The sequence below is a fragment of the Amphritea atlantica genome (assembly GCF_018860855.1).
GTDB lineage: Bacteria > Pseudomonadota > Gammaproteobacteria > Pseudomonadales > Balneatricaceae > Amphritea > Amphritea atlantica_A.
On record NZ_JAHKQE010000014.1, the window covers coordinates 173,015 to 230,685 of the forward strand.

The window sequence follows — 57,671 nt, forward strand, 5'->3', positions numbered from 1 at the left end:
GAGGATACTAACGGGTGGGTTTTGCGAGCAAGGTGGTGATGCCATTGAAATAAGTTACCCAGGTATTGAGCCAGGTCATTTATTGCAGCTTGATAAACTCGCCTCAAAATTTAATATAATGGTTTCTGCAGGAAGTGATTTCCATAAAAAGCAGTTCCATTGGACTGATATTGGTAAATATCCGCGCTACAGCAGTCAGAATCAGCATGTGCTTTCTAAACTGCTTCAGCATTAACTCGGTTTTTAGTAGAATAGATTAAATAACCTTATAGAGAAGATTTTCTTGTGAGCCAGCTTTTTCAGATCCACCCTGATAACCCTCAGCAACGTCTAATTAGTCAAGCAGTTGATATCATTAATAAAGGTGGTGTTATTGTGTACCCTACCGATAGCGCTTATGCACTGGGCTGCCGCCTTGGTGATAAAGGGGCGGTGGAGAAAATAAAGCGAATTCGTAAACTGGACGATAAGCACAACTTTACCTTGGTGTGTCGCGATCTATCTGAGATCGGTACCTATGCGAAAGTGGATAATTCAATTTACCGTCTGCTTAAAGCGATGACGCCAGGTGCTTATACTTTTATTCTTAATGCAACTACCGAAGTGCCGCGACGATTATTACATCCCAAAAGACGCACGATCGGTCTGCGGATTCCGCAAAATAATATAGCGTTGCAATTAATGGAAACATTAGGCGAGCCGATTATGAGTACTTCGCTTATTATGCCCGGTGAAGAGCTTCCTTTGATTGATCCTTATGAAATACGAGATCTGTTGCAGCATGAAGTCGATTTGGTAATTGATGGCGGCTATTGTGGTATGGAAGCCACCTCTGTTATTAACTTAGTGGATGATGTGCCTGTTATTATTCGGCGGGGTGCCGGTGACGTATCAGATTTTGAATAAATATAATTAATAAGTTTTTTATTGAAAAAACACATGACATAATCAATAATCCATCTGTATTGAAACTTTTTTATTCATTGGTGATTAATAATGACCGACTTTGTAAAACTTCTTACCCGCAAAAATTCACTGCGTAAACAGTGCCACGAACTTTCAAGTGCGGATATTGAAAAGGCAATTGCCGATCTGACAGAGATTCTGGAAGAAAAGCAGGCGTATGAAGAAGAGCAGCAGGCTGTTGAACGCGAGCGTACTGAAAAAATCGAAGCGATTAAGCTGAGTATGCAAGAAGCTGGCATTGGTCTGGATGATTTGATGACACTGGTTGATGCCCCTGTTAAGAAAAAAGTCGCGCCTAAGTATCAGGTGACAGATGAAAACGGTGAAGTACATCAGTGGTCTGGTCGTGGGCGTACTCCAGCGGCATTCCAAGCAGCGTTTGCTCAGGGTAAGACTAAGGAAGATTGCTTAATTTAATAAGCACTTTCAGTTATTATTAAAAAGCTCTTCGGCGCAGCGTCGAAGGGCTTTTTGTTTGTTTGAAGGTTAACGGCTGTAGCATTAATCTTTTGGCGTTAAAAATTAAATTAATTAAGGGGATGCGTCGGTGATAGACGAAAAACTTCAGAAAGTTTTGGCGCGTTCCGGATTAGGTTCACGTCGTGAGATGGAACGTTGGATTGAAGCTGGCCGTATTAGTGTGAATGGTCAGGTTGCAACGCTCGGCGACAGAATCTCGATTCGGGATGAGGTAGAGGTTGACGGCGAAGCTAAGAAAATGGTGTTCGACCGAGATAGTGAACGTCGAGTGCTTATTTACAATAAACCGTTAGGTGAGGTCGCTACTCGGCATGACCCAGAAGGGCGTTCAACGGTTTTTGATCATCTGCCGCCTCTAAAGCAGGGGCGTTGGATTGCGGTAGGTCGTTTGGATATCAATACTTCCGGTTTATTGTTATTTACGACTGATGGCGATTTAGCGAATAATTTGATGCACCCATCAGCCAATATTGACCGTGAATATGCAGTGCGTATTCTGGGTAATGTTGATGAAGCAATGATTGCGACCCTTAAAAAAGGTGTGTTGCTAGAGGATGGGATGGCGCGTTTCACCGATGTGCAATTCTTTAATGGTGAGGGTGCGAATAAGTGGTACCACGTTTGTATCATGGAAGGCCGGAATCGTGAAGTGCGACGCCTCTGGGAATCTCAAGAGGTTCAGGTTAGCCGACTGAAACGTGTTCGTTATGGGCCGTTCTTTCTTCCTAGTGAAGTCAAAGCTGGCCATTGGAAGGAGTTGACTCAGAAAGAGATCAATATGCTTTCCAGTATGATGGATATGAAGCAAAAGCGTAATAAGCCGTTATCTGTTAAAGAACAAGAAGTGGCTGAGCGACGGACTAAGCGACAGAAGACTCGTCGATCGGTAGGGCCAAAACGCTCTGATCGTTAAATAAAAAAACGCAGCTAAGTGAAGTGATCTCATAAGGCTGCGTTTTTTGTCCAATTTTAAAGTGTGCTACTGTGCATTCATCGATTGCCCAGTAACGGTACGACTATCACGGCCCATCAGGTAGAGATACAGTGGCATGATCTCTTCTGGAGTAGGGTTGTTTTCCGGATTCTCGGCTGGATAGGCGTTCACTCTCATATTAGTGCGGGTGGCACCTGGGTTGATCGAATTAACGCGAATATTTTGATTATGTTCCAGTTCATCGGCCAAAACCTGCATTAGACCTTCAGTAGCAAATTTAGACACCGCATAAGCCCCCCAGAATGCCTTTCCTTTTCTGCCGACACCTGAAGAGGTAAAGATAATAGATGCGTCTTCTGAATCATTTGTCAGGGACAGTAATGCCTGAGTCAGCATAAAGGCGCTGTTGACGTTCACCTGCATCACCTGTTGCCACACGATTGGATCGTAGCTTTCTATCGGCGTCCGTATGCCAAGTAGGCTGGCGTTATGCAAAATGCCATCGATTCTGCCAAACTCCTCTTCTAGCATCGCTGCCAAACGGTCGAAATCGGTCTCTCCAGCAGTTTCTAGATTCAATGGAATAATGGCTGCCTGTGGATAACCCGCTGCCTCTATTTCATCGTAGACGGCATTAAGTTTCTCTTCGGTACGGCCGAGTAAAATGACCGTTGCACCGTGAGCGGCATAGCTAAGGGCGGCCGCACGTCCGATACCGTCTCCTGCGCCGGTCACTAGAATGATTTTGCCTTGGAGTAAATTGTCCGGTGCCTGATAGTCGTACATGGCTGCTCCTGTGTTTGATCGCTAGCGATCGCAATAAAGGGTTTCTAAAATAGGGCGGATGTCACTAGCGTGATCAACCCGGAAATGGCTGTTCCAGCTATTTATATCTTCACCTTCATCAAGGTAGCCATAGCTGGCGGCGATGGTGTGCATGCCTGCTCGTCGTCCTGCTTCAATATCCCGAGCATGATCGCCAATATAAACGCTACGTTCTGGAGAGCAACCTAGTTCTTTGCAGGCTAAAAATAGCGCTTCTGGGTGGGGCTTTTTATCTCGTACGTGGTCTGGGCAGATCACGGTGCCGGGGGGCGGTTGTAAATTAAGGCCTTCCATGAGCGGTGTGGTATAGCACTCGGGTTTATTGGTGACGATGCCCCAAGGAACCCGTTGCTCGCCGAGCCAGCTGAGTAGCGAGGGAATGCCCGGAAAGGGTTTGGTATCGATACCGAGGTGTTGCAGATAAAGTTCCAGCATTCGCGGATGAAGCTGGTCATAGCGTTCATCTTGTTCCGCTAATTGAAAAGCTGCACCTACCATTGCTCGAGCACCATTGGAGACATAGTGCCGGAGAAATTCATAACTGATCGGCGGTCGTTGATGCTCTGTTAATAGCTGATTGATGACGGCATAAAAATCCGGTGCGGTATCAATCAGTGTGCCATCAAGGTCGAATAAAACCGCTTCAGGTAGTGCTGTGTTCATCACTTAGCCGGGTTTCCGAGTGGCGACCATATAGTTTACATCGACGTCTCTGTCGTTGAGTTTGTAGCTTTTGCTGAGCGGGTTATAAGTCAGGCCGGTGATCTTCTCGCTGTTTAGACCGCTTTGGCGAATCCAGCTAGCAAGCTCGGAAGGGCGGATAAACTTATTAAAATCGTGGGTACCTTTGGGCACCAGCTTTAACAGGTATTCAGCACCGACGATCGCCATCATATAACTTTTCGGGTTGCGATTTAGGGTCGAGAAAATAACATAGCCGCCGGGTTTTACCAGTCGACTACAGGCGTCCACGATAGAGGATGGGTCTGGTACATGTTCCATCATCTCCATGCAGGTGACTATGTCGTAACTTTCTGGTTGCTCGGTAGCCAGTTCTTCGACAGTCACTTGGCGGTACGTAACACTAACGCCGCTTTCAAGGCCGTGTAGCTTAGCCACTTTAAGAGGTGCTTCGCCCATATCAATGCCGGTGACTTCGGCGCCACGGTGGGCCATCGCTTCGGATAAAATGCCGCCACCGCAACCAACATCAAGCACTTTTTTACCACTCAGGGATGCTATCCGATCGATAAAGTCGACCCGTAGCGGGTTGATGTCGTGGAGTGGTTTAAATTCGCTGTCACGATCCCACCACCGGCTGGCCAGTTCTTCGAATTTTGCAATTTCCTGGGGGTCGATATTTGCGCCCGCGTTGTTCTGGGTGTGTGTCATATTCTGCGCCAAAAGCTCATGTCAGGTCATAATTCTGCGACATTCTAGCACCGCTGCAAGGGCGAATACAGGATGGCCGGTAAGGAACTGCTCTGAAGCGCAACTTAGCTCTCCAAGACCTTAATTTTGCGAGAGTATTGGTATTTCTTTATGGTATACTCGAGGGCTTAGGGTTTACCGCTTTCACGGTGGGTTTAACCACTTAATTCTCAGCAGTCAGATTCAAGGATAGCCAGAGCTATTATGGGTGATTTAGCCAGAGAGATTCTGCCAGTTAACATCGAAGATGAACTGAAGCAGTCATATCTGGATTACGCGATGAGCGTAATCGTGGGGCGTGCGTTACCAGACGTACGAGATGGACTTAAGCCTGTACACCGTCGGGTGTTGTTCGCCATGAGCGAGCTTAACAACGACTGGAACAAAGCATATAAGAAATCTGCCCGTGTGGTAGGTGACGTCATCGGTAAATATCACCCGCATGGTGATAGTGCTGTTTATGACACCATTGTACGGATGGCTCAGCCGTTCTCGATGCGTTATATGCTGGTTGATGGTCAGGGTAACTTCGGTTCGGTCGATGGCGATTCAGCCGCGGCGATGCGTTATACCGAAATTCGGATGGCGAAAATTTCGCACGAATTGCTTGCCGATCTAGACAAAGAAACCGTTGATTTTGTGCCGAACTATGATGGCACAGAGCAGATTCCAGAAGTGTTGCCGACTAAAGTGCCAACGCTGCTGGTGAATGGTTCTGCCGGTATCGCTGTTGGTATGGCGACCAATATTCCGCCTCACAACCTCGGTGAGATTGTTCGTGGTTGTATCGCACTGATCGATAATCCCGAGCTGGGTATCGATGGGTTGATGGAATATATCCCTGCCCCTGACTTCCCAACCGGCGCTATTATTAATGGTCGGGCCGGTATTCTTCAAGCCTATCAAACCGGTCGTGGACGCATCTATCTGCGCGCCAAATATCATATTGAAACCAATGATAAGAACGGTAAAGAATCGATTATCTTCACCGAGATCCCTTATCAGGTGAATAAAGCTCGATTGATCGAAAAGATTGCCGAGCTGGTTAAAGAGAAAAAACTCGAAGGTATCACCGAACTGCGTGACGAGTCCGATAAGGATGGTATGCGTATTGTTATCGAACTGCGTAAAGGTGAAGTGTCTGAAGTGGTGGTGAATAACCTCTTTATTCAGACCCAGCTGCAAAACGTGTTTGGTATCAACATGGTGGCACTGGTCGATGGGCAGCCTCGTACCCTCGATCTTAAGACCATTCTCGAATGCTTTATCCGTCACCGCCGTGAAGTGGTTACCCGTCGTACGGTTTACTTGCTGCGTAAGGCGCGTGAGCGGGGCCATATTCTGGAAGGTTTGGCGATTGCCTTGGCTAACATCGATGCTGTTATCGAGATGATTAAGAGCTCGCCGAGCCCTGCTGAAGCGAAAGAGCGTTTGATTGAGACCGAGTGGCAGCCCGGTGATGTGACGGTGATGCTGGAACGTGCTGGTGAAAATGCCTGCCGTCCAGAAGATCTTGAAGCACAGTACGGCATGCATGACGGTGTATATCACCTGTCTCCTGCCCAGGCGCAAGCGATTCTTGAGTTACGTCTGCACCGTTTAACCGGTCTGGAACATGACAAGCTGATCGCTGAATACCGTGAATTGCTCGATCGTATCGCCGAATTGTTAGCGATTCTGAATAGCTCTGAGCGTTTGATGGAAGTGATCCGTGAAGAGTTAGAGCTGATCGTCGAAGAGTTTGGTGATGAACGTCGCACCGATATCATCGCGTCGCAGCAAGACTTTACCGTGGCTGATCTGATTGCCGAAGAAGATATGGTGGTGACTATATCTCATGGCGGTTATGCTAAAACCCAGCCGCTGACGATGTATCAGTCCCAGCGTCGTGGTGGTAAAGGTAAGTCGGCAACAGCGGTTAAAGATGAAGACTTTATCGAGAAACTGCTGATCGCCAGCACCCACGATACTATTTTGTGCTTTACCAACTTAGGTAAAGTGTATTGGCTTAAAGTGTATGAGATTCCGCAAGCCAGTCGTGCAGCGCGTGGCCGTCCGATCATTAATATTCTACCGTTGCAGGAAGGTGAGCGTATCACCACCATTCTGCCGGTAAATGAATATGCGGATGAGCATTATGTCTTTATGGCGACCGCCGATGGTACGGTGAAGAAAACACCGCTGGTTAACTTCTCCCGTCCTCGTTCTACCGGATTGATTGCGTTGGCATTGGATGAGGGTGATACCTTGATCGGTGCAGCGATTACCGATGGCACTGCCGAAGTGATGCTGGTGTCTAGCCAGGGTAAATCGATTCGGTTTGCCGAAGATGATGTACGACCTATGGGGCGTACCGCTCGTGGTGTCCGTGGTATTAAACTAGCGCAAGATGCGAAGGTTATCTCGCTGATTATCCCACAAGAGCATGGCCGCATTCTGACTACCAGTATTAATGGTTATGGTAAGCAGACCGCGGTTGAAGACTTTCCGACCTATGGTCGTGGTGGTCAGGGCGTTATCGCCATGCAGTGCACCGACCGTAACGGTGAGTTGATCGGTGCAGTGCAGATGTTTGAAGGCGATGATGTGATGCTGATCAGTGATCAGGGCACATTGGTACGTACTCGCAGCGATGAGATCTCTGTCTTAGGTCGTAACACTCAGGGGGTCCGAGTGATACGGGTGGCTGAGGATGAAAACCTTGTCGGTGTGGCTCGTATAGAAGAGCCGGAAGAAACGGACGATGAGCTAATTGACACTGAGGTCGTTGAGGGTGATGTCGAGGTTGTGGATGACGCACCGGATAACCCTGAAACACCAGAGAGTCCTGAGGCTCCGCTTGATGATGATCAAGCATAATCATTGAGGCTAAAAAATGTGCGGCACTGGCCGCACATTTTTGTCTTGGTGAGCGGTTATTAAAGGCGCTTTATCGCGCTGGATTACCCGTTGAATTGTCGCGGTTTGGCTTTGCCGGTTGATGGTATAACCGGTTTTTACACAATCGGTTTTGGATAATCGGTTTTACACAAGTTTATACAGAACCACTTTTACGAACTTTGTAGCAGATCTATCAAAATGACACGTAATTATAATTTCAGTGCGGGTCCTTCTGCACTGCCTGAAGATGTCCTAAAGCTGGCTCAGCAAGAGCTATTGAATTGGCATGGTCTTGGCCTTTCCATTATGGAAATGAGTCACCGTAGCCCCGAGTTTGTGGGTGTGGCGGCTGAAGCCGAACAAGATCTGCGTGATTTGATGCAGATTCCCGATAACTATAAGGTTCTCTTTATGCAGGGTGGTGCTAGTAGCCAATTCAGCATGATCCCAATGAATCTATTGCGGGGCAAAACCACCGCGGATTATATCAATACCGGTGACTGGTCAAAAAAAGCGATCAAGGAAGCTGCACGTTACTGTGATGTAAACGTTGTTGCTAATATGGCAGACAATAACTTTACCCGAGCACCGTCTCAGGATGAGCTAAAGCTCAACCCCGAGGCTGCTTATGTGCACTACACGCCGAATGAAACCATTCGCGGGGTTGAGTTTGATTATATCCCTGACACCGGCGATGTGCCGTTGGTGGCGGATATGTCATCCAATATCCTTTCCCGTCCGGTCGATGTTAGCCGTTTTGGTATGATCTACGCGGGTGCGCAGAAAAATATTGGCCCAGCTGGTCTGACGGTGATCATTATTCGTGATGACCTACTGGGTGATGTCTTACCGACAACGCCAGCCCTCTATGGCTATAAAGTCACCGCAGATGCTGATTCCATGCTGAATACGCCTCCTACCTTCGGTTGGTATCTGGCTGGGCTGGTGTTCAAATGGTTGAAAGCGCAGGGTGGTGTTGAGGCGATTGCCGCGATTAACCAGCGTAAGGCCGAGAAGCTCTATGCCGCCATCGATGGTAATCCGTTCTACTCAAACCCCGTTGCTATCAATGCTCGTTCGTGGATGAATGTGCCCTTTATTCTGGCTAATGCTGATCTTGATAAGCTGTTTCTTGAAGAAGCTAATAATCGGGGCTTATTAAACCTGCCTGGGCATCGTTCTGTCGGCGGTATGCGTGCCAGTATTTATAATGCAGTATCTGAAGCGGGTGTGGATGCGTTGATCGACTTTATGCAGGACTTTGCACAGCGTCACGGTTAAGTCAGGTGGTAGAGGGCGGTAATAATGAGTGATCAGGAAAAAGAACTTAAGCTTTTGCGCGATCAGATCGATTTAATCGATCGGCAGATTCATACGCTGCTGAACGATCGTGCGCGCTGTGCTCAGCAGGTGGCTGAGGTTAAAGAGAAATACCAGGGCCCGAAGGATGCGGTGTTTTACCGTCCCGAACGTGAAGCTCAGGTGTTACGCCGGGTGATGGAGCGTAACGAAGGGCCGCTTGCTGATCATGAGGTAGCGCGGCTGTTTCGTGAAATTATGTCGGTCTGTCTGGCACTGGAAAAGCCGATGCATGTGGCGTTTCTGGGGCCTGAAGGTAACTTTACTCAGCAGGCCGCGAGCAAGCATTTTGGTCACTCAGCCCACTGCATTCCATTTAATAGCGGTGATGAAGTCTTCCGTGAAGTGGAGTCCGGTGGCGCTCATTATGGCGTAGTGCCAATCGAGAACTCATCGGAAGGCATGGTGAGTCACACACTGGATCTGTTTAAGCGCTTTAATTTGACGATCTGTGGTGAGGTTGAACTGCGCATTCATCACCATGTGTTACGTGCTGATGATGTTGGGCTTGATCATATCACCCGTATCTATCTGCCTCAGCAAACACTGTCACAGTGTCGTAGCTGGCTAGACAGTCATTTTTTATCAGCCGAACGTATTCTTGTTAATAGTAATGCCGAAGCGGCCCGCATGGCCATTAAGCATGGTGCAGGCGCTGTGGCGATCGCCAGTGATCTGGTGGCCGATCTGTATCAGCTTAATGTCGTGGCACGAAATATCGATGATCAGTCAGATAATAGTACCCGTTATCTGATTGTTGGTGATCAAGAAGTCGGCGAAAGTGGCAAGGATAAAACCTCTATTCTGGTTACTGTTCGTGATAAGTCGGGTGCGCTGTATGAACTACTAGAACATTTTCACAAACATAAGATCAGCCTGACAGGCATTGAAACTCGGCCGGCGAGCTCGGAGAACTCACACTCAGCTTTTTATATTGATTTTGAGGGGCACGCGGCTAATAAGCATATTCAGAAGGTGCTGCAGGAACTGCAGTCTGAGACTGTTGAGCTTAAGTTATTGGGTTCATACCCAGTTGCGGTACTCTGATCTGGAGCAAATTTAATGGCATGTGATTTCTATCAGCTGGCAACACCTGGGGTTCAGGGACTTCATCCTTATCAGCCCGGTAAGCCGGTGGAAGAGTTAGAGCGAGAGCTGGGTATCAGTAATAGTATTAAACTGGCCAGTAATGAGAACCCGCAGGGGCCAAGCCAAGTCGCTATAGCGGCGGTGCAAGCTGCGCTGTCCGACAGCTGTCGCTATCCTGATGCAAGTGGTTTTAAGTTGAAAGAGGCATTATCTGCACACTATGGCTATCGAACCGATCACCTAACCCTAGGTAATGGCTCGAATGATGTACTCGAGATGATTGGGCGTGCCTTTGTGTTGCCCGGTGATGAGATTATCTACTCTGAACATTCATTTGTTGTTTATATGCTGGTGGCACAGGCGACGGGTGCTAAGGCGGTCGTGACTGCTGCTAAGGAGTGGGGCCACGATTTGGATGCGATGGCTGCGGCGGTAACCGATAAAACCCGAGTTATTTTCCTCGCGAATCCGAACAACCCGACCGGCACATGGTTTTCCGGTGCCGCGTTACGTGCCTTTATGGCTAAGGTGCCTGAGCATGTGGTGGTGGTATTGGATGAGGCTTATGCCGAATATGTGACCGAACCGAGTTATCTATCGGGGTTAACACTGCAAAATGACTTTGCGAATTTAGTTATCACGCGAACCTTCTCAAAAGCCTTTGGTTTGGCGGCATTGCGCGTTGGCTATAGTGTTGCGAATCCGGCAATTACCGATCTATTGAATCGGGTTCGGCAGCCCTTTAATGTCAATATTCCGGGGTTAGAAGCGGCCGCTGCGGTATTGCAAGATACCGACTACCTGCAGCGCAGTGTCGAACTAAACCATACGGGCATGGCCCAGTTAGAGCAGGGTTTTACTCAGCTAGGTGTTAATTGGATAGCCTCAGTGGGGAACTTCATCACCGTTGACTGCGGTCGTGATGCCGCGCCGGTGTATGCTGCGCTATTACAGGAAGGGGTAATTGTCAGACCCGTTGCTAACTATGGGATGCCTAATCACCTGCGAGTGACCATTGGGTTGCCCGAAGAGAATCGTCGCTTTTTAGCTGCATTTAAGCAGGTGCTGCAAAATAGCGAAAAGGATAAATAGATCGTGAGATGTTTGACTGAAAGAGTTTTAGTCATTGGTTTAGGGTTAATTGGTGGGTCGCTGGCGAGTGCGCTGCGTAGCCATGGTATTTGCCGAACAGTGATAGGCTATGACCGTGATAGCGATGAGTTAGCGACCGGTTTGCGGCTCGGTGTGATTGATGAAGCGGCAGAGGATCTGCTGGCTGAAGCAGCCCGTGCGGATGTGATTGTGTTGGCGGTGCCGGTTAAGGCGATTGAATCGGTGTTGGCTGAGCTAAAACCTGTTTTACGGCCTGAGACCATTCTGACGGATGTCGGCAGCGTTAAAGGTAATGTGGTAAAAGCCGCTGAAAGGTTGTTTGGTGAACTGCCTGCGCGGTTTATCCCAGGGCATCCGATCGCGGGCTCGGAAAAAAGCGGTATAGCGGCAGCGGATGCAACATTATTTGAACATCATAAGGTTATTCTGACACCGTTGCCGCAGAGTGATCGCGAAGCGGTGACACTGATTGCCCGAATGTGGCAGGCTGTGGGGGCCGAAGTGCTGCAGATGGATGTGGCGCGGCATGATGAAGTGCTAGCCGCGACCAGTCACTTGCCACACCTGCTGGCCTTCTCGTTGGTGGATACTCTGGCCCGCGAGCAGGATTGCACCGAAATCTTTCGCTATGCCGCCGGTGGTTTTCGTGACTTTACCCGGGTTGCTGCTAGTGACCCAATCATGTGGCATGACATTGGTATAGCTAATAAGACTGCCATTTTACAAAAGATTGATGAATTTTCAGCCGGCGTACAGCGGCTGAGAGACGCGATTGAAACAGAAGAAAGCCAGGCGATGCTGGGTATTTTTACCCGCGCGAAAGCCGCACGAGAACATTTTTCAAAAATTTTATCAGGTTCGGCCTACACTCAAAATATGAAAATAAAAGACGCAACATTTTACGCTCAACCCGGTGGACAGGTGCAGGGCACTATCCGCGTGCCGGGTGATAAGTCGATCTCCCACCGCTCAATTATGTTGGGTTCCTTAGCCGATGGCACCACCGAGGTAACCGGCTTTTTGGAAGGCGAAGACAGTCTCGCGACCTTACAGGCGTTCCGCGATATGGGGGTGGTGATTGAGGGGCCGCATCAGGGCGCCGTTAAAATTTATGGTGTGGGCATCAATGGTCTACGCCAACCGCCAGGACCTATCTATGTAGGGAATTCGGGTACCACGATTCGCCTGATGTCGGGCTTGCTAGCCGGTCAAGCATTTGATTCTGAACTCAGTGGCGATACGTCATTGAGTAAGCGCCCGATGGAGCGTGTAGCGAAACCACTCCGGTTGATGGGCGCGCAGGTTGAAACCGGTGAAAATGGTTGTCCTCCGGTTAAAATCAAAGGCGGTCAGGCGCTAAAAGGGATCCGTTATGAGATGCCGATGGCCAGTGCGCAGGTTAAATCCTGTGTCATGTTGGCGGGTCTCTATGCTCAGGGTGTAACAACCGTCACTGAGCCGGCGCCGACTCGAGATCATACCGAGCGTATGTTGCGTGGTTTTGGTTATCAGGTTGATGTGGATGGCAATCAGGTATCGCTCGCCGGTGGCGGGTCGCTTAAAGCGACTAAAATCGATGTACCCGCGGATATCTCTTCGGCAACTTTCTTTATGGTAGCGGCGGCGATCTGTCCGGATTCTGATATCACCCTTGAGCATGTAGGCATTAACCCAACGCGCATCGGTGTGGTTAATATTCTTCGGGCGATGGGCAGTAATCTGGAGCTACTAAACGAGCGTGAAGTGGGTGGTGAGCCGGTGGCCGATATTCGTATCCGTTATGCGCCGCTTAAAGGTATCCATATACCACAAGATCAGGTCCCTCTGGCTATTGATGAGTTTCCGGCGCTGTTTATCGCCGCCGTCTGTGCCGAAGGTGAAACTGTACTAACCGGTGCTGAAGAGCTGCGAGTTAAAGAAAGTGATCGTATTCAAGCGATGGTCGATGGACTGAAAACCCTCGGCGCTGATATCGAAGGAACACCGGACGGTGCCATTATTCGTGGCAGCGAGATGGGTGGTGGTGTGATTGAGAGCCATGATGATCATCGTATCGCCATGTCTTTTGCCATCGCATCCTTGCGAGCTAAGGGTGTGATTGAGATTCATGAATGTGCCAATGTTGCCACATCATTTCCTAACTTTGTTGAGCTGGCTCAGCAGGTAGGTATCAAGGTTCGCAAAGAGGAGAAGTAACATGGGACATTTCCCAGTTATTACCGTTGATGGTCCGAGTGGGTCGGGTAAAGGAACAATCTGTAGTCTTCTAGCCCGGGAATTGGGTTGGAACTTGCTTGATAGCGGTGCTCTGTATCGTCTGGTTGGATTGGCTGCGAGGCATCACGGTGTTGCACTGGATGATGAAGATGCGTTGGTAGTGCTAGCAGCGCATTTGGATGTTCAGTTTGAAACGTCGGCTAATCAGAATGAAGTCACTATTATTTTGGAAGGTGAAGAGGTAACACAGACGATTCGCACCGAAGAGTGTGGTGCTGATGCCTCGGTCATTGCGGCGATCGGTTCTGTCAGGGAAGCCTTGTTAGAGCGTCAGCGAGCTTTTGTCTCTGCGCCGGGTTTGATTGCCGATGGACGTGATATGGGGACCGTTGTATTTCCACAAGCGCCCTTAAAAGTATATTTGACGGCCAGTGCAGAGGAGCGTGCAAACCGTCGATATAACCAGTTGATAAATAAGGGACTGGGTGCTAGTCTTCAGACAATATTAGAAGATATACAGGTAAGAGATGCGCGTGATATGAACCGTGCTGTAGCGCCTCTTAAGCCCGCAGAAGATGCAATTACACTTGATACAACTCAGTTGAGTATTGAAGCGGTTTTGGCTGCTGTTTTAGATCAGGCAAGACATAAAGGGCTGCGTTAACGGTAAATAGATGAGGTTTGGCCGGTATGAATGAGAGTTTTGCTGAGCTATTTGAGGAGAGTTTAACCGAGCTGGATATGCAACCTGGTTCGGTTGTTGACGCGACGGTTGTCGCGGTTGATGGCGATTTTGTCGTGGTGAATGCAGGGCTCAAATCGGAGGGTAATATTCCCCTAAATGAGTTTCTGGATGATGATGGCAAATTGAACGTCAGCCCCGGTGATCAGGTGAAAGTGGTGCTGGTTTCTCTCGAAGATGGTTCTGGCGAAACGTTGTTGTCGCGAGAAAAAGCGAAACGCGCTGAAGCTTGGCAAGTACTTGAGCAAGCCTTTGAAAACGATACCATCGTGACCGGCCGGATTACCGGTAAGGTACGCGGTGGGTTAACCGTTGATCTAAATACTATTAGTGCTTTCCTGCCGGGTTCATTGGTCGATATCCGCCCTCTTCGTGATACCTCTCATCTTGAAAACCAAGAGCTCGAATTCAAGCTGGTCAAATTAGACGCTAAGCAAAACAATATCGTCGTGTCTCGCCGAGCGGTACTTGAGACGGCCTACAATGAAGAACGTGATAAGTTGTTGGCGACCCTGAATGAGGGTATGGCGGTTAAAGGGGTGGTGAAAAATCTGACCGATTACGGTGCCTTTATCGACCTAGGCGGTGTAGATGGTTTGCTCCATATTACGGATATTGCATGGAAGCGGGTTAAACATCCGAGTGAGTTGCTGAGTATCGGTGATGAGATCGATGTTAAGGTCTTACGTTACGATCGTGAGAAAGGGCGTGTTTCGCTCGGTATGAAGCAGCTGACCGCCGATCCTTGGGATGAGTTTAAAGCCGCTCACCCCGTTGGTAGCCGAGTGAGTGCGAAGGTCACCAATATTGCTGATTATGGTTGTTTTGCCGAAATTAAGCCGGGGATTGAAGGTTTAGTGCATGTGTCCGAGATGGATTGGACCAGTAAAAATATTCACCCATCTAAAATTGTCCAAGTGGGCGAGCAGATTGAGGTGATGATTCTTGATATTAATGATCAGCGCCGGCGCATCTCTTTAGGTATTAAACAGTGCCAAGCGAACCCTTGGGAGGTCTTTGCTGCAACCCATGCTATAGGTACCCAAGTATCTGGAATGATTAAGTCGATAACCGATTTTGGTTTATTTGTAGGACTCGATGGTGGTATTGATGGGTTGGTTCATCTGTCAGATCTATCTTGGGATCAACCGGCTGACGAGGCGGTAAAGGCCTATCATAAAGGCGATACGGTCTCCGCGGTGGTCTTGTCGGTCGATGCAGAGCGTGGGCGTATATCGCTGGGCATAAAACAGCTATCAGATGATCCTTTTACGGTATTTACGGCAGCGAATCCAAAAGGTACGGTGGTTAAGGGCGAAATTAGTCAGGTTGAATCGAAGCAGTTGCGGGTTCAACTTGCAGAGGGAGTAGAGGGTACCGTTAAGGTGCAGGAAGTCTCTTTTGAGCGGGTAGATGATTTGAGTCAACGGTTCAGTGCGGGAACGATAATAGACGTACTGATAGTGAATATTGACCGACGAGCCCGAACTATTGCTTTATCTGTAAAGCAGCTTGAAAAACAACAGGAAAAACAGGCTCTGGATGCAATTAGGCATCAACAGCTTGACTCTGAAGGGCCAGCAACGATTGGTGATCTTATCAGAGCTCAACTGGACAAGAATAAATAGTAACGGATAAACATAATGTCTGATGGGCGGTCTGACAAACAGTTAGATCGGTAATATCAGGGGGTGAGCATGACTAAGTCTGAACTGATCGAGCGTTTGATTGACCAGAATGAACAGCTTTCTATTAAAGATGTAGAGCTGGCCGTTAAAACTATGCTGGACCATATGACGGAGTCTTTGTCTCAAGGTGACCGTATCGAGATCAGAGGCTTTGGTAGTTTTAGTCTTCATTTTCGAGAACCTCGAGTGGGGCGTAATCCGAAAACGGGCGACTCAGTATCGTTAGATGCTAAGTATGTACCGCACTTTAAGCCAGGAAAAGAGCTGCGCGAGCAGGTCAACGACAGTCTAAAAAATGAAAGATCTTAAGGGATTAAATTACAGTAGGGGTAAAAAATGCGTTGGTTAAAAATGTTACTGGTACTGGCGCTATGTCTTGTATTTCTATTTTGTGGCTGGACCTTTGCCACACTGAATACAGAGCTGGTTTCAATTAATCTGTTTTTCTTCACATTGCCTGAAGCGAGTTTATCGCTGTGGTTGATGGCGAGCTTTGTGGTTGGTGGTATCGCTGGGGTTGTGGTTAGCAGTATTTTCGTCATGGTGTTGAAGCTTAAGCTTCAGTCCGCCAGACGTAAAATCAGTTCAGCCGATAAGGAACTGGATCAGCTGCGCACAGCGGCGATGAAACGCGCGACCTAAAATGGATGAATATCTGTTTATTATTCCATTGTTTGCGGCCGTGGCTATCGGCTGGTTGCTGGGGCGCCGCCAGAATAATAAACAGCCTTCTCAAAATACTCTGCAGCAAGAGTATTTCCGCGGTCTAGATTTTCTGTTGAGTGAAAAAACCGATGAAGCGATCGATAGCTTTATTCGGGCGCTCGAAATCAATTCTGACACGATTCCTGCTCACATCGCCCTTGCTAAATTATTTCGTAAAAAAGGCGATGTTGAGCGGGCAATTCAGATTCATCAGAGCTTATTGGCTCGTTCTAATCTTTCCCATGACGATTTTATGCGTATCCAGATGGCCTTGGCGCGGGATTACTATGCGGTAGGCTTGCTGGATCGTGCCGAAAACTTATTGATCGAGATTAGATCACAGCGCCCAGATGCTGATGTACGGCAAAACGCAGCGGCGTTATTGATCAAACTCTATGCTAAAGAAAAAGAATGGCAGCAGGCGCTTGATGTCGCTCAGCAGCTGAGTACGCTGGAGTTGCTGGGGTTAGACGTTGAATTGAGTCATTACTGTTGTGAGTTAGCGGAACGTTATATGGCTTCGCAGCGTTATCGCCACGCAATGAGTAAACTCAATGAGGCATTCAGCTTTGATAAAAATTCCGTCCGCGCCAGCCTGTTATTAGCCGATATTGCTATTAAACAGGCAGAGTGGAAAAAAGCGATAGCAGCTTTAAAGCAGATTGCACAGCAAGATAGTGCTTTCCTGTCTGAAACTATCGATCGTTTGAAGCATTGTTACCTTGAATTAAATCAGCTATCTGAATTTGAACGACTGATGAAGCAGTGGCTTAATAAATATCCCTCAACGAGCATTATGTTGGCACTGGCAGATATCATTGTGGAGCGGCAGGGGGCTTATCCCGCAGGCGCCTTTATTACGGATCAGCTGAAAAAGCGTCCTTCTTTGAAAGGCTTTAATCAGCTTATTGATCTGTATATCGCCCATGCGGCGAAAGGGACGAACGAAAGTTTGATGGTGTTACGTGGTTTGACTGGGCAATTAGAACTGAGCAAACCGGTCTACCACTGTCAACGGTGCGGTTTTTCGGGTAAGTCGCTGCATTGGCAATGTCCCTCCTGCCAGAACTGGGGGACCACTAAACCGATCCATGGGCTCGAAGGTGAATAGTCCGGATCATAATCTGTATGAGATGTAAGTAAATGAATGATGCTAAACGGGTTATCGTTGCGTTGGATTATCCGGATAAGCTGTCAGCCTTGAATATGGCCGATCAGTTGGATCCTCAAAAATGTCGTGTGAAAGTGGGTAAAGAACTGTTTACCCGAGCGGGTCCTGCGGTGGTTGAAGCACTTCATGGTAAAGGTTTTGATGTTTTTCTGGATCTAAAATTTCATGATATCCCAAATACTACCGCTAAGGCTGTACGCGCCGCGGCGGAGTTGGGAGTGTGGATGGTTAACGTCCATGCTTCCGGCGGTCGGCGGATGATGGAGGCGGCTCGCAACGAATTAGATCAGGTTAATGGTGCGAATACCTTACTGATTGCAGTGACCGTGTTGACCAGTATGGAGCGACAGGATCTGGCGGATATTGGCTTGGATATTGAGCCTTTAGAGCAGGTTAAGCGATTGGCTCTGCTGACTCAAAAGAGTGGCTTGGATGGTGTTGTCTGCTCGGCTCAGGAAGTGAAACCGTTACGTCAGATTGTAACCCCTGATTTCCAGTTGGTAACGCCGGGAATTCGTCCTGCTGATGCCGCTACGGGTGATCAGAAGCGAATTATGACGCCGGGAGAGGCGATTAGCGCGGGCAGTACACATCTAGTGATAGGGCGTCCAATCACGCAGGCAGATGAGCCTGTTACGGCGTTGGCGCGCATTCAACAGGAAATTCTTGCAGCACGATAGTTGTCACCTTTTTATTTTGTGCTATTACTATAAAAACCGGCTTATGCTGGTTTTTTAGTTTAATAAACAGAAGGAAATAACTATGAAATGGACTTCATGCTTAAAGTCGTTGTTACTGCTGTTGTGTCTGAGTTTACCTTTGGGAGCGTTTGCCGAACCGATGGTGAATATCAACACAGCGTCTGCTGATACACTTGCCGAAGTATTGCAAGGGGTCGGGCCTGCAAAGGCGAAGGCGATTATTGAATACCGAGAAACCAATGGGCCGTTCAAAACGATTGATGAACTGGCAAACGTGAGAGGTATTGGCGATGCTACCGTGGCGAAAAACCTACAGAGTATTGCTGTTGAGGATCCGCAGTAAGATTTAAGTGTGCATAGTGAGTGCTTTAGGTTCGATACTGAAGTGCTGGAAACTCAGTATCGAAACCCAAAGCTTGGTTTGTATACGTTGTATGTTAAAGGCTGTCATCGGGCAGCCTTTTTTTATAGCACAAACACCAAGGTTACTGGGATGAACAGTAGTGCCCCCATGTTACCTAGTAATACAATCGAAGCGACCTGTTTTGGTTCTTGGTTGTACTGTTCGGCGACAATGTAGTTGAGTACCGCCGGCGGTAGGGCGCCAAATATGATTAGGTAGACAAACTGCTCAGCATCGAGGTGTAGCAGTTGTTGTACCGCGTAGGCGATCAGGATGCCTGCGAGTGGGCTGAGCACCGCACCGATCACGCCGATCCGCCAAGCACTAAAGTCGACGGTAATCAGTCGAACCCCTAGCGTGAATAGCAACAGTGGAATCGATATCTGCCCGAGCATATCCAGACTCGTGGCTATTGATGCTGGCATTGGTAGGCTTAAGCTACTCCATGTTAGGCCTGCGATGGTAGCAATGATAATCGGCATCCGCAGCAGTCGCCAAGGGTGGGTACGATGATCCATCATGTAGATGCCCACAGTGAAATGTAGGGTCATTTCAACGATAAACAGCATAATCGCCGCGGGTAACGCTTGTTCGCCAAACGCTAGAATGATTAGCGGTAGTCCTAGGTTGCCGCTGTTGCTAAACATCATCGGAGGGAGGAAGGTTTTGGCCTGCACCTTAAGTACTTTGCATAATGGCCAGAGCAACAAGCCAGATCCGAGAATGACGAGTGCCGCACCAACAGCTAGCCCTTGATATTTAACCAGATCGAATGATTTGTCTGACAACACAAAAAATATCAGTGCTGGGACAAAAATATCCATATTGAGTTGGTTTGCCAGGGTCATATCTGGTTTTTTATAACGGCCATAAAGATAGCCGCCCAGTACGATGGCGAAGAGAGGGAATACCGTTAGGAAGATACGTTCGGCCAGGGCGAAGGCGGTGTCCATCGGATTATACTTCCAGTAGAAAGGTTACAGGGCCATCATTAACGAGATTAACTTGCATGTTGGCGCCAAACTGTCCGCAGGCAACGTCAGGATGAAGGACTTCGGCTTGCTGGACAAAGTAATCATAGAGGGCTTCGCCTTGCTGTGGGCTGGCACCTTTGGAAAAACCGGGCCGTAATCCTTTGGCAGTGTCGGCGACGAGGGTGAACTGGGAGACAATCAGCAGCCCGCCATTATGTTGTTGCAGGTTAAGATTCATCTTACCCTCAGTATCACTGAAGATGCGATAATGCAGTATCTTCTGCAGCAGCTTGTCGGCGCAGGCTTCGTTATCGGTTTTTTCAACCCCGAGTAATACCAAGATGCCAGGGCCTATCTGGGCGTGACGTTCGTCGGCAATATCAACTGATGCGGCTTTGACCCGCTGAATAAGTGCTTTCAACTGTATTCCTTATTATTGTGTTTACCTGTCAGGCTTTAGATAGCGAGAACTGTTTGGTCGCTTTGATTAGGTTATCGGTATTACCGGGTTCAAACGCGCTGTGTCCAGCATCTCTGACGATATGTAGTTCTGCTTGTGGCAAGGCCTGTTGCAAGGCGAAGGCCTGTTCGATTGGGCACACCATATCATAACGGCCATGTACGATGACGGTGGGGATATGCTGAATCTTATGGGCATCGCGAATGATCTGATTGGTGTCGATAAAGGCATTGTTGATAAAGTAATGGGCTTCTATCCGAGCCATCGCTAGAGCAATATGGGGAGCACCAAAATGATCGACAACATCATTGTTTGGATTCAGTGTCGAGCAGCGGCCTTCCCAAATAGCCCAAGCTTTAGCGGCAGACATACGGGCAATATCGTTATCGGAGGTTAGCCGCTTATAGTAAGCTTGCAGCATTTCACCACGTTCCTGTGGTGGGATAACTTTTTGATACTCTTGCCAGTAATCGGGGAAAATAGCGCTAGCACCTTCCTGATAGAACCAACGAATATCTCGTTCACGGCACAGAAAGATGCCCCTGAGGATCATGCCTGAGACGCGTTCCGGATAACTCTCGGCGTAGAGTAAGCTCAGAGTTGAACCCCAAGAGCCGCCAAATAGCAGCCACTGATCGATATTAAGGTGTTGGCGAATCTGCTCAATATCACTGATCAGGTTTTGTGTTGTGTTACCAGTGAGTTCCGCGTGGGGCGTTGATTGTCCACAGCCGCGCTGGTCAAACAGAATAATGCGATACTTTTCGGGATCGAAGAATTTGCGGTGAGTGCCGCTAGTGCCGCCACCTGGGCCGCCATGAATAAATAGAACGGGGATGCCTTGGGCGTTGCCACTCTCTTCTATATAGAGTGTGTGCAGATCATCAACAGCCAGTTGGTGCTGTTTATAAGGCTTGATATCGGGAAAGAGAATGTTCATATCGGGTGTGTCCTTGTGAGCTGACAGACACCGAGAGTATAGCTCGGAACAGTGGTCACTGTCCGAGCTATTTACGTGCAGAAATAATTAAACGAGAGCTGTTTATTTACCTGAACGTGAGTAGCGTTTCCGCTCGTTTTCAGTCAGCAGCTTCTTACGGATGCGGATAGAAACGGGAGTAACTTCGACTAGCTCATCATCTTCGATGAAGTCCAGTGCTTGTTCCAGCGTAAAGCGAACCGGCGGAGTCAACTGAATGTTTTCGTCAGTACCGGAAGCACGTACGTTGGTCAGCTGCTTACCCTTGATTGGGTTAACGGCAAGGTCGTTGCTGCGACTGTGAATACCTAGAATCATACCTTCGTAGACTTCGATATTCGGTTCAACACACAGACGGCCACGTTCTTGCAGGTTCCAGAGTGAGTAACCCAGTGCTTTACCGGTTACCATTGATACCAGTACACCGTTGTTACGGCTGATCACTTCACCCTCTTTAACTTCACCGTAGTGGTCAAAGACAGAGGTCATGATACCGGTACCGGATGTCATGGTCAGGAACTGTGAACGGAAACCGATCAGTCCGCGAGATGGGATAAGGAACGTTAGGCGTACACGGCCTTTACCGTCTACTTCCATGTTGTTCATATCGCCACGGCGCTTGCCCAGTTCTTCAATGATGTTACCTTGATGCTGTTCTTCAACATCAATCATCACCGTTTCGAAAGGCTCGTGGGTTTTGCCGTCAACTTCTTTCTGAATTACTTCAGGACGGGACACACCCAGCTCGAAGCCTTCACGACGCATAGATTCGATCAGTACGGACAGGTGTAATTCACCACGACCGGATACTTTGAACTTCTCAGGCGAGTCACCCTGTTCAACGCGCAGTGCTACGTTGTGAATCAGCTCGCGATCCAGGCGGTCTTTGATGTTACGGCTGGTGACGTATTTACCATCTTTACCGGCAAACGGAGAATCGTTGACCTGGAATGTCATGGATACCGTTGGCTCATCTACAGATAGAGGCGGCAGCGCTTCAACGGTAGACGGATCACACAGAGTGTCGGAGATGTTCAGTGCATCAATACCGGTGATACAGATAATGTCGCCCGCTTGAGCTGTTTCGACATCAACACGGTCCAGACCAAGGTAACCCATGATCTTCTGTACTTTACCGTTACGGACATTGCCGTCACGATCGATGATTTTTACCATTTGGTTCAGCTTAACTGAACCACGGCTTACACGACCTACACCGATAACGCCAACATAGCTGTTGTAGTCCAATGCAGAGATCTGCATTTGGAATGGACCGTCGGTATCAACCTGTGGTGGATTAACGTGCTCAATGATCGCTTCAAACAGTGGCGTCATATCATCGGCCAATGCATCTGGCTCTTTACCGGCAACACCGTTAAGTGCAGAGGCGTAGATGATTGGGAAGTCTAGCTGTTCGTCGGTTGCACCGAGGCTGTCAAACAGGTCAAAAACCTGATCGATAACGTAGTCAGGACGTGAACCCGGACGGTCAACCTTGTTAACAACAACGATAGGACGCAGGCCTTGCTCGAACGCTTTTTGTGTCACAAAGCGTGTTTGCGGCATCGGGCCATCAACAGCATCAACCAGAAGACATACGCAATCTACCATTGACAGAACCCGTTCTACTTCGCCACCAAAGTCGGCGTGTCCGGGGGTGTCCACGATGTTGATATGGTAATCATTCCACTCAATGGCAGTGTTCTTTGCCAGAATGGTGATACCGCGTTCTTTCTCCTGATCATTGGAGTCCATGATCCGTTCAGTGCCTTCGTCGCGACGTCCCAGCGTACCGGACTGAGAAAGCAGTTTATCAACCAGAGTGGTTTTACCATGGTCAACGTGGGCAATAATTGCGATGTTTCTTAATTTTTCGATCACGTCTGGGAACCTGTGCAGACAAATTTTAGAAGCGCGCATTATACATGAGTTATCAGTCGGCTGCGTCTTTCTTATGAGATGAATCGTAAAAATAGTTTTTTTTCTGGTTTGCCGATCTCTTTTAGAGGATAAGTCCTATGGGTTAGCGTATTATGAAGGCACCTTTTTGAGGCAGCGAGGTTAAGGGTAAATCGGGAAAACGTCGTCTGCGCTATTTTGGTTCGTTATTTGTTTGAATGCTCTATTATGGTTCACCATTAAGGGCTGTCATTGTTTCAAATTCGATCAAGGCCATTGAATGTCGCGTGTTTTCGGTGCTTATGTCTACTGGCATACCTCTTGCTTTTTTAAAGCGAAACAATCCTGACTGGTTGGACTATGAATGAGTCTTAAGCAATCGGTTAGGGGTCTGGCAATATAATCTAGTGGAGAAAGTCACATGTCAGAGACTCTGAATCTGATCAAAGAGCATGATGTTAAGTGGGTTGATATGCGTTTTACCGATACTCACGGTAAGGAGCAGCACGTTACAATCCCAGTCACCGAAATTAACGAAGACTTCTTCGAAGAAGGCAAAATGTTCGATGGTTCTTCCATCGGCGGCTGGAAAGGAATTAATGAGTCTGACATGATTCTGCAGCCAGACGATTCTGCTTCTGTGATGGATCCGTTTGCTGAAGACACGACTATTATCGTGCGTTGTGACATCGTTGAGCCGACCACCGGTCAAGGTTATGAGCGTGACCCACGTTCTGTTGCTAAGCGCGCTGAAGCTTACCTAAAATCAACCGGTATCGCGGATACGGCTATCTTTGGTCCTGAACCAGAATTCTTTGTGTTTGATGAAGTTAAATGGCACGCTGATATCAGTGGTTGCGGCTACTCTATCGGTTCTGAAGAAGCCTCTTGGTCGACTAACAGCAACTTTGAAGGTGGTAACACCGGTCACCGTCCACGGGTTAAAGGGGGTTACTTCCCAGTACCACCAGTTGATTCATTGCATGACCTGCGTGCCGCTATGTGCGATGCAATGTCTGCGATGGGCCTGACAATCGAAGTACATCACCACGAAGTAGCGACTGCTGGCCAGTGTGAGATCGGTGTAGGTCCAAACACTCTGACGGCTAAAGCCGATGAAGTACAGATTCTGAAGTACTGCGTCCATAACGTTGCTCACGCTTACGGCAAGACCGCTACCTTTATGCCTAAGCCTTTGGTTGGCGATAACGGTTCTGGTATGCACGTTCACCAATCACTGTCTAAAGATGGCGTTAACATCTTCCACGGTGATGCTTATGCGGGTCTGAGTGAAACGGCTCTGTTCTACATCGGTGGTATCATTAAGCACGCGAAAGCGCTGAATGCTCTGACTAACGCATCTACCAATGCTTACAAACGTCTGGTACCTGGTTTTGAAGCACCTGTTATGCTGGCATATTCTGCCCGTAACCGCTCAGCTTCTATCCGTATTCCATATGTGACTAACCCTAAAGCTTACCGCATCGAGACTCGTTTCCCAGATCCATCTGCGAACCCTTACCTGTGCTTCGCAGCATTGATGATGGCCGGTCTTGACGGTATTAAAAACAAGATCCACCCTGGTGATCCAGCGGATAAAGATCTATACGACCTGCCTGCTGAAGAAGCACTGGCTATTCCAACCGTTGCCGCTTCTTTTGAAGAAGCGCTGGCTGCTTTGGATAACGATCGTGAGTTCTTGACTGCCGGTGGTGTATTTACTGACGACATGATCGATGCTTATATCACTCTGAAAACTGAAGAGTGTCAGAAAATAAGCCAGACAACTCACCCTGTTGAGTTTGATCTGTACTACTCTGTTTAATTCTTTACGAATTAACTGAAAATAAAGCCTCTTATCATGAGAGGCTTTTTTTTGTCTTTAACTTGTGCGCACTAATTTGGTGCGCTTTGTGTTATGCTTATTACCTAACGATGCTCAAGTTTGGGCTGTGAATAGCCGTGAGTCCCCGTCCCTGTGCTTATTTTTATTTGTGCACTGAGTTGGTTTGCTTTTTGCAGATATCTTTATAACCGTTGTATTCGTTTAGTTAAGCGAAATAATGACAAGTTTAGAGGCATGATATCGAAGATGAATACACCTGATTTACATAAGCATATTTTAGATAGCCTATCAACGGCGACGGTGTTGGTCGATGATCAGTTGCAACTGGTCTATATGAATCCGTCGGCTGAAATGTTGCTTGAGTCAAGTGCCCGTCGTCTGCGGCAGCTGCCTTTTCATGATTGGTTTCTCGTTGATGATGATCAGAACGCCCTTGCCGCGGCCCTCGAAATGGGTCACCCCTTTACTAAGCGTGAGGCAAAGCTGGTAACCCTAGCAGGCCATGAAATTACGATTGATTACAGTGTTAATCCTATGCCGCAGCAGTATGGCCGGTTGGTATTGATTGAGCTGACGCCACGGGATCGGTTAATTCGAATCTCGCGGGAAGAGGAGTTGTTGAGCAATCATGAAACGGTTATTTCGTTAGTCAAAGGGCTTGCCCATGAAATTAAAAACCCATTAGGTGGTTTACGGGGTGCTGCGCAATTGCTTGAGCGGGAACTGCCGGATAAGGCGTTGCACGATTATACCCGCGTCATTATTGATGAAGCGGATCGTTTACGTAATCTTGTCGACCGAATGTTAGGGCCTCATAAGATGCCGCGGATGGAAGAGGTTAACATTCATTCGATACTCGAGCATGTGAGTAGTCTGGTCACGGCAGAGGCTGGCAACGATATTGCTATTCAGAAAGATTATGATCCGAGTCTCCCCGAGTTTATGGGGGATCGTGAGCAGCTGATACAGGCGGTATTGAATATTGTTAGAAACAGTATGCAGGCATTACAAGAGTCAGCTACTGAGCAGCCACAAATTCTATTACGCACCCGTGTTATTCGTAATTTGACGTTAGGTGCCGAGATGCATCGGTTGGTCTGTTGCGTTGAGATAACGGACAATGGTCCGGGTATACCTAAAGCGCTGCGCCAGAAAATTTTCTATCCTATGGTGAGCGGTCGAGCCGTTGGTACTGGGCTCGGACTCTCCATCGCACAATCTGTATTAGCAAAACACCGGGGGCTGATTGAGTGTCGCAGCGTTCCGGGCGAAACCTGTTTTCAACTATTAATACCACTGGAGCAACAATGATGACTAAGGCAGCATCTGTCTGGATTGTAGATGATGATCGTTCAATTCGTTGGGTAATGGACAAGGCCCTCTCCAGTGAAGGGGTTAGGGTTACTCTGTTTGAGAGCGGCGATAGTATGCTGCAACAATTACAGCGTGAGTCGCCAGATGTGGTGGTCAGTGATATCCGGATGCCTGGCATCAACGGTCTGGATCTACTCGAGCGCGTCAACGAAGAGCATCCCGAGTTACCGATCATTATTATGACGGCGCATTCCGATCTGGATAGCGCGGTGGCGTCCTATAAGGGCGGTGCGTTTGAGTATCTGCCTAAGCCGTTCGATATTGATGAGGCGGCCGCATTGGTGATGCGGGCGGTAGAGCACGCTCGTGAACAGCAGCAGCAGCGAGGCGAAGAGCCTGAGGCGCAGACTGAAATTATCGGTGAAGCGCCAGCGATGCAAGAGGTCTTTCGGGCTATCGGGCGGCTGTCTCAGTCGAATATCACCGTTATGATTAACGGTGAGTCGGGTACGGGTAAAGAGTTGGTTGCCAATGCCTTGCATCAACATAGTCCACGTGCCTCTAAGCCGTTTATTCCATTGAATATGGCGGCTATCCCGAAAGATTTGATTGAGTCAGAACTATTTGGTCATGAGAAAGGTGCTTTTACCGGCGCGGCAGCGGCGCGTCCAGGACGCTTTGAGCAGGCGGATGGCGGTACTCTGTTTCTCGATGAAATTGGCGATATGCCTGCGGATACGCAGACCCGTCTGCTTCGAGTGTTAGCCGAAGGAGAGTTTTACCGAGTCGGTGGGCATACTTCGGTTAAGGTGGATGTGCGTATTATTGCGGCGACCCATCAGGATCTGGATCGTTTGGTGCAGGAAGGACGTTTCCGTGAGGATCTGTTTCACCGTCTCAACGTTATCCGTATTCATATTCCTAAACTGGCTGAACGGCGTGAAGATATTCCCCGTTTGACGCGTCATTTTCTCCAAAGCTCAGCGGAAGAGTTGAGTGTTGAATCAAAACTATTACATCCAGATACCGAGGTGTTTTTAAGTACCTTGCCTTGGCCGGGTAATGTGCGTCAGTTAGAAAATACCTGTCGTTGGCTGACCGTGATGGCCTCCGGACGCGAGGTTTTGATTGGTGATCTGCCACCCGAACTGTTGGAACAGACCGGTGATGAACAGATCGTCACATCCAACTGGGAGAAAGCGTTACGTAACTGGGCTGAAAAACAGTTACAGCAAGGTTCAACATCCATTTTGGATACGGCCGTGCCTGCGTTTGAGAAAATCATGATTGAGGCGGCCTTGAAGCAAACAGCGGGACGTCGTCGTGATGCTTCGTTATTGCTGGGTTGGGGGCGTAACACGCTGACCCGCAAGATCAAAGAGTTGGGTATGGATGATGTGCCTGACATGATAGAAGAGTAATCTTAGCGTTGTTTCAGCTATAATCCCTGCCTCATTGTGAGTCAGGGATTTTTTATGCTTCATGTCGTGCTTTATCAGCCGGAAATACCGCCCAATACCGGTAATATTATCCGTTTGTGTGCCAATACCGGATTTAAGTTACATCTGATTGAGCCATTAGGGTTTGATTTTGATGATAAGAAATTGCGCCGTGCTGGGCTTGATTATCACGAGTTCGCACAGGTAGGGCGTTATCCGGATCTACAGAGCTGTCTGGATGAGTTGTCGACAGGCACTATCTGGGCGTTAACCACGAAGGGTAGCCGTACATATACCGGTGCTCATTTTGCTGCTGGTGATGTGCTGTTGTTTGGGCCAGAAACGCGAGGCTTACCGACCGAGGTGTTGGATAGCTTACCCGCTGAGCAGCGCTTGCGCTTGCCGATGAAAGCCGAGAGTCGTAGCCTGAATTTGTCTAATACCGTGGCCGTGGTGGTTTATGAGGCTTGGCGGCAGTTAGATTTTTCTGAAGGGGCTTAAGTCGATTGAACATTAGTTAACTGAGCATTATTGGGGTACAAAAAAACCGGATCTATGTCCGGTTTTTTTTGGCTAAGCGTTAAGGCTTAGCGAGCAAGACATTAATGCTGTGGTGTTTCTTCGGTCGCTGCTTGAGCTTGCTGTTGCATCTGTTGTGCATACAGCGCATCAAAGTTGACCGGTGATAGCATCAGTGCTGGGAAGCTACCTTTGTTAACCATATTATCAATGGCTTCGCGCGCATATGGGAACAGAATGCTAGGGCAGAACGCGCCTAGTGTATGATGCAGTTCTGCGTCGGCAAGGCCAGTAATAGTGAAGATACCCGCTTGCTGTACTTCGACCAAAAATGCGGTTTCGTCATCATTCTTCGCGGTAACTGTCAGGGTCAGAACAACCTCAAAAACACCTTGGTCCAGTGTAGATGTTGCTGAATTCATATCTAGATTGATTTCAGGCTTCCACTGCTGGGTAAATACTTTAGGTGAATTAGGCGCTTCAAAAGACGCATCTTTCAGATAAACCCGCTGAATAGCAAACTGAGGGTTTTGTTGTTCTTGTGTGCTCTGATCGTTCTCTGCCATGGTTTTATATCCTGATAATTGAATTAATCAGCCAGTAACTTATCCAGTTTACCTTGTTGTTCTAAGGCAAACAGATCGTCACATCCGCCGACATGATGTTCATTGATAAAAATCTGCGGGACCGAAGTTCGGCCGCTGCGTTTAATCATCTCTTGCCGCGCACCGGATACTGCTTCAACATTGATCTCGTTGTAAACAGCACCTTTGCTATCGAGTAGCATCTTGGCTCTGCGGCAAAAGGGGCACCAGCTATTGCTGTATAACGTTATTTTTGACATGACTATTTTATGACCGGTAGGCTTTGTGATTTCCACTCAGTCATGCCGCCAGATAGACGCACAACATTTTCAAAACCAGCTGCTTTCAGCTTTTTGCTGACGGCACCGGCAGTTTGACCGATATTGCAGACCACAATAATCGGTTTTTGCTTATGTTTATCCAGTTCGGTGATGCGTGTGTCGAGCTCTGTGACCGGAATATGGACTGCATCGGTAATATGGCCGGTGACAAACTCTTTTTTCGGTCTGATATCCAGAATGACAGCATTGTCTTTATTGATCAGCCGGGTTGCTTCATGGGTGCCTACTGATTTGCCCGCTTTATTCTGTTCGGTCCACAGCAACATCGCTAGGGTCAAAGCCCAAGCCGCTACCAGCATAATATTATTGGTGATGAATTCGAGCAGTTGTTCCATTCTCTGTATCCGGCCAGTTTCGAAGATACTTAAATCTAGTCTCTTAATTTAGAGGTTAAAATCCAAGTTGATCGCAATGATAGTTTTTAAAGCGGGTAAGTATACCTTGCCAAAGCGCAACAGGTAACAGCCACAAGACGTAAATAGCGATGAAAAATGCTGAATGATGGGGATATCGGATATGACTGGCGGTTTTTCGAAATGAATCGTGCTTTTCTAGGAGCATTCGCCATTAGCGTGTTTTGTCAGTAAAATATCCGGCCATTGGGCTAGCTGTGTATAACAGCTTAAAACTCTACAACAACTCTGAGTGAAAAGAACCTCTATGACTGATCAGCGATCCCCAAAAGCGTTAATTATTCTCGATGGCTTCGGTGTAGAAGCAACCGAATCCAGCGCGCTTACCGCCGCCTCTACCCCCACGTGGGATCGATTGATGGCAGAATCCCCACATAGCAGTATTGCGACCTCGGGCTTGGCAGTGGGGTTGCCGGAAGGGCAGATGGGCAATTCTGAAGTTGGCCATATGAATATTGGTGCTGGCCGAGTGGTTTATCAAAATTTTACCCGCATTAATAAAGCGATCGAAGAGGGTACCTTTTATGATAATGAGGTACTGACCGGAGCAATCGATAAAGCGGTTGCGGCAAACGGTGCGGTGCATGTTACCGGTCTGTTATCGCCTGGTGGTGTGCACAGCCATGAAAAACATCTATTTGCTTTGCTCGAGATGGCGGTAAAGCGAGGTGCTAAAAAGGTATTTTTACACGGTATTCTGGATGGTCGGGATATGCCGCCACGCAGTGCCGAAGATTCAATTAAAGCTGCAGAAGCGAAATTTGCAGCGTTAGGCTGTGGTGCTATCGCCACTATTGTTGGTCGTTATTTTGCGATGGATAGGGATAATCGCTGGGATCGGGTGCAGTTAGCCTACGATGCGATGACCACAGGTTTGGCGCCTTGTTATGAAACCTCGGCGTTGGATGCGTTACATCATGCCTATGAGCGTGATGAAAATGATGAGTTTGTGCAAGCAACCACCATTATTGGTGCGGATGGCCAGCCTGTAGGGCTGATCAGAGATAATGATACAGTGATCTGCGCCAACTTCCGTCCAGATCGTTCGCGAGAGATTACTCGGGCCTTTGTGGACACAGCGTTCGATGGTTTTGTCCGTAGTGCGACACCAGCATTGTCCGATTATGTGATGATGACGGAATACGCGGCGGATATTCCAGCGAGTTGCGCCTATCCACCGGTTAAGTTGGTTAATAGCCTCGGTGATTTTCTATCCAAGCAGCATAAAACCCAGCTGCGTATTGCCGAAACCGAGAAATATGCCCATGTGACCTTTTTCTTTAATGGGGGAGAGGAGCAGCCGTATGTCGGTGAAGAACGCATCTTGGTGCCATCTCCGGATGTAGCGACCTATGATTTGAAACCGGAAATGAGTGCGCCGGAAGTGACCGATAAGTTAGTTGAGGCGATCGAGAGTGGTAAATTTGATCTGATTGTCTGTAACTTTGCTAACCCTGATATGGTGGGGCACACCGGCAATTTTGCTGCGGCGGTAAAGGCGGTTGAGGCGGTGGATCAGTGTATCAGTCGGGTGCTTGAGGCGATGCATAAAGTCGCCGGTGAAACACTGATTACAGCGGATCACGGCAATGTTGAGTTGATGGTGAATCCAAAGACCGGTCAAGCACATACAGCACATACACTTTGGCCGGTAGCGTTGGTCTATGATGGCCCGCGTAAATCTCAGTTGCAGCTTAAAGATGGCGCGTTGTGTGATTTGGCGCCAACGATTCTGGCGCTGATGGGGTTAGAGCAGCCTGCAGAGATGACGGGTCATTCACTGGCTGACATAAGCTGAGGATGCAGGCCGTTTTGTCAACGGCCTGTCTGTATATGCCAAAAAAACGATTAGTTCTATGTTTAATGGTGACGTTGCTCTCGCTAACACCGCCGCTTTTTGCTGCTCAGGAAAAAGCTACCGAAGCTGAAATTGTATCGTTGAAAAAGACGATTGCTAAGTTGAGTAAAAATCTTGGCTCTTTGAAAGGTGAACATGCTTCGGTGCAGCGAGAAGTGCGCCGTACCGATCAGAGTATTGGTGAGTTAACGCGGGAAATTCGGCGTCTTAATCAACAATTAAAGGATGCTGAAACGCAGTTACGAACCTTAGAACAGGAAAAAAAGCCGCTACTAACCTCCTTGCAACAACAAGCGGTGGGGCTGGAGCAACAGCTGCGACAGCAATATAAAACCGGCCATCAGCCGCGTTTGCAGTTACTGTTGACTCAGCGAGATCCCGAGCAGGTTTCGCGGATGTTGCGTTATTATGATCGGATTAATCAGACGCTCACTGAGCGACTCGAATCCTTCCGTACGGGATTGGTTCGCCTAGAGGAAGCTGAAGAGGCTATTCGTGGAGCACAGCAGGGTATTTTTGACCGTCGAGATCTACTTAAGGCGCGCTCAGTCGATCTAGAGTCTGTGCGCGAAGAGCGTCGAGTGGTGCTCAATCAGTTAGCGGCAAAACTCAGCAGTGACAGCCAAAAACTGAAAACGATGCAGGCGGATCAGCAGCGGCTGGAAAAACTGCTTGCGCAGATTCGAGAGTCGATTGAAAAAATCGCCATTGGCAGTGATGAAAAAGCGTTTCGCGATCTGAAGGGGCGTTTACCTTGGCCGGCAAAGGGTAAAATTGTTCAGCGCTTTGGTAACACGCGAGATAGTATTCGTTATGAAGGTATCTTGTTGGCAGGAAAAACCGGTCAGCCGGTACGGGCGGTTCATCATGGACGGGTAGTTTTCTCCGACTGGTTACGCGGCTATGGGTTGCTGATTATTGTTGATCATAGTGCCGGCTATATGAGTCTTTACGGCCATAACGAGTCGTTGTTAAGTGACGTCGGGGAGTGGGTTTCTGCCGGAGATCAGTTAGCCACCGTTGGTAGCAGTGGCGGCAGCGGTGTTTCAGGACTCTATTTTGCCGTACGTTATAAGGGAAATTCAGCAGATCCGCTTAAATGGCTGGCGAGAAGGTAGTGGTAGCGGTTATGCTGTTTCAATATTTTACAGATGTCTAAATAAGGATGAATCATGACGCTGAAGCAACAGCTATCCAGCCTGACTAAGCCTCTGTTGCTGACCTGCCTGTTGAGTGGGGCAGCTGCACCTCTGTTGGCTGCGGATGTTACGCCTGAAAGTGAGGCGATTAAAAGTATCCCGCTAGAAGAGATTCGTTTATTTTCAGAAGTCTTCGAGCGCATTAAAAACTCTTATGTCGAGCCGGTTGATGACGCTAAGTTACTGGAAGATGCGGTACGCGGCATGTTGGCAGGGCTTGATCCTCACTCGGCCTACCTTGGGCCGGATGCCTTTTCTGATTTACAAAGTCATACCAGTGGCGAGTTTGGTGGTTTAGGTATTGAAGTCGGTCTAGAAGATGGCTTTATTCGGGTTATCGCTCCCATTGATGACACTCCAGCGCAGCGTGCGGGCGTCAAAGCCGGCGATCTTATCGTTAAACTCGGCGATCAGCCCGTACAGGGTATGGGGTTGGCGGACGCGGTTAAACTGATGCGAGGTAAGCCGGGTTCTGAACTGGTCTTGACGGTGATTAGGGAGGGCGAAGATAAGCCTTTAGAGATCGTTGTTGTCAGGGACATCATTCGTGTAGCCAGTGTAAAACAGCGGTTGCTGGGTGGTGGTGTTGGTTATCTACGTCTTACTCAGTTTCAGGTTAATACCGGTAATGATCTTCAGGTCGCGATCGAAAAACTAAAAGCGCAAAGTGAATTGAGCGGTATTGTGCTGGATCTGCGCAACAATCCCGGTGGTGTTTTACGGGCGGCGGTTGAGGTGTGTGATGCTTTTCTTGATCAGGGGTTGATCGTTTATACCGAGGGTCGTGTTGCTAATTCGGAGTTGCGTTATAATGCGACTCAAAGAACGTTGGTTGATAATGATGTACCCATTGTTGTGCTGATCAACCAGGGCTCGGCATCCGCCTCTGAAATCGTTGCCGGTGCCCTTCAGGATCAATCGCGAGCAGTGATTATGGGCGTTGATAGCTTTGGTAAAGGTTCGGTGCAAACCGTTTTACCGCTGACTAAAGATCGAGCATTAAAACTCACCACCGCGCGCTATTTCACGCCTCTGGGGCGTTCGATTCAAGCGCAGGGCATTGTGCCAGATATCTATGTGGCCGAAGCGGATGTAAACCTTAAAGATTCCGGTAACTTTATTAAAGAGCGGGATCTGAGTGGTCACTTGGAAAATGCCAAAGCGGAAATGGTCGATCCATCGGAACCGTTAGTGTCCATTGTTGAGAACGATTTTCAGCTGTACGAAGCGCTCAATCTATTGAAAGGTCTGGCGGTGGTTCGATCCGGCACTCAATCGGCTAACCGTACTCAACCTGAAGCCGCGCAAACCGAGAGTCAGTGATACAGCCTATTCGGCACCGTCATGGGGTTGCTGCATCTCTTGTAGCGATCCTGTTTTGGTTGTCATTGTCTTCGTCGGTTGTTGCTGAGCCGGCATCAGCTCGGCTTATTATCATCATCGATGATATAGGTAATAGCCTCGAAAAAGGGACTGCCGCGATTAACTTGCCGGGTCCAATCGCTTATTCTGTTTTACCTCATACACCTCATAGTGTTGCTCTTGCTGAACTGGCATTCCGTCAGGGAAAAGAGGTGATGTTACATGCGCCGATGGCCAATGCGGCTCATTTGCGACTGGGGCCGGGAGCGTTGACGGATAGTCTTAATCGATCGCAGCTCACAAAAGTGTTACGGGATAATATTGCCGCTGTCCCCCATGTGTCTGGCGTGAATAATCATATGGGCAGCTTGCTTACCCAGCGACGACAGAAAATGGATTGGGTGATGGATATACTGGCTGAACAGGGGCTGTTTTTTCTTGATAGCAGAACCACAAGTGAGACGGTCGCTTGGAAAGCGGCTTACTCTCGGGGTATTCCTTGGTTAATGCGGGATGTGTTTCTTGATCATGAGCAGACGACAGCATTTGTCGATAAACAGTTTCGCTACGGTATTCGGTTGGCGCAAGAGCAGGGTTTTGCGGTATTAATTTGTCACCCTTATCCCGAAACCATTAGTTATCTTTCAAAAGTCCTGCCCACTATCGGTGAGCAAGGTATTCAGTTAGTTGCACCCAGTGGTTTTCTATTGCAGCAAGCTGAAGCGCGACGCTTGGTAGATGCTCAACGGCTCGTCGAGGTATCTGCGCCTGCTTGTAATCAGCAAGATCATTGCCGGCCTCGTTAGTGCTGCAAGATCAATCCACTGTGAAAGAGTCGCCTGTATTAACGCTGCCTTAGGATGAGTGTGAGGCTTGGAAAAGCCAATTGTATGACATCCTTTTTAATATTCGATCTGTTTTTTCAGTTATTATCGCCCCTAGAAGAGGCTCCTACAGTGTATGGCTGGAACGATAGGTGTCGGGTTGTATCGGTACGGATCATTCGGAAGGTGCTGGTGAGTTTTGCGAACTGCACCGGTGATGAGAGATGGTTGTTGATCTAAGATTGTTTCCATGGGTGCGGTTCGTGCCTCACCGCTACCCTAGGGGAAATCGTTAGATTTGGCGTTGGATTGTATCGGTACGGATCATTCGTCGGGTGCTGGTGAGTTTTGCGAACCGCACCGGTGATGAGAGATATTTTTTGATCTAAGGTTATTTCCATGGGTGCGGTTCGTGCCCGCTACCCTACGGGAAATCGTTGGGATTTGGCGCTGGGTTGTATCGGTACGAATCATTCGTAAGGTGCTGGTGAGCTTTGCAAGCCACACCGGTGATGAGAGATGGTTGTTGATCTAAGATTGTTTCCATGGGTGCGGTTCGTACCTCACCGCTACCCTACGGGAAATCGTTGGGATTTGGCGCGGGGTTGTATCGGTACGGATCATTCGTAAGGTGCTGGTGAGCTTTGCAAGCCACACCTGTGATGAGAGATATTTTTTGATCTAAGGTTGTTTCCATGGGTGCGGTTCGTGCCCGCTACCCTACGGGAAATCGTTGGGATTTGGCGCGGGGTTGTATCGGTTTGGATCATTCGTAAGGTGCTGGTGAGCTTTGTGAATCACATCGGTGATGAGAGATATTTTTTGATCTAAGGTTGTTTCCATGGGTGCGGTTTGTGCTCGCTACCCTACGGGAAACCGGTGCTACCCGTGTCCTTAAATGACCCCTATCAGAATAGCATTAACCCGTCGTAGATTAGCTTAGCACCCACTACGATAGTCAGTGTTTCAAAAGCCCGCTTTACCCAGCCATTACCCCGACTTAGCGCTAGGTGCGTGCCAGTATAGGCGCCAATAATAGCTCCGATAATCAATGCCGGTAGCCACTCCCAGTGAGGCGGTTGCTGTAGTGCCACGGTGATAGCACCGGAGCCGTTCCAAAACAGTCCAACGAGCACCAATACATAAGCCACTGCGGATTTGTAGTCCAGACCAAACCAGCGTACCAACCATAATGTGACGAACAAGCCGGTACCCGAGGTGAGTGAACCATTAAGAATGCCGATTAGCCCAAGTACTAGCCCGCCGATGAACATACCGGAAGCATCTCGATGACGGGGTTCTAGGGTCATGCCTAGCTGAGCCTTAAAGACCGAGTAGAGACCAAGACCGGAGGTCAGTATACCTAGGCTTAAGATCGTCAGTGATTCTGGCAACTGTAACACCAGAACGCCACCGAGAATGACGCCGGGAAGACCGCAGGCGAGTATAAACAGACAGAAGCGACGATCGAGAGACTTTTCCCGTAGATGACGCAGGGTAGCGCCGATACCTAAAGCGACACTAGCGATCTTATGGGTTGCTAGAGCGCTGCTAAAGCTCAATCCAAGAAAGAGTAAGACGGGAAGTTGTAGCAGACCGGCGCCCCCGCCAGCCATGGCAGAAAGACCATTGGCTAGCAGCGAAATCAGCACCAGACTGAGTTGTTCGATGATCATTTATCAATGAATCTCGGTTAGGCATGAGACAAGCTTTTAACGACGGGCTGCCGCGGCAAGAATCGTCCATTGGTCTGCCCAGTTGAGTGTGGGTCGGGCTTTAAACTCAGTTCGGACAAACTGACGGATACGACCTTCAGCACAGGCGAGCATCAAATTAGCGGTTGCGCCGGTAGGAAGCTCTGTACGTAAACCTTCTGTCTGTTCTGCGGTGCGCATAATCTGTTTTAGCTGTGTTTCTAGCCGTTCAAAAAACTGATTAATACGTTGACGCAAACGGTCGGTTTCGCCGGACAGGGCATCTCCCGTGAGAATGCGGGCCATGCCTGGATTTTTTTCAACGAAGGCGAGTAACAGCGTCAAAATCTGTTCACACTGCTTCAATGCATTGGCGTCAGAGCCCGTAATGATGTTGATGCGGCTAAACACGGTGTCTTCAATAAAGGTGATCAACCCTTCAAACATCCGTGCTTTGCTGGGGAAGTGACGGTACAGTGCCGCTTCCGAAACACCCACATGTTTTGCCAATGCCGCCGTGGTAATTCGAGCACCGGGATCGCTTTCTAACATCATCGCCAGCGATTGCAAAATTTGCTCTCGCCGGGATGGTTTCTCGTTTGCCTCTGCCGCCATTATTCTTGCACCTTGCGGGTCTGATTGGTGATGAGTGTACCGACACCTTCATCGGTAAAGAGCTCGAGAATACAAGCGTGCTCAACGCGACCATCGATAATATGAGCGCTGTTGACGCCACATTTAACCGCACTGAGAGCGCAGTCTATCTTCGGCAACATGCCGCCGTAGATGGTGCCATCTTCAATCAGCTCATCAACCTCATTGGTGGTTAGGCCGGTCAGAACATTACCTGCTTTATCCAGTAGGCCGCTAATGTTGGTGAGTAAAATCAGTTTTTCAGCCTGTAAGACTTCAGCCACTTTACCGGCAACGAGATCCGCATTGATATTGTAGGATGCGCCATCGCTACCAACACCGATCGGTGCAATCACAGGGATAAAATCCGAGTTGCTGAGCATATCGAGGACCTTGGTGTTGACGTGGTCCACTTCACCAACATGACCAATATCGATAATTTCGGGAACCGACATCTCGGGTGATTTATGTTTCACCTTCAGTTTACGTGCACCTAAGAGCATGCCGTCTTTACCGGTTAGACCGATCGCTTTGCCGCCATTGCGGTTGATTAGGCCAACAATATCTTTGTTGACCATGCCGCCGAGCACCATTTCAACCACATCCATTGTTTTCGCATCGGTGACCCGCATGCCGTTCACAAAGTGTGATTCAATGGCTAGCTTGTCTAACAGTTCGCCGATCTGAGGTCCGCCGCCGTGTACCACAATAGGGTGGATGCCGATCAGTTTCATCATCACGATATCGCGGGCGAAGCTGTCCTTCAGCTTTTCATCAATCATGGCGTTGCCGCCGTATTTGATGACTACGGTTTTACCCGCAAATTGCTGAATATAGGGGAGTGCTTCGCTTAGCACGTTAGCGGTATTGATCGCTTCTTTACGTGACAGTGGCATCTGTATCGTCTCTATTTATAGGGTTTGTGTAGTTTGTAACCGCTAACTCAGGTATTTGCAAGCCTGGAATGACCTGTTGCAGCGCTGCTTCCACCTGACGGATGATCCGATGGAGGGCTGTTACGGTTAGTGCTTCGATTCTTAAGGTTAGCATTGGTGTGGTGTTTGAAGGCCTGATACCGAACCAGCCATCAGTATATTCGACCCGTAAACCGTCCACATCGTAGACGGTGGCCGGTGAAAAATCTATTTGCTTCATCTGCTCGATGAGCTGAAATTTGTTTTCATCCTGGACCGCGATATTAATCATGGGGGTCGAAGGCAATGCCGGAAATGGCTGGAATAACGCTGTGGCGGTATGCTCTGTACGGCTGAGCAGTTCTAACAAGCGTACGGCGGCATAGAGACCATCATCAAAGCCATACCACTGTTCGGCAAAAAACAGGTGGCCGCTAAATTCACCACCAAAAAGGGCTCCGGTCTGCCGCATACGGTTTTTAATCATTGAGTGGCCACAGCACCACATATCGGCGTTGCCCCCGAGTTTCTCAATCAATAAACCGATGTTCAGAGAGCACTTTACATCATAGACAATATTAGCACCGGGATGACGCTGCAGTAGATCTTGAATAAAGAGGCAGATAAGTTGATCTGGGGTAATGATCTCGCCGTTATTATTGATTACGGCGAGGCGATCTCCGTCGCCATCTAAGGCTAGGCCGATATCCGCTTTGAGTTCTCGGACTTTAGCGATCAGGTCGATCAGGTTTTCAGGCTTTTCCGGGTCCGGGTGATGGTTGGGAAAGTGACCATCAATATCGCAATAAAGTGGAGTAACGTCGCAACCAAATTGTTGTAGTAATGGGACGATTAACGGGCCAGCAACCCCATTACCACAATCAACGACAATGCTAAGCGGTCGTTGTAGTTGTCGCTCCTGTAATATGCGTGCGAGGTAGGTCTCGGTAATATTATGCGTTCGCAGTGCCCCCTTGCCTCGGGTAAGCTGATTATCGATGCTGCGCTGGTAAAGACCCGCGATTTCGTCCCCAGCTAGGGTGTGGCCGCCCAGCATGATTTTAAAACCATTGTATTGTGCGGGATTGTGGCTGCCGGTCACCATGACTCCAGAGCCCGTATTTAATGCATGGGTGGCAAAATAGAGGGCTGGGGTGGGAATCATACCGAGCTCGATAACATCGATACCGCTACGCAATAAACCACGCATTAGCGCCTGACTAAGATCAGGGCTGGATAGTCGACCATCGTAGCCAACACAGATCGTCTTCTGATTTCGCTCAAGGGCTTCACTGCCGATCGCCTGACCGATCAGCAGTGCGCTATCGGCATTAAGGCTATCGGGGTAGATGCCGCGAATATCATAGGCGCGGAAAATGGCCGGATTGAGTTGCTGTGGCTTCAACGGTTAATAGTTTCCTGATTCAGCGTGGCTGTTTGGCGGCAATAATATCGATTAACTTAGCGGCTAGTTGACGTTTGCTACAGAGTGGCAGTGGCTGTACCTGATCATGGCTGACCACGGTGACGGCATTATCATCGCTATTGAAACCGATATCACTGCGGGAGACGTCATTAGCAATGATAAGGTCGAGTTTCTTTCGGGTTAATTTATCCTGGGCATAATGAACCACATCCCGAGTTTCTGCAGCAAAGCCGACGGTGAACGGTTTGTTTTTCAGCGCGGCAACAGTGGCGACAATATCGGGGTTTTTTATTAAGTGGAGCTCCATGATCTCCTCTTTACCTTTTTTCAGCTTATGTTCGGCAACAGCAGAGGGCCGGTAGTCAGCGACGGCAGCCGAAGCGATAAAAATATCGCACTGATCGATATTTTCCAGCGATGCAGCCAGCATCTGTTCGGCGCTTTCAACCATGACACGTTGGCACCGCTGGGGGGCGGGCAGGTTGACTGGCCCACTAATGAGTGTCACTTGAGCACCGGCATCAATGGCGGCTTCGGCGAGGGCATAACCCATCTTGCCCGAGCTGTGATTACTGATATAGCGCACCGGGTCTAATGCTTCACGGGTGGGGCCGGCGGTGATAACAACCCGCTTGCCTGTCAGTAAGCCGCGATCAAACAGTGCGGCCGCTTGGCTGGCAATATCAAGCGGATCCAACATACGACCGGGACCAGTATCGCCGCAGGCTTGTTCACCTACGCCAGGGCCGAGCAGGCGTATCCCTTTTGTTTGTAAGCTGGTTGCATTCGCCTGAGTCTGTGGATCACGCCACATCGCTTGATTCATGGCGGGTGCCAGCACGACAGGGGCTTCGGTTGCTAAGCAGAGAGTGCTCAGCAGGTCATTGCCGTGGCCGCTATTAAGTCGTGCCATAAAGTCCGCACTGGCGGGAGCGATAAGGATCATGTCGGCCCATTTAGCCAGTTCAATATGACCCATGCCGGCTTCGGCTTCAGGATCAAGTAGATGTAAATGTACCGGATTGCCAGAGAGTGCCTGTAATGTCAGTGGCGTAATAAATTCGACCGCGGCGGGCGTCATGACCACTTGAACATCGGCCCCTGCCCCTTTTAATAGGCGAGTCAGTTCTGCGCTTTTATAAGCGGCAATACCACCTGTGATACCTAAAACAATCTGTCTGTTCGTGAGTCTTTGCATACCGGATAACTTTATATCTGCATATAGAGGGTCATTGAGGGAGCATAAGATACCACTATCTCCGGTCGAGTTACATTCCCACGGCGGCAGTCTAAGTGTTGGTCTACACTGGATACGGATATGTTGATATAGGAAAAATGACACAAGGATGTGATTATGGCGATTACCGATTGGCCAGCAGCGGAGCGTCCTCGCGAGAAATTATTACGGCAGGGGGCAGCGAGTCTGTCGGATGGCGAATTACTGGCTATTTTTTTACGCACCGGCGTTAAGGGCTGTAGTGCGGTAGATCTCGCCCGTCAACTGTTGACCCGCTTCGGTGGTTTACGGGCGTTAATTAATGCCGATCAAGCGACCTTTTGCGCCGAGCTTGGTTTGGGGCCTGCAAAATATGTGCAGCTGCAGGCGGTGCTGGAAATCAGTCGGCGCTGTCATGCCGAGCAGTTGCAGCGGGATTCAGCGCTGACATCGCCGGATCTGGTTCGGGATTATCTGCAACTGCAGTTAAGTGATCGAAGTCGAGAAGTGTTTGCCTGTTTGTTGTTAGATAGCCAACATCGGGTGATCTGCTATGAGGAGTTGTTTCAGGGGACGATCGATAGTGCGGCAGTGCATCCCCGAGAGGTGGTGAAGCTGGCGCTATACCATAATGCGGCGGCTATTATCCTAGCGCATAATCATCCTTCCGGTGTGGCCGAACCGAGTCTGGCGGATCAGAATATCACCTTACGCATTAAAGAGGCGTTAAATTTGGTTGATATTCGCCTGCTTGATCATATGGTGGTGGGCGCAGGCGTGACGGTTTCTCTAGCGGAAAGAGGGATGATTTGAGGCAGAATAAAAAATATTCAGCCTGTATAGCCAGTGGCGTTTGTTTTCTGTACAATGCGCGCTCTTCTATCCACCGGTACGGGATTTGAGTCTTTGGTTTGGACGCTCCGCCTGAGGATAATGAAGCGGCCCTATTTATCTGGGACGTATCGCTTCTGATCCAATAAGTATCTGATAGAAGTTACATAAACTATAAGTAAGGTATTTGTCATGTCTCGAGTTTGCATGGTTACAGGTAAACGCCCTGTAGCAGGAAACAACGTTTCCCACGCATTGAACCGCACACGTCGTCGCTTTTTGCCGAACCTGCATTGGCACCGTTTCTGGGTAGAAAGCGAGCAGAAGTTTGTTCGTCTGCGCGTTTCTTCTAAAGGTATGCGTATCATCGATAAGAAAGGTATCGATGTTGTGTTGGCTGACGTTCGCAAGAACGGCATTAAAGTTTAAGGAGCACGATTATGCGCGATAAGATCAAGATGGTTTCATCTGCTGGTACTGGTCACTTCTACACCACTACTAAGAACAAACGTACTACCCCTGACAAGCTGGAAATGAAGAAATTCGATCCTGTTGTTCGTCAGCATGTTATGTACAAAGAAGCGAAGATTAAGTAATAATAATCTTGGCTAAGCAAAAAACCCGGCCTAGTCCGGGTTTTTTTGTGCCTGCAATAATGATCACCAATGACGCTGAAGTTTACGAATATGCCTGAATTACCCGAAGTTGAAACCACCCGTCGAGGTATTGAACCTCATCTTGAGGGGCGTACAATTACTGCATTAACGGTGCGCCAGCCGAAGTTGCGCTGGCCGATACCTGAGCAGTTAGCCGACTGGGTGACAAATGCTCGAGTGAGTTCGGTGACTCGGCGGGGTAAATATCTGTTAATTCATCTGCCGAATGGCGCGGTAATGATTCATCTGGGGATGTCTGGTAGTCTCTATATGGTCAGCGCCGATCAGCCAGCGGCTTATCATGACCATGTTGATCTGGTTCTCGATAGTGGTATGGCATTGCGACTGACAGATCCGCGTCGATTTGGCTCAGTATTGTGGCAACCGTTAGGTGAATCACATTCGTTGCTAGAAAAGTTGGGGCCAGAGCCTCTGAGTAGTGATTTTTCAGCCAGTTATCTACAGCAGCGTTGCGCTGGGCGAAAACAGGCAATAAAACAGTTTATTATGAATAGTCAGATAGTTGTGGGTGTCGGTAATATCTACGCTAACGAAGCATTGTTTAGTGCAGGTATTCACCCAAAGCGGGCCGCAGGGAATATTTCGGCTGAGAGACTGAGTCGTTTTGTCGATGAAATAAAGTCAGTGCTGGCCCGAGCAATACAACAAGGAGGTACTACATTGAAAGATTTTGTCGGTGGTGATGGTAAGCCGGGATATTTTAAGCAACAACTGAATGTGTACGGTCGCGGTGGTGAATTATGTTATCACTGCAAATCAACGCTGAAAGAGATACGTCTCGGTCAGCGTTCCACTGTTTACTGTCCGGAGTGTCAACACTGATGGAAAAGATAGAACCTCTTTTGAAACCTACCCCTAAAGGTGGTGAAATTAGCTCAACTCGGCAAGCTTTGCAGAAGGCTTTGGGGAGTGAACCCTTTCTCGCCAAACGTAAGACTTTCCATGTCGGTGAATTGCCGATCCATTGTGAAGTCTATGAACATCATGCAGATTCCCCTGTGCTTTTGTTTCTACCGGGTATTGGTACTTATGGTGAACTTTACGCGGCGATGCTGAGTCACCTTTCTGATCGAGGCTTTAATGTTGTTGCGATTGACCCGCCAGGCCATGGTTATTCCGGTGGTGAACGTGGGGCTTATACGGTTGAAAGTGTACAAGCTTGTGTTTCTGACGTGATTGATGCTCTCGAAGAGCGCTATGAAGGCCCTTATTTTATCTATGGGTATTCGGTTGGTGCATTACTGGCGGTTGCAGCTGCAGAGCATGATGATCGTATCAGTAAAGTAGTTTGTGGTACGCTGTTAACAACAGAAGTGCCTCCTGATATTTTTCATTTTATGGGTTGGCAGTGGACTTGGGGCAGCGCTATATTGTTTCCTTCCGTGCGTTTACCGCTCTCATGTCTGGTGGATTATCATCAGCTGTTAGCAGGACACCCCGCCGGTCGGTTAATCAATCAGGATCCTATGTTAGTATTGGATTATCCTTTTAAAACGCTTGCCAGTGTCTTTAGTCGTAAGGCCGGAATAATGCAGCAGCGTTATCCGTTTAAGATTGTCATCGTGCAAGGTGACCAAGATGAAGTGTTGTCGATAGGTTATGCCCGTCGAGTTATTTTTGAAGCAGAACAGCCGATTGAGTTAATCTCTGTGCCTGGTGAGCGGCATATGATGCCGTTGACTGCGCCACTTAAATTAGCCGATATTATTGCAGACTGGTTGAAGTCCTAGTCGTTAATATTCTTTAGGGTAAGAGTAATTACAAGAATAAATATGACGGCTACTCTACGTGCTAAGCTGGCACCATTACTGGTGTCAGTTTTTCTAATGGTGGTGTCGCTTGCGGCGACCGCTCAAATTGATCTGACCGAGCCAGAATCTCAATGGCTTGAGGAACATCGTGCCTCGATGAAGGTCGGTGTGGTCGTGATGCCTCCCTATCTTTCGGCTCGAGACGGTGATGGCGGGTTAGAAGGCCTGTCGATGGACTATCTTCACTTAATTGAGCGCGCGTTAGGGACAGGGTTTCAACACCAAGTTTTTGAAAGTTATGGTGCGTTAATCGTGGCGGCGAAAGCTCGCGCTGTTGATATTGCGGTCGCTGTTAGTGAGACAGAAGAGCGTCAAAATTATCTAGACTTCACCGACGTTTATTCACATCTATCGAATAAAATATATACCCAGAAAGGCCACTCTAGTCAGGCCGAAATGTCTGATTTTGCCGGCAAGCGTTTTGCCGTGCCAGAAGGAACCGCAGTAGCGAATTATATTCGTAATAACTATCCTGAGATTGATCTTGTTGAGACGCCAACCCTGCGGGCGGCTTTCAATCTATTGGGTGCAGGGCAAGTTGAGGCGGTGGGTGGCTCTGCTGCTGCAGGCTATTTCTATTCGGTAAAGGATGGCATCGATAATATTAGTATCGTAGGTAATGTGGGTTTTGATTACCATCTCACCTTTGGCACTCGCAATGATGAGCCAATGATGGGGGTGTTGATTAATAAAGCAATGGCGTCTATTACCCCCAAGCAACGACAGGAGATTGAAGATCGTTGGTTAACCCCAGAAGATACTCAGCGGGTTGATATTGAAACATTGACTCAATGGTTAGTTATTGTTGGTTTTGGTGTAACCAGTGTGCTGTTGTTGATCGTTATTTTATGGAATCGTTCTTTGAAACGAGAAGTTTCCTATCGTAAAGAGATTCAGAAAGAGGTGAGTTTTCTTGCCTATCATGATGAGTTAACCGGTGCTTATAACCGGCAATTTATGACGGAAACGCTGGCTGAATATGTCCGTTTACCCCGCTCGAAAGAGCAAACCACTTGCATCATTTTAATTGGCTTAGATAACTTTAGTCTGATCAATGACTTTCACGGCCAGAAAATGGGGGACTATGTTCTAAGTCATATGAGTGAGCGGCTTCAGGCGCGTCTGAGTGGTAGTTCGGTGCTAGCTCGTAATGGTGGCGATGAATTTACCGTATTGCTGCGACATTCTGCTAACCGTACCTCTTTGAGCCAGTTTGCCGACCGTTTAATCGCCGAGATCAGTTTACCGATTGTCTCGGGTGATCAAAGTTTTTCGCTGACCGCAACGGCGGGAATCTCGATACATGAGGGCGAACTTTACGAACCCCTACGACTGCTTGAACAAGCGGATCTCGCGTTACATGAAGCGAAAAAGAAGAATGTCGGCAGCTATCTATTTTACACGTCTGAGATGAGTGATCAGCTGCACGAAAATCAGCAGTTAGTGGCGTCATTAGCGGAGGCGTTATATTCGGATCTGTTTTATCTTGAGTATCAACCACAGATCACTTTACACAGCGGTGAGTTGGTTGGTTTTGAAGCGCTGGCCCGTTGGCGTCATCCGGAGTTTGGCAATGTTCCGCCGGATAAATTTATCACCCTAGCCGAACAGGAAGGCTTGATCGTGACCCTCGGTGATCGAGTGCTAGAGCTGGCTTGCAAGCAAGGTAGCGAATGGCTTAAACAGGGGTTAACCTTCGAGCGCTTGGCGGTGAATGTGTCCGTGAAGCAGTTTGTTGAATCGGATTTTGCTAGCAAGGTGCTAAATGCACTGGAGCAAAGCGGCTTTCCTGCAGAGAAACTTGAGCTAGAAATTACCGAATCTGTGTTTCTTGGGGATCGTGTTCAGGCGAAAGAGACGATGGGTAAGCTGACTCGGCAGGGCGTGTGCTTTTCAATTGATGATTTTGGCACGGGATTTTCGTCACTGCTTTATCTAAAAGAGCTACCGGTGACCAAGCTTAAGCTCGACCAAGGGTTTATTCGCGGCATTACCCATGATTACTCCAGTCTGCAGATTGTTAAAGCTTCGTTGCAGATGGGGAGCGCTTTAAATATGGATGTTATTGTCGAAGGCGTGGAAACCTGTGAAGAATATCAGATTTTGTTAGGGTTGAAATGCCAACATGCTCAGGGTTATCTGTTTAGTCGTCCGCTAAAACCCAACTTAATCACTCCCGCATTATTGCGACAAATTTCGACGTCGGTGACGGCGATTTGTACCGCGGAGAAAGAGCCTGTCACAGAAGGTTAAATAGTTGTTCACCGTTCTGTAATCGTTTTTGGATCAAAATGTTGTCAAACAGCAAACATTTGGTTCAAAACCATGAATGCACTACAGCAACGTTTAGCCGCTTTCGATGTTTCCCTTTATTACCTCTGCTTTGGCACCTGTCGATTACCGGTGATGCCCACCTTGAGTCGACTTATCTCCAAGCTGGGGGATGGTAGCCTCTACCTTATTATTGGCTTATTGCTCGCATGGTTGGAGCCGAAGCATGGTGGTGAGTTTCTATTGGCAGGCTTGTTTGTCTTTGCGATTGAGCTGCCGGTTTATCTTTATCTAAAACAACTGATTAAACGTGACCGTCCTTGTGATCGTTTTGCAGATGTTACCCCACAAATTACTCCAGCGGATAAGTTCAGTTTACCTTCGGGTCATGCCGCAGCAGCGTTCGTGTTTGCCTCACTATTGGCGGTTTATTATCCGGCCTTCATGATGCTGGGCTATACCTTGGCTGGGTTGATTGCGCTGGCGCGTGTATTTCTCGGCGTGCATTACCCGACCGATATTCTTGCCGGTGCGGTGCTCGGGTTGGTATCCGCAGTGATTGGCCTAAATCTGATCGACCTCTTCTAGAATCTTGCCGTTGTTTGAAACAACCAGTTTGGAAAATCAGTCATGAAAATTCTTTATGGTGTACAGGCGACGGGGAATGGTCATATTACCCGAGCCAGAGTGATGGCGCCGGCTTTGTTAAAAGAGGGTATTGAGGTTGATTTCCTGTTTAGCGGCCGCCCTCCTGAAAAACTCTTTAATATGGAACCCTTCGGTGATTATCAGGTGCGTCGTGGGTTAACCTTTAGCGTTAAGGATGGGCGGATTGATCGTTGGCGTAGTCTAAGGCAGAACAGCTTTATACAGCTGATCAGTGATATTCGTGCGTTGGATCTGCAGTCGTATGATCTGATTATCAGTGATTTTGAACCTATTACCGCTTGGGCGGCGAAGTTGCAGAAGAAGCCCTGTATCGGTATCGCCCATCAATACGCCTTTCGCTATCCACTCCCTGGACCGAGCGTTGGGCGTATTATGATGCCGATGATCCGTTTTTTTACCCCCGTGCAGCAAGGGATAGGACTGCATTGGCATCACTTCAATGGGCCGATTTTACCGCCGTTAATAGAGCCTCAGCCTTACGCTATTACTCAGCAGGCGGGTATGATTCTGGTTTATTTACCATTTGAAGAGCGTCAGCAGATTCGCCAGTGGTTATTACCATTTAGTGACTTTGAATTTCATGTTTATTGCGATATTGACCGGCCTGAAGATGACGGCCATATTCTTTGGCGTCCCTTATCCCGTGAGGCGTTCCGCCAGGCTCAAGCCTGTTGTGAAGGAGTTATTGCCAATAGTGGTTTTGGTTTGTCCAGCGAGGTGTTACAGGCGGGCAAAAAGTTACTGACGAAGCCGTTGTCAGGCCAGCCGGAGCAAGCTTCCAATGCGGCCGTGTTGCAGCATTTCGGTCTTGCCGAGGTGTTTTCTGAATTGCAGGCAGAACAATTTTATCGCTGGGTGAGTCAGCCATCACCGGAGCCGATGGTTTATCCGGATGTGGCGGCTGCGTTAGCTTGCTGGATACAGGAAGGCTGCACACAAACGCCCACGGAATTGGCGCAAGCGCTTTGGCAGGGCAGTGTGTTCGATCAGCTTGAACCCATAGGCTGATTTAGATTGTCGTTTATTTAGATTAACGTTTGAAAGTTAAACCGCAGATATAAAAAAGAGAGCACTCAGTTTTACTTAAGTGCTCTCTTTTGCATGTCTAATATTTGCCTAGTTTTACCCGAGTTAAATCCGTTTAGTGATGAAATCTATCCGGCTTCCTGCCGTGACATCCCTGTATCCTTTTTCATCGACCCTTTATACACATAGACAAGCGACAATCCGTTGCCTTTCAAATTCCTTTGTATACCATTCCTTGGTTTTACCTTCATCCTTGAAGGCCATCGATCCCTCAAAACCAGTATCCTATTTCTCTGTTATTGGAACTATAGGAAAAAATCCTATTTGGTCGCAGCGGGTGAGTAATGGATAGAAAAATGAGCGAAAAAAAAAGAGCATTCAGTTTCCTCTGAAGTGCTCTTTTTATATGGCTTCCATTTTCCGTGCGGTTAATCCTAGGCTTCATGCCAGCAATCCGTGCTTCCTGATCCGCTTGTCGTGGCCGTCCTGTGTTCACTCCGAACAATTAATCTTCCTGAGGCACATAATGAATGAAGTACAAGTGGGTGAATATAGGAAAAATTCTTATTTTTAGTTTTATAGAAAAGAAATCTTATCTTAGGCCCAGCAGTGTTATTGGGATATTTTGGTTGAACAATGGACATTGATAATAGTTATACATAAACTAAGCGAATCTTGTCGGGGTGCCCTTTGGGCTGAGAGTTGGACTGAAATAGACCAATAACCCGCGAACCTGATCCGGTTAGTACCGGCGTAGGAAACCGAGATAAACCGTCATACTGTCTTTTCGTGCCCGGTTTAGCTCTCAATGCTGGACCCGTACCGATGTCTGAAAAACATATTCCAACACCAGCGACTATCGCCCGTTTTTTCTGCGGCGCCGATATCCATGCGAGCTTAGCGCTATATTCCGTGTTGCGTTCTCTTTTTTTCGCGAGGCTTGTAGCCGTTATTAACGCGATGACTGCACAGCTTATTCAAGCGATTAGAGACATTCAGCCATTAGCTCGTTGCGTCACAATGGAGCAGATAATCGTTGCATTGCTCAACGATGAACACCTTGGAAATGTATCAGTGACGCTTGGTCTGTGCCGACTCAACCCATTAAATCTCTGCTCATTTAACCTCTGCCTCTGGCAGCAACGATTTCCGTCATTCGGCGGTTTCTGCCATCAATCGACCATCGGTTGGCAGAGGGCAGCATATCAGGTTCATCATTATTGATAACGGGCTTTTTCAGCCGGAATTTTATAAAAAGAAACTCAAAAACAGGTGATACGATGTCAGACAATCAGACGGTTTTAAGTCGCAGTGCTCAGGTTGATGAAGCCTCAGTACAGCCATTCCCAAATTCACGCAAGGTCTATATTGAAGGCTCTCGTCCCGATGTGCAGGTGCCAATGCGAGAGATTCGCTTGGATGATACGCCAACCGATATGGGCGGTGAAAAGAATGATCCGCTTTATGTTTACGATACATCGGGCCCTTATTCAGACCCTAATGCGAGTATTGATGTGCGTAAAGGTCTAGCGCCGTTGCGAGCAGAGTGGATTGCAGAACGTAATAACACCGAACAGCTCGATGGTTTGAGTTCGGAGTATGGTCGTGCCCGTGAGCAAGATCTGCGTCTGGATAACCTGCGTTTTGAATTAACCCGTAAGCCGTTAAAAGCCAAACCGGGCGAAAACGTGACTCAGTTACACTATGCCCGCCAAGGGATTATTACGCCGGAGATGGAGTTCATAGCCATCCGTGAAAACATGAAGTTGGCGAAATCCCGTGCTGAAGGTAATGTTGTGGCGCAGCAGCACCCCGGACATAGCTTCGGTGCGAAGCTTCCTGATGAGATCACTCCTGAGTTTGTGCGTCAAGAAGTCGCTGAAGGCCGGGCGATTATTCCCGCCAACATTAACCACCCCGAAGTAGAGCCGATGATTATTGGCCGTAATTTCTTGGTGAAAATTAATGGCAACATCGGCAATTCGGCACTGAGCTCTTCCATTGAAGAGGAAGTAGAGAAGATGACTTGGGGTATCCGTTGGGGGTCGGACACCATTATGGATCTGTCTACCGGTAAGAATATCCATGAAACCCGTGAATGGATTTTGCGTAACTCCCCTGTGCCTATTGGTACCGTACCGATTTATCAAGCACTTGAGAAAGTCAGTGGTGTGGCTGAAGATCTTAACTGGGAAGTGTTCCGCGATACGCTGATTGAGCAGGCGGAACAGGGCGTGGATTACTTTACCATTCATGCCGGCGTCTTGCTGCGCTATGTCCCGATGACGGCTAAGCGGATGACCGGTATCGTTTCCCGTGGTGGCTCTATCATGGCCAAATGGTGTTTGGCGCACCACGAAGAGAACTTCCTCTACACTCACTTCGAAGATATCTGTGAGATCTGTAAAGCCTACGATGTATCGTTCTCGTTAGGGGATGGACTGCGTCCAGGTTCGGTCTATGATGCTAACGATGAAGCCCAGTTCTCGGAGCTTGAAACCCTTGGTGAGCTGACCAAAATTGCTTGGAAGCACGATGTGCAGGTGATGATTGAAGGCCCAGGACATGTACCGATGCATATGATCAAAGAGAACATGGATAAGCAGTTAACCGAGTGTCATGAAGCGCCATTCTATACCTTAGGACCACTGACCACCGATATTGCCCCAGGCTATGATCATATTACCTCAGGCATTGGTGCGGCGATGATCGGTTGGTATGGCTGTGCCATGCTTTGCTATGTCACACCGAAAGAGCACTTAGGGTTGCCGAATAAAGATGATGTTAAAACAGGCATCATCACCTATAAGATCGCCGCTCATGCTGCCGATCTGGCTAAGGGGCATCCAGGCGCACAGATTCGTGATAATGCGATGTCCAAAGCACGCTTTGAGTTCCGCTGGGAAGATCAGTTTAATATTGGCCTAGACCCTGATACAGCCCGAGCCTATCACGATGAAACCTTGCCGAAGGAATCCGCTAAGGTGGCGCATTTTTGCTCGATGTGTGGGCCTAAGTTCTGTTCGATGAAAATCTCTCAGGAAGTTCGTGATCTGGATGCAAGCCAAATCGCATCGATACAGGCAGCAGCCGATAAAGGGATGCAGGAAAAATCTCAGGAGTTTAAAGAGACCGGCGCTGAGATCTATCACAAGGTGTAATGACGGTTCTGTTTAACTCGGTCAGTTATGAGAATAGAAAAAGCCGCTGATATTAGCGGCTTTTGTGTATCTGTTGTAATAGCTGATCAAACACATAGAGATGATTGTCGAGAGTGTTTTCTCGTTCCTCTGCCAGCAGCCCTCCCTGTTGATTCAGGGCGCCTACCATCATGAGATTGTCGATCATATTAAAGGCTTCGATGGTAAAACCATCGGCATCGGTTTCTATACCCTCGACTCTGTCACTGTACAGTCGTCCATCTAACGAATAACCCCAGACCGGTTTGTTGAGGGCGGTAATATAGCCCATCTCAAATGCCGTACCGACATCCATACTAGGGCCTCTGAACGGTGTCATATTGGCGATGACCAGATCGCAGCGATCCATTAACGCTATATTGGCGTGATAGATTGCCAGCCCAGCCTGATAAGGGGATAACGAAGATAGGTCGAGGGTGTTATCCAACGGGAAGAGTCCTTCAAAGCCGTATTGCTGGCAACACTGTTTTTTGGCGGCACCCAGTTCGACGGCATTGGGCCAAAACACATCCGGACCGGCTAGATAGATGGTCGGCATATTACTCCTCCAGCAAGGGATGACCTTTAGGGAGTTGGCGACTTATCCACAGGGCGAGTTTGTGTTTCATATTTGGCTCGCTCTCATCGCCTTTGGCTAATGGTTGAATCAACTTATCCAGCACCAACAGTCGGTAAATGGCGGTAATTTTATTGCTGGCGCTATCGGTGGCTTCGATGTTTCCAGCGCCACGTTTCTCCATGTAGACAGCACCAATACGAATCGCTTCTTTAACCAGTTCAGCTTCATGCTTTAATTTTTTCATTGCTCTCTCCAGCAGCACTTATAAGGAATTGGCTGCCACTATCGCATAGCGAGCAGACAAGGGTAAATATATAAACAGTATTTTATTGTGGGCTAGGACTGTCGCGCTAGTTTGTCTTATTTTTGTTTGGCAGAGCATGACGAGGATATTCGCCATTTGACCGTCTCGGTTAACATTGATGCTTGCTCGTGGGATCGGGAGATATCGAAGCATGGTTTAGAAATCGGTATACTGTGGCGATCATTTCTAACCATCACGGCATCTCTATGAAATACAGTATTATTCCGGTGACTCAATTCCAGCAGAACTGCACCCTGTTATGGTGTGATGAGAGTAAAAAAGCGGCGGTGGTCGATCCCGGTGGAGATATCGATAAGGTAGTCGCTAAGTTAGATGAACTGGGTCTCGTGTTGGAAAAAATACTCCTAACCCATGCCCATATCGATCATGCTGGCGGTACCGCTGAACTGGTAAAGCGCACCGGAGTGCCTATCGAAGGGCCGCATAAAGGGGATCAGTTTTGGATTGATGGTTTAGCTCAACAAAGCCAGATGTTTGGTTTTCCTCAAGTGGAAACCTTTACGCCCGATCGCTGGCTTGAGGATGGTGATAAAGTCACCGTCGGTAATGAAACCCTTGAGGTGTTACATTGCCCAGGCCATACTCCTGGCCATGTCGTGTTTTATAGCCCAGAAAGTCAGTTAGCACAGGTGGGCGATGTGTTGTTTCAGGGCTCGATCGGGCGCACGGATTTTCCTCAGGGTGATCATGCAACACTGATCCATTCGATTAAAGATAAGCTGTTCCCACTAGGTGATGACGTGGCTTTTATTCCTGGGCATGGGCCGATGTCGACCCTAGGCCATGAGCGTAAAACCAACCCCTTTGTCAGTGATCATCGTGGTTAATAGGTTTTGTCAGTGGTGGATACGCCGCCACTGACAATAAAGGTGGTAACTTTTCCGGCGCTAACATCCAATGGCACGACTAAATCCCGGGGCACAATAATCAAATTGCCGGAAAAATTGTATGAGTCCGGTAGATAGACAGAAACATCTTCATTTAAGCCAAAGCTACTCATATCTTCACAGGTAATAAAGCCCATCACCTTGATCGTTTTGTCTTGGTTTAAATAGACCATCACGGGTTTATCAAAACTTTTTTGATCGCCTAACAACGCCTGAAATAGATCTTTTAGTGAGTTATACAGGAGCTTAACGACCGGAATGCGCTCCATTAATGCACCGACGGTGTCCATCAGGAAGCGGGTCAGATAGAGCGAGCCGGCTATGCCTGTCAGAATAATAATGGCGATCGTTAGGAGAATTCCGAGTAAAGTTTCGATGACGCCCGCTTGTAGACCTGGAATAAAATAACCGATCAGTGACCCCGCCGCTGAGAACAGCGTCTCATCGAGGGCGGTGAAGATCAGAAATACCAGATAGATGGTCAGTACAAAGGGCAGCAGAATTAACAAGCCTTGAAAGAAAAATCGTAACGCCGTTTTCATAAAAGTGATTCCTTTTGTACATCACTGTCGCTTATTGGTAACTGAATCAAGATTGAACCTCAAAAAAGGTTATCTCCAGATTGTAAATTAGACTACTCAGCCACGCCGGTGGACCGTTGATACTCTAATGATTGCATCTCTGTTAGTCGACTGAGTGTACGGGCAAACTCAAACATCAAACTACCTTCCCCATAAAGTTGCTCCAGTGGTACCTCCAGACTGAGAAATAGATTGATATTGCGGTCGTAGAGTTCATCAACAAGACTGATAAAACGCCGAGCTGGGTCATCCATGCTGCCCAGCAATACTTGGCGATCGCCAGCTTTAACCGCTTCGATGCCATCCTCCGTGCCGCGGGCTTTAATCTGTTCATGGCTATGGCTACCCAAGGGTGGGATCTGACTGATAAAAACATGTTTGAATCGGTTAGCCAGATCGATGTAGTCCATCTGGCTGCGTGGGCCCATGCAGATATGTTCAAAATCAAACCAGATACACTCCGCACTCACACCTCTAACCGGTATGGGGCGCTGTAAAACGATTACTTCATCGGGGCAGGGCGTAACCTGGCTGATATGGGTATAGAGTTTATTTAACTGTTGGTCACTGTCGGGGGATTGATGCTGATCGCCAGAATAAAAAACACAGGGGGCTGGCGTCAGCGTGCGTAACCGATGATCGGTGTCACCCGCGAGATTAAAGATCTGCATCTGCTGATTGATCATCGCGGTGATGGGTTTGACTCGATCCTCAAAGAGAGGGTCTTTGCAGAGATTATCCGGCGGTCTGTTTGAAGTGGTGATTAGAATTACGCCGTGTTTGAGTAGCCCTTTAATGAGCTTGCCCAGAATCATGGCATCGGCAATATCATTAAGGAAAAACTCATCAAAGCAGATCAACCGGTATTGTCTAGCGAGCTTTTTAGCGATTAGCTCAAGTGGGTCGGCTTTGCCCTGTAATTCGCGCAACTGCTGGTGGATCTGTGCCATAAAACGATGGAAATGATAGCGTAGGCTGGTGGCTTCAGCGATATGGGCAAACAGCAGATCCATCAAGAAGGTTTTGCCCCGTCCGACAGGCCCCCATATATAAATCCCTTGTGGCTGGCCTTTTTTGCCGCCACCGAGTTGTAGGGATTGATAGATTTGGTTAAGTGCTTCCGCCAACAGCTGCTGTTGTGGATCCTGTTGATAACCTTGTTGGGTAAGGGCATGTTGGTAAATATCGATAAAGTCTGTTTGCATCACTGAAGTTCCGTTATTAACCCTCGTATGATAATGGTTTTCCCAAGGGTATAGATAGGTTAATCTTCCCGCGTCTAACGCGAGGAGGCCTTATGAGAAACAATTTTCACCCACTGGTGATCGGTTCAATGCCTGATGAGCAGCAGCGTATCAGCGAAGTGCTTGCCGAGGGGGTTGAGCAACCTCAGGTATTGTTCTGGCAGTATGATCAAGCGGCCGTGATTATGGGGTGTTCGCAACGGCCAGATGAGGGGCAGGTACATCGTGCTGAATCCGTAGGCTTGCCACTGATTCGGCGTCGTTCAGGCGGTGGTGCGGTGTTCGCCGGCCCTTGGATGTTAAGTGTGACGGTATTTATTCCGCCGGAACATCCATTGGCAGAACAGAATATTATTGAGATCTTCTCTTGGTTGGAACAGATTTGGATCGATACTCTCACAACGTGTAGTGTCCCTTGCAAAGGGGTTGATCAGGCAATGATCGACCAATCGAAAATTATCAGCCAAGAGCAGGATCTCAAATGGGCCTGTTATGCATCGCTCTCTCATGGTGAAATTGTCAGTAACGATGGACGAAAGCTGGTGGGATTGGCGCAAATTCGTAAGCGTAAAGGGATAGCATTAGTGAGTGGTTTACACCTGTACCCTTGCGACTGGGGCCGACTCAGTGCAATTGTTGTGGATGATTCGCAGCAGGGCGTAGCGCTAGAACAGTTAAACAGTGACGCACAAAGTTTATCAGGTATTCCGGTAGAGCAGTTACTACCTGATATTATTAGTACCTTTTTTGATAGGATGCCCGATGATTTTTGCCAGAAAGCCGTTTAAACAGCTTTCTGGTGCGGGTTTATCGATACAGTAAAATGCCCCACGAAGGGCTTATTTGTGCAGCAGTTGAGCTAGTTCAACCAACTCAGGGTTAAGTGGTTTCTTCTTCTCCATAATATCCAACAGAGGTATCGCGGTAATCTTACTATTTTTTATCCCTACCATGATGTCGTTGACACCGGCTAGCAGGTAAGTCACCGCAGAAACACCGAGGCAGGATGCCAGTACTCGGTCATGACCTGTTGGCTGCCCGCCTCTTTGTATATGGCCGAGTATACAAACACCGGCCGTCTGCCCATCGATTTCTAGTTGTCGGGCCAAACGGTAGGTTAGGCCGGGCCGCGGGCCTTCCGCGACAACGATAATACCGCTACTGCCGCGGCCTTCAGCTCGCTGGTTGGCGAGTGAGAAACTCAGGGTCTCAAGTGTAAAGTCGACCTCTGGCACGATAATCATTTCTGCACCGCAGGCAACGCCCACCTGTGAGGCGATATGGCCGGAGTTTCGTCCCATGACCTCGACGAGAAAAATCCGCTCATGGGAAACGGCGGTATCACGAATTTTATCAATCGCTTCAAGCGCGGTATTCAGTGCCGTATCAAAGCCGATCGTGTCGTCAGTCCCATAAATATCGTTATCGATCGTACCGGGTAAGCCGATAACAGGGATGCCGGTTTCATGGGTTAAAAGGTGTGCTCCGGTCAGAGAACCATCGCCGCCAATCACAACGAGACCGCCGATACCGTGTTCTTTAAGAATTTCAGCCGCTTGATGGCGCACCACGGGATCTTTAAACGCTTCGCAGCGGTCACTTTTCAAGATGGTACCGCCGCGCTGTACGATATTGGTGACATTACGGCTTTTTAATTCGAAGATATCACCGATAATTAGACCGCTATAGCCTCTGTTAATACCGTACACCCGAACCCCCTGATTGATGGCTGCTCGGGTAACACTTCGAATCGCTGGATTCATACCCGGAGAGTCACCACCACTGGTCATGACGGCGATAGCATTAATGTCGGTGTTTTTTTTCAACTGTGGCAGGTGATACATAGTGATATTCCGCAGGGAGTGTTCTGCCTAATATTAGGCAGAACCCGAGATTAGACAACCGCTTTTAATCAATTTTTTGTTAAATGATGGCAACCCAGCAGCATCACTGCTAAACAATAGACTGATATTAATAGCGACCGAAGCCCTATGAGCCAACCAAATGCTGAATGGATTGCCTGTCTTATACGAGATGGATTTAGCGACTATCGAGAAAAGTTTGAGACAATTACCCGTCAAGCTAAGTCTTGTTTTGAGGCGGCCGATTGGCAGGCAATACAGCGTTTATCGGCGCAACGGATCGATCTTTATAAGGTTATGGTTGATCGGGTAAGTCAGCAGATCCGTGCTAGGGTTGAGGTGTTGAGTTCTTCATGGTGGATATCAGTTAAGGCCTGCTATCGTGAGCTAATGGCTGGGTATCAGGATGCTGAACTGGGTGAAACATTCTATAACTCCGTTTATTGCCGTTTACACAATCACCGCGAAATTAGCGATCAACATATGTTTCTTTGTTCACATAGTCGAGCTTGTGAAGCTTTAGATATTGATCATGTCTGTCGCACCTATCATCTAACTGAAGGGTTGGTCGTTTGCCTTAGTCAGTTGATGGATGATTATCGCTTTGAAATCCCTTGGGAGAATAAACGTCGCGATATGAGAAATTTATTGCGCTATATCCGCCGTTATCTGTCTGACAATATTGCTGTGGATAATACGGTGATCCAAGTAGTCCGTAGCGTTTTTTACCGTAATAAAGGTGCTTATATTGTTGGTCGTGTTCGTGGTGATAACCATTCACTGCCCTTTATCCTGCCGGTATTAAATAATGAGTCAGGAGAGGTCTATATCGATACGGTATTAACCGATGAAAATGACGTATCTATTATTTTTAGTTTCACCCGAGCCTACTTTTTGGTGGCGGTAGATGTACCGGCGGCTTTTATCCATTTTTTACATTCACTCATACCGATGAAATCGATTGCAGAGCTTTATAGTGCGATTGGGTTTTATAAGCAGGGAAAGGCTGAATTTTATCGTGATTACATTCAGCATCTGGAAAATTCAAAGGATCAGTTTGAAATAGCACCGGGAACTAAAGGAATGGTGATGACGGTGTTTACCCTGCCGTCCTATCCTGTGGTGTTTAA

57 protein-coding genes and 1 riboswitch (2 of these 58 running past the window's edge) are annotated in these 57,671 nt (G+C 48.2%); of the genes, 37 read left to right on the forward strand and 20 right to left on the reverse strand.

Translation table 11 applies throughout. The annotated features are described in order from the left end of the window. From KO512_RS06575 to rluB, 4 genes are all read left to right on the forward strand, one after another. Window positions 1-235 carry the 3' portion of a PHP domain-containing protein gene (locus KO512_RS06575; protein ID WP_215951533.1) on the forward strand. It extends 641 nt beyond the left edge of the window, so the window shows 235 of its 876 coding nt (coding positions 642-876); the start codon falls outside the window, past its left edge; the stop codon is at window positions 233-235. Between the two features lie 50 nt (window positions 236-285). Beyond that, on the forward strand, window positions 286-906 hold the full coding sequence (locus tag KO512_RS06580; protein ID WP_215951534.1) for an L-threonylcarbamoyladenylate synthase: 621 nt from the start codon (window positions 286-288) through the stop codon (window positions 904-906). 90 nt (window positions 907-996) lie between these two features. Further along, window positions 997-1,383: an H-NS histone family protein gene (locus KO512_RS06585; RefSeq protein ID WP_215951535.1), complete on the forward strand. Its 387-nt coding sequence runs from the start codon at window positions 997-999 to the stop codon at window positions 1,381-1,383. A gap of 130 nt (window positions 1,384-1,513) precedes the next feature. Continuing rightward, the gene (rluB, locus tag KO512_RS06590; protein WP_215951536.1) at window positions 1,514-2,359 is read left to right on the forward strand and encodes a 23S rRNA pseudouridine(2605) synthase RluB; all 846 of its coding nucleotides are present in this window, start codon (window positions 1,514-1,516) and stop codon (window positions 2,357-2,359) included. Between the two features lie 66 nt (window positions 2,360-2,425). On the opposite strand, the gene KO512_RS06595 is transcribed toward rluB, so the two are convergent. The 3 genes from KO512_RS06595 to ubiG are packed head-to-tail and all read right to left on the reverse strand — an operon-like array spanning window position 2,426 to window position 4,597. Beyond that, a complete protein-coding gene (locus KO512_RS06595) occupies window positions 2,426-3,166 on the reverse strand; it encodes a YciK family oxidoreductase (RefSeq protein ID WP_215951537.1) in 741 nt (246 codons plus the stop codon). A gap of 21 nt (window positions 3,167-3,187) precedes the next feature. Further along, on the reverse strand, window positions 3,188-3,868 hold the full coding sequence (locus KO512_RS06600) for an HAD-IA family hydrolase (RefSeq protein ID WP_215951538.1): 681 nt from the start codon (window positions 3,866-3,868) through the stop codon (window positions 3,188-3,190). A 3-nt stretch (window positions 3,869-3,871) separates the two neighbouring features. Beyond that, the gene (gene ubiG, locus KO512_RS06605) at window positions 3,872-4,597 is read right to left on the reverse strand and encodes a bifunctional 2-polyprenyl-6-hydroxyphenol methylase/3-demethylubiquinol 3-O-methyltransferase UbiG (RefSeq protein ID WP_215951539.1); all 726 of its coding nucleotides are present in this window, start codon (window positions 4,595-4,597) and stop codon (window positions 3,872-3,874) included. Between the two features lie 243 nt (window positions 4,598-4,840). Here ubiG and gyrA point away from each other — a divergent pair, with 243 nt between their 5' ends. The 12 genes from gyrA to KO512_RS06665 all read left to right on the forward strand — a co-directional run bounded on the left by gyrA (window position 4,841) and on the right by KO512_RS06665 (window position 18,644). Further along, a complete protein-coding gene (gene gyrA / locus KO512_RS06610) occupies window positions 4,841-7,495 on the forward strand; it encodes a DNA gyrase subunit A (RefSeq protein WP_215951540.1) in 2,655 nt (884 codons plus the stop codon). A 219-nt stretch (window positions 7,496-7,714) separates the two neighbouring features. Further along, a complete protein-coding gene (gene serC, locus KO512_RS06615) occupies window positions 7,715-8,797 on the forward strand; it encodes a 3-phosphoserine/phosphohydroxythreonine transaminase (protein WP_215951541.1) in 1,083 nt (360 codons plus the stop codon). 24 nt (window positions 8,798-8,821) lie between these two features. Further along, a complete protein-coding gene (pheA, locus tag KO512_RS06620; protein WP_215951542.1) occupies window positions 8,822-9,922 on the forward strand; it encodes a prephenate dehydratase in 1,101 nt (366 codons plus the stop codon). A 15-nt stretch (window positions 9,923-9,937) separates the two neighbouring features. Then, entirely contained in the window at window positions 9,938-11,056 is a 1,119-nt protein-coding gene (gene hisC / locus KO512_RS06625) for a histidinol-phosphate transaminase (RefSeq protein ID WP_215951543.1), read from the forward strand. A gap of 3 nt (window positions 11,057-11,059) precedes the next feature. After that, a complete protein-coding gene (locus tag KO512_RS06630) occupies window positions 11,060-13,273 on the forward strand; it encodes a bifunctional prephenate dehydrogenase/3-phosphoshikimate 1-carboxyvinyltransferase (protein ID WP_215951544.1) in 2,214 nt (737 codons plus the stop codon). Between the two features lies 1 nt (window position 13,274). Beyond that, window positions 13,275-13,958, forward strand: a complete 684-nt coding sequence (gene cmk / locus KO512_RS06635; protein ID WP_215951545.1) for a (d)CMP kinase — start codon at window positions 13,275-13,277, stop codon at window positions 13,956-13,958. A gap of 26 nt (window positions 13,959-13,984) precedes the next feature. Continuing rightward, a complete protein-coding gene (gene rpsA / locus KO512_RS06640; protein ID WP_215951546.1) occupies window positions 13,985-15,664 on the forward strand; it encodes a 30S ribosomal protein S1 in 1,680 nt (559 codons plus the stop codon). Between the two features lie 69 nt (window positions 15,665-15,733). Next, complete coding sequence (gene ihfB / locus KO512_RS06645; RefSeq protein ID WP_126159277.1) at window positions 15,734-16,033, forward strand: integration host factor subunit beta; 300 nt, start codon at window positions 15,734-15,736, stop codon at window positions 16,031-16,033. 27 nt (window positions 16,034-16,060) lie between these two features. Beyond that, the gene (locus KO512_RS06650; protein WP_215951547.1) at window positions 16,061-16,366 is read left to right on the forward strand and encodes a lipopolysaccharide assembly protein LapA domain-containing protein; all 306 of its coding nucleotides are present in this window, start codon (window positions 16,061-16,063) and stop codon (window positions 16,364-16,366) included. A gap of 1 nt (window position 16,367) precedes the next feature. After that, window positions 16,368-17,540: a lipopolysaccharide assembly protein LapB gene (gene lapB, locus KO512_RS06655; RefSeq protein ID WP_215951548.1), complete on the forward strand. Its 1,173-nt coding sequence runs from the start codon at window positions 16,368-16,370 to the stop codon at window positions 17,538-17,540. A 32-nt stretch (window positions 17,541-17,572) separates the two neighbouring features. Then, on the forward strand, window positions 17,573-18,280 hold the full coding sequence (gene pyrF / locus KO512_RS06660) for an orotidine-5'-phosphate decarboxylase (RefSeq protein WP_215951549.1): 708 nt from the start codon (window positions 17,573-17,575) through the stop codon (window positions 18,278-18,280). Between the two features lie 82 nt (window positions 18,281-18,362). Then, window positions 18,363-18,644: a ComEA family DNA-binding protein gene (locus tag KO512_RS06665; RefSeq protein ID WP_215951550.1), complete on the forward strand. Its 282-nt coding sequence runs from the start codon at window positions 18,363-18,365 to the stop codon at window positions 18,642-18,644. 122 nt (window positions 18,645-18,766) lie between these two features. On the opposite strand, the gene KO512_RS06670 is transcribed toward KO512_RS06665, so the two are convergent. The 4 genes from KO512_RS06670 to typA form a co-directional block, all read right to left on the reverse strand. Then, window positions 18,767-19,657, reverse strand: coding sequence for an AEC family transporter (locus KO512_RS06670; protein WP_215951551.1), 891 nt, complete (start codon window positions 19,655-19,657; stop codon window positions 18,767-18,769). A gap of 4 nt (window positions 19,658-19,661) precedes the next feature. Continuing rightward, entirely contained in the window at window positions 19,662-20,099 is a 438-nt protein-coding gene (gene dtd, locus KO512_RS06675) for a D-aminoacyl-tRNA deacylase (RefSeq protein WP_215951552.1), read from the reverse strand. A 28-nt stretch (window positions 20,100-20,127) separates the two neighbouring features. After that, entirely contained in the window at window positions 20,128-21,078 is a 951-nt protein-coding gene (gene pip / locus KO512_RS06680; RefSeq protein ID WP_215951553.1) for a prolyl aminopeptidase, read from the reverse strand. 102 nt (window positions 21,079-21,180) lie between these two features. Further along, on the reverse strand, window positions 21,181-22,998 hold the full coding sequence (gene typA, locus KO512_RS06685; RefSeq protein ID WP_215951554.1) for a translational GTPase TypA: 1,818 nt from the start codon (window positions 22,996-22,998) through the stop codon (window positions 21,181-21,183). 439 nt (window positions 22,999-23,437) lie between these two features. On the opposite strand from typA, the gene glnA reads away from it, so the two are divergent. The 4 genes from glnA (at window position 23,438) to trmL (ending at window position 28,116) form a co-directional block, all read left to right on the forward strand. Next, a complete protein-coding gene (gene glnA / locus KO512_RS06690; RefSeq protein ID WP_215951555.1) occupies window positions 23,438-24,841 on the forward strand; it encodes a glutamate--ammonia ligase in 1,404 nt (467 codons plus the stop codon). A gap of 267 nt (window positions 24,842-25,108) precedes the next feature. Further along, window positions 25,109-26,173 carry a nitrogen regulation protein NR(II) gene (glnL, locus tag KO512_RS06695; RefSeq protein ID WP_215951556.1) on the forward strand — a complete coding sequence of 355 codons (1,065 nt, stop codon included), beginning with the start codon at window positions 25,109-25,111 and terminating at the stop codon, window positions 26,171-26,173. Beyond that, window positions 26,173-27,597: a nitrogen regulation protein NR(I) gene (gene glnG / locus KO512_RS06700; RefSeq protein WP_215951594.1), complete on the forward strand. Its 1,425-nt coding sequence runs from the start codon at window positions 26,173-26,175 to the stop codon at window positions 27,595-27,597. The genes glnL and glnG overlap by 1 nt, the downstream gene beginning before the upstream one ends. 54 nt (window positions 27,598-27,651) lie before the next feature. Next, entirely contained in the window at window positions 27,652-28,116 is a 465-nt protein-coding gene (gene trmL / locus KO512_RS06705) for a tRNA (uridine(34)/cytosine(34)/5-carboxymethylaminomethyluridine(34)-2'-O)-methyltransferase TrmL (protein WP_215951557.1), read from the forward strand. A gap of 101 nt (window positions 28,117-28,217) precedes the next feature. On the opposite strand, the gene secB is transcribed toward trmL, so the two are convergent. Genes secB through KO512_RS06720 form a run of 3 tightly spaced genes read right to left on the reverse strand, consistent with a single transcriptional unit; the run spans window position 28,218 to window position 29,394 of the window. Continuing rightward, the gene (gene secB / locus KO512_RS06710) at window positions 28,218-28,700 is read right to left on the reverse strand and encodes a protein-export chaperone SecB (RefSeq protein ID WP_215951558.1); all 483 of its coding nucleotides are present in this window, start codon (window positions 28,698-28,700) and stop codon (window positions 28,218-28,220) included. Between the two features lie 23 nt (window positions 28,701-28,723). Then, complete coding sequence (gene grxC / locus KO512_RS06715) at window positions 28,724-28,978, reverse strand: glutaredoxin 3 (RefSeq protein ID WP_215951559.1); 255 nt, start codon at window positions 28,976-28,978, stop codon at window positions 28,724-28,726. A gap of 2 nt (window positions 28,979-28,980) precedes the next feature. Then, complete coding sequence (locus KO512_RS06720) at window positions 28,981-29,394, reverse strand: rhodanese-like domain-containing protein (RefSeq protein WP_215951560.1); 414 nt, start codon at window positions 29,392-29,394, stop codon at window positions 28,981-28,983. 325 nt (window positions 29,395-29,719) lie between these two features. Between KO512_RS06720 and gpmI the strand changes: the two genes are divergently transcribed. Genes gpmI through KO512_RS06740 form a run of 4 tightly spaced genes read left to right on the forward strand, consistent with a single transcriptional unit; the run spans window position 29,720 to window position 34,697 of the window. Next, window positions 29,720-31,270, forward strand: coding sequence for a 2,3-bisphosphoglycerate-independent phosphoglycerate mutase (gene gpmI, locus KO512_RS06725; protein ID WP_215951561.1), 1,551 nt, complete (start codon window positions 29,720-29,722; stop codon window positions 31,268-31,270). A gap of 35 nt (window positions 31,271-31,305) precedes the next feature. After that, window positions 31,306-32,448 carry a murein hydrolase activator EnvC family protein gene (locus tag KO512_RS06730; protein WP_215951562.1) on the forward strand — a complete coding sequence of 381 codons (1,143 nt, stop codon included), beginning with the start codon at window positions 31,306-31,308 and terminating at the stop codon, window positions 32,446-32,448. Between the two features lie 54 nt (window positions 32,449-32,502). After that, window positions 32,503-33,852 carry a S41 family peptidase gene (locus KO512_RS06735; RefSeq protein WP_215951563.1) on the forward strand — a complete coding sequence of 450 codons (1,350 nt, stop codon included), beginning with the start codon at window positions 32,503-32,505 and terminating at the stop codon, window positions 33,850-33,852. Then, the gene (locus tag KO512_RS06740) at window positions 33,849-34,697 is read left to right on the forward strand and encodes a divergent polysaccharide deacetylase family protein (protein WP_215951564.1); all 849 of its coding nucleotides are present in this window, start codon (window positions 33,849-33,851) and stop codon (window positions 34,695-34,697) included. The genes KO512_RS06735 and KO512_RS06740 overlap by 4 nt, the downstream gene beginning before the upstream one ends. A 926-nt stretch (window positions 34,698-35,623) precedes the next feature. Here the strand turns inward: KO512_RS06740 and KO512_RS06745 are convergent. Genes KO512_RS06745 through coaBC form a run of 5 tightly spaced genes read right to left on the reverse strand, consistent with a single transcriptional unit; the run spans window position 35,624 to window position 40,580 of the window. Then, the gene (locus tag KO512_RS06745) at window positions 35,624-36,391 is read right to left on the reverse strand and encodes a sulfite exporter TauE/SafE family protein (protein ID WP_215951565.1); all 768 of its coding nucleotides are present in this window, start codon (window positions 36,389-36,391) and stop codon (window positions 35,624-35,626) included. A 36-nt stretch (window positions 36,392-36,427) separates the two neighbouring features. Further along, window positions 36,428-37,024 (reverse strand): nucleoid occlusion factor SlmA, encoded by a 597-nt coding sequence (gene slmA / locus KO512_RS06750; protein WP_215951566.1) that lies wholly within the window; start codon window positions 37,022-37,024, stop codon window positions 36,428-36,430. Beyond that, window positions 37,024-37,938 (reverse strand): acetylglutamate kinase, encoded by a 915-nt coding sequence (argB, locus tag KO512_RS06755; protein WP_215951567.1) that lies wholly within the window; start codon window positions 37,936-37,938, stop codon window positions 37,024-37,026. Before argB ends, slmA begins: the two co-directional genes overlap by 1 nt. Next, complete coding sequence (locus KO512_RS06760) at window positions 37,922-39,361, reverse strand: phosphomannomutase/phosphoglucomutase (RefSeq protein WP_215951568.1); 1,440 nt, start codon at window positions 39,359-39,361, stop codon at window positions 37,922-37,924. Before KO512_RS06760 ends, argB begins: the two co-directional genes overlap by 17 nt. Before the next feature lie 19 nt (window positions 39,362-39,380). After that, window positions 39,381-40,580, reverse strand: a complete 1,200-nt coding sequence (gene coaBC / locus KO512_RS06765; RefSeq protein WP_215951569.1) for a bifunctional phosphopantothenoylcysteine decarboxylase/phosphopantothenate--cysteine ligase CoaBC — start codon at window positions 40,578-40,580, stop codon at window positions 39,381-39,383. 156 nt (window positions 40,581-40,736) lie between these two features. Between coaBC and radC the strand changes: the two genes are divergently transcribed. The 10 genes from radC to thiC all read left to right on the forward strand — a co-directional run bounded on the left by radC (window position 40,737) and on the right by thiC (window position 51,044). Continuing rightward, window positions 40,737-41,411, forward strand: coding sequence for a RadC family protein (gene radC / locus KO512_RS06770; RefSeq protein WP_215951570.1), 675 nt, complete (start codon window positions 40,737-40,739; stop codon window positions 41,409-41,411). Window positions 41,412-41,621: 210 nt separating this feature from the next. Then, the gene (gene rpmB, locus KO512_RS06775) at window positions 41,622-41,858 is read left to right on the forward strand and encodes a 50S ribosomal protein L28 (RefSeq protein ID WP_126160021.1); all 237 of its coding nucleotides are present in this window, start codon (window positions 41,622-41,624) and stop codon (window positions 41,856-41,858) included. Between the two features lie 11 nt (window positions 41,859-41,869). Beyond that, window positions 41,870-42,025, forward strand: coding sequence for a 50S ribosomal protein L33 (gene rpmG / locus KO512_RS06780; protein ID WP_019622531.1), 156 nt, complete (start codon window positions 41,870-41,872; stop codon window positions 42,023-42,025). A gap of 90 nt (window positions 42,026-42,115) precedes the next feature. Then, window positions 42,116-42,928, forward strand: a complete 813-nt coding sequence (mutM, locus tag KO512_RS06785) for a bifunctional DNA-formamidopyrimidine glycosylase/DNA-(apurinic or apyrimidinic site) lyase (protein ID WP_215951595.1) — start codon at window positions 42,116-42,118, stop codon at window positions 42,926-42,928. Then, complete coding sequence (locus tag KO512_RS06790) at window positions 42,928-43,836, forward strand: alpha/beta hydrolase (RefSeq protein WP_215951571.1); 909 nt, start codon at window positions 42,928-42,930, stop codon at window positions 43,834-43,836. The genes mutM and KO512_RS06790 overlap by 1 nt, the downstream gene beginning before the upstream one ends. Window positions 43,837-43,878: 42 nt before the next feature. After that, window positions 43,879-46,170 (forward strand): EAL domain-containing protein, encoded by a 2,292-nt coding sequence (locus KO512_RS06795; protein ID WP_215951572.1) that lies wholly within the window; start codon window positions 43,879-43,881, stop codon window positions 46,168-46,170. A 72-nt stretch (window positions 46,171-46,242) separates the two neighbouring features. Next, window positions 46,243-46,776 carry a phosphatase PAP2 family protein gene (locus KO512_RS06800; protein ID WP_215951573.1) on the forward strand — a complete coding sequence of 178 codons (534 nt, stop codon included), beginning with the start codon at window positions 46,243-46,245 and terminating at the stop codon, window positions 46,774-46,776. Window positions 46,777-46,818: 42 nt separating this feature from the next. Beyond that, window positions 46,819-47,865, forward strand: a complete 1,047-nt coding sequence (locus KO512_RS06805) for an MJ1255/VC2487 family glycosyltransferase (protein ID WP_215951574.1) — start codon at window positions 46,819-46,821, stop codon at window positions 47,863-47,865. Between the two features lie 687 nt (window positions 47,866-48,552). Next, a riboswitch (TPP riboswitch) is annotated at window positions 48,553-48,661 on the forward strand. A gap of 47 nt (window positions 48,662-48,708) precedes the next feature. Next, window positions 48,709-49,107 carry a hypothetical protein gene (locus KO512_RS06810; protein WP_215951575.1) on the forward strand — a complete coding sequence of 133 codons (399 nt, stop codon included), beginning with the start codon at window positions 48,709-48,711 and terminating at the stop codon, window positions 49,105-49,107. 56 nt (window positions 49,108-49,163) lie between these two features. Further along, window positions 49,164-51,044: a phosphomethylpyrimidine synthase ThiC gene (gene thiC, locus KO512_RS06815; RefSeq protein WP_215951576.1), complete on the forward strand. Its 1,881-nt coding sequence runs from the start codon at window positions 49,164-49,166 to the stop codon at window positions 51,042-51,044. Between the two features lie 52 nt (window positions 51,045-51,096). Here thiC and KO512_RS06820 read toward each other — a convergent pair whose 3' ends face one another. Beyond that, window positions 51,097-51,621, reverse strand: a complete 525-nt coding sequence (locus KO512_RS06820) for a nucleoside 2-deoxyribosyltransferase (protein ID WP_215951577.1) — start codon at window positions 51,619-51,621, stop codon at window positions 51,097-51,099. 1 nt (window position 51,622) lies between these two features. Further along, on the reverse strand, window positions 51,623-51,886 hold the full coding sequence (locus KO512_RS06825) for a DUF5062 family protein (protein WP_215951578.1): 264 nt from the start codon (window positions 51,884-51,886) through the stop codon (window positions 51,623-51,625). Between the two features lie 266 nt (window positions 51,887-52,152). On the opposite strand from KO512_RS06825, the gene KO512_RS06830 reads away from it, so the two are divergent. After that, a complete protein-coding gene (locus KO512_RS06830; RefSeq protein WP_215951579.1) occupies window positions 52,153-52,794 on the forward strand; it encodes an MBL fold metallo-hydrolase in 642 nt (213 codons plus the stop codon). Here the strand turns inward: KO512_RS06830 and KO512_RS06835 are convergent. Further along, on the reverse strand, window positions 52,791-53,396 hold the full coding sequence (locus KO512_RS06835; RefSeq protein ID WP_215951580.1) for a DUF502 domain-containing protein: 606 nt from the start codon (window positions 53,394-53,396) through the stop codon (window positions 52,791-52,793). The two genes, KO512_RS06830 and KO512_RS06835, sit on opposite strands and share 4 nt — an antisense overlap. Before the next feature lie 92 nt (window positions 53,397-53,488). Next, complete coding sequence (zapE, locus tag KO512_RS06840) at window positions 53,489-54,640, reverse strand: cell division protein ZapE (RefSeq protein WP_215951581.1); 1,152 nt, start codon at window positions 54,638-54,640, stop codon at window positions 53,489-53,491. Between the two features lie 92 nt (window positions 54,641-54,732). Between zapE and KO512_RS06845 the strand changes: the two genes are divergently transcribed. Next, window positions 54,733-55,467, forward strand: a complete 735-nt coding sequence (locus tag KO512_RS06845; protein WP_215951582.1) for a lipoyl protein ligase domain-containing protein — start codon at window positions 54,733-54,735, stop codon at window positions 55,465-55,467. Window positions 55,468-55,518: 51 nt separating this feature from the next. Here KO512_RS06845 and pfkA read toward each other — a convergent pair whose 3' ends face one another. Then, window positions 55,519-56,523 carry a 6-phosphofructokinase gene (gene pfkA, locus KO512_RS06850; RefSeq protein WP_215951583.1) on the reverse strand — a complete coding sequence of 335 codons (1,005 nt, stop codon included), beginning with the start codon at window positions 56,521-56,523 and terminating at the stop codon, window positions 55,519-55,521. Between the two features lie 147 nt (window positions 56,524-56,670). Between pfkA and aceK the strand changes: the two genes are divergently transcribed. After that, window positions 56,671-57,671: the 5' portion of a bifunctional isocitrate dehydrogenase kinase/phosphatase gene (gene aceK / locus KO512_RS06855; protein ID WP_215951584.1), read on the forward strand. 721 nt of this gene lie beyond the right edge of the window; only the first 1,001 of its 1,722 coding nucleotides appear in the window; the start codon lies at window positions 56,671-56,673; its stop codon lies beyond the right edge, outside the window.

Bases quoted from the DNA above. Each gene is read 5' to 3' on its own strand.
- KO512_RS06585 (WP_215951535.1), top strand. From the start codon at position 997: ATGACCGACTTTGTAAAACTTCTTACCCGCAAAAATTCACTGCGTAAA.
- KO512_RS06595 (WP_215951537.1), bottom strand. From the start codon at position 3,166: ATGTACGACTATCAGGCACCGGACAATTTACTCCAAGGCAAAATCATT.
- KO512_RS06600 (WP_215951538.1), bottom strand. From the start codon at position 3,868: ATGAACACAGCACTACCTGAAGCGGTTTTATTCGACCTTGATGGCACA.
- ubiG (WP_215951539.1), bottom strand. From the start codon at position 4,597: ATGACACACACCCAGAACAACGCGGGCGCAAATATCGACCCCCAGGAA.
- gyrA (WP_215951540.1), top strand. From the start codon at position 4,841: ATGGGTGATTTAGCCAGAGAGATTCTGCCAGTTAACATCGAAGATGAA.
- serC (WP_215951541.1), top strand. From the start codon at position 7,715: ATGACACGTAATTATAATTTCAGTGCGGGTCCTTCTGCACTGCCTGAA.
- pheA (WP_215951542.1), top strand. From the start codon at position 8,822: ATGAGTGATCAGGAAAAAGAACTTAAGCTTTTGCGCGATCAGATCGAT.
- hisC (WP_215951543.1), top strand. From the start codon at position 9,938: ATGGCATGTGATTTCTATCAGCTGGCAACACCTGGGGTTCAGGGACTT.
- cmk (WP_215951545.1), top strand. From the start codon at position 13,275: ATGGGACATTTCCCAGTTATTACCGTTGATGGTCCGAGTGGGTCGGGT.
- rpsA (WP_215951546.1), top strand. From the start codon at position 13,985: ATGAATGAGAGTTTTGCTGAGCTATTTGAGGAGAGTTTAACCGAGCTG.
- ihfB (WP_126159277.1), top strand. From the start codon at position 15,734: ATGACTAAGTCTGAACTGATCGAGCGTTTGATTGACCAGAATGAACAG.
- KO512_RS06650 (WP_215951547.1), top strand. From the start codon at position 16,061: ATGCGTTGGTTAAAAATGTTACTGGTACTGGCGCTATGTCTTGTATTT.
- lapB (WP_215951548.1), top strand. From the start codon at position 16,368: ATGGATGAATATCTGTTTATTATTCCATTGTTTGCGGCCGTGGCTATC.
- pyrF (WP_215951549.1), top strand. From the start codon at position 17,573: ATGAATGATGCTAAACGGGTTATCGTTGCGTTGGATTATCCGGATAAG.
- KO512_RS06665 (WP_215951550.1), top strand. From the start codon at position 18,363: ATGAAATGGACTTCATGCTTAAAGTCGTTGTTACTGCTGTTGTGTCTG.
- KO512_RS06670 (WP_215951551.1), bottom strand. From the start codon at position 19,657: ATGGACACCGCCTTCGCCCTGGCCGAACGTATCTTCCTAACGGTATTC.
- pip (WP_215951553.1), bottom strand. From the start codon at position 21,078: ATGAACATTCTCTTTCCCGATATCAAGCCTTATAAACAGCACCAACTG.
- glnA (WP_215951555.1), top strand. From the start codon at position 23,438: ATGTCAGAGACTCTGAATCTGATCAAAGAGCATGATGTTAAGTGGGTT.
- glnL (WP_215951556.1), top strand. From the start codon at position 25,109: ATGAATACACCTGATTTACATAAGCATATTTTAGATAGCCTATCAACG.
- glnG (WP_215951594.1), top strand. From the start codon at position 26,173: ATGACTAAGGCAGCATCTGTCTGGATTGTAGATGATGATCGTTCAATT.
- trmL (WP_215951557.1), top strand. From the start codon at position 27,652: ATGCTTCATGTCGTGCTTTATCAGCCGGAAATACCGCCCAATACCGGT.
- secB (WP_215951558.1), bottom strand. From the start codon at position 28,700: ATGGCAGAGAACGATCAGAGCACACAAGAACAACAAAACCCTCAGTTT.
- grxC (WP_215951559.1), bottom strand. From the start codon at position 28,978: ATGTCAAAAATAACGTTATACAGCAATAGCTGGTGCCCCTTTTGCCGC.
- KO512_RS06720 (WP_215951560.1), bottom strand. From the start codon at position 29,394: ATGGAACAACTGCTCGAATTCATCACCAATAATATTATGCTGGTAGCG.
- gpmI (WP_215951561.1), top strand. From the start codon at position 29,720: ATGACTGATCAGCGATCCCCAAAAGCGTTAATTATTCTCGATGGCTTC.
- KO512_RS06730 (WP_215951562.1), top strand. From the start codon at position 31,306: ATGCCAAAAAAACGATTAGTTCTATGTTTAATGGTGACGTTGCTCTCG.
- KO512_RS06735 (WP_215951563.1), top strand. From the start codon at position 32,503: ATGACGCTGAAGCAACAGCTATCCAGCCTGACTAAGCCTCTGTTGCTG.
- KO512_RS06745 (WP_215951565.1), bottom strand. From the start codon at position 36,391: ATGATCATCGAACAACTCAGTCTGGTGCTGATTTCGCTGCTAGCCAAT.
- slmA (WP_215951566.1), bottom strand. From the start codon at position 37,024: ATGGCGGCAGAGGCAAACGAGAAACCATCCCGGCGAGAGCAAATTTTG.
- argB (WP_215951567.1), bottom strand. From the start codon at position 37,938: ATGCCACTGTCACGTAAAGAAGCGATCAATACCGCTAACGTGCTAAGC.
- coaBC (WP_215951569.1), bottom strand. From the start codon at position 40,580: ATGCAAAGACTCACGAACAGACAGATTGTTTTAGGTATCACAGGTGGT.
- radC (WP_215951570.1), top strand. From the start codon at position 40,737: ATGGCGATTACCGATTGGCCAGCAGCGGAGCGTCCTCGCGAGAAATTA.
- rpmB (WP_126160021.1), top strand. From the start codon at position 41,622: ATGTCTCGAGTTTGCATGGTTACAGGTAAACGCCCTGTAGCAGGAAAC.
- rpmG (WP_019622531.1), top strand. From the start codon at position 41,870: ATGCGCGATAAGATCAAGATGGTTTCATCTGCTGGTACTGGTCACTTC.
- mutM (WP_215951595.1), top strand. From the start codon at position 42,116: ATGCCTGAATTACCCGAAGTTGAAACCACCCGTCGAGGTATTGAACCT.
- KO512_RS06790 (WP_215951571.1), top strand. From the start codon at position 42,928: ATGGAAAAGATAGAACCTCTTTTGAAACCTACCCCTAAAGGTGGTGAA.
- KO512_RS06795 (WP_215951572.1), top strand. From the start codon at position 43,879: ATGACGGCTACTCTACGTGCTAAGCTGGCACCATTACTGGTGTCAGTT.
- KO512_RS06800 (WP_215951573.1), top strand. From the start codon at position 46,243: ATGAATGCACTACAGCAACGTTTAGCCGCTTTCGATGTTTCCCTTTAT.
- KO512_RS06805 (WP_215951574.1), top strand. From the start codon at position 46,819: ATGAAAATTCTTTATGGTGTACAGGCGACGGGGAATGGTCATATTACC.
- KO512_RS06810 (WP_215951575.1), top strand. From the start codon at position 48,709: ATGTCTGAAAAACATATTCCAACACCAGCGACTATCGCCCGTTTTTTC.
- thiC (WP_215951576.1), top strand. From the start codon at position 49,164: ATGTCAGACAATCAGACGGTTTTAAGTCGCAGTGCTCAGGTTGATGAA.
- KO512_RS06820 (WP_215951577.1), bottom strand. From the start codon at position 51,621: ATGCCGACCATCTATCTAGCCGGTCCGGATGTGTTTTGGCCCAATGCC.
- KO512_RS06825 (WP_215951578.1), bottom strand. From the start codon at position 51,886: ATGAAAAAATTAAAGCATGAAGCTGAACTGGTTAAAGAAGCGATTCGT.
- KO512_RS06830 (WP_215951579.1), top strand. From the start codon at position 52,153: ATGAAATACAGTATTATTCCGGTGACTCAATTCCAGCAGAACTGCACC.
- KO512_RS06835 (WP_215951580.1), bottom strand. From the start codon at position 53,396: ATGAAAACGGCGTTACGATTTTTCTTTCAAGGCTTGTTAATTCTGCTG.
- zapE (WP_215951581.1), bottom strand. From the start codon at position 54,640: ATGCAAACAGACTTTATCGATATTTACCAACATGCCCTTACCCAACAA.
- KO512_RS06845 (WP_215951582.1), top strand. From the start codon at position 54,733: ATGAGAAACAATTTTCACCCACTGGTGATCGGTTCAATGCCTGATGAG.
- pfkA (WP_215951583.1), bottom strand. From the start codon at position 56,523: ATGTATCACCTGCCACAGTTGAAAAAAAACACCGACATTAATGCTATC.